The organism is Actinomadura darangshiensis, assembly GCF_004349235.1.
GTDB lineage: Bacteria > Actinomycetota > Actinomycetes > Streptosporangiales > Streptosporangiaceae > Spirillospora > Spirillospora darangshiensis.
This window is the reverse complement of sequence record NZ_SMKY01000041.1, coordinates 1-44,771: the sequence shown is the minus strand read 5'-3', so window position 1 is coordinate 44,771 and position 44,771 is coordinate 1. Positions and strand designations below refer to the sequence as shown.

General features: G+C 72.7%; 35 protein-coding genes and 1 tRNA gene. 14 read left to right on the top strand and 22 right to left on the bottom strand.

The genetic code is table 11. The features are described 5' to 3' along the window. The 4 genes from E1293_RS12270 to E1293_RS12255 form a co-directional block, all read left to right on the top strand. On the top strand, nt 1-616 hold a 616-nt coding region (locus tag E1293_RS12270), incomplete at its 5' end, for an RDD family protein (RefSeq protein WP_132197083.1). Nucleotides 617-719: 103 nt separating this feature from the next. Then, nucleotides 720-1,574 carry an RDD family protein gene (locus tag E1293_RS12265; RefSeq protein WP_132197081.1) on the top strand — a complete coding sequence of 285 codons (855 nt, stop codon included), beginning with the start codon at nt 720-722 and terminating at the stop codon, nt 1,572-1,574. 82 nt (nt 1,575-1,656) lie between these two features. Next, entirely contained in the window at nt 1,657-3,279 is a 1,623-nt protein-coding gene (locus E1293_RS12260; protein WP_132197091.1) for a M1 family aminopeptidase, read from the top strand. A gap of 123 nt (nt 3,280-3,402) precedes the next feature. Further along, nucleotides 3,403-4,824: a M1 family metallopeptidase gene (locus tag E1293_RS12255; RefSeq protein ID WP_132197079.1), complete on the top strand. Its 1,422-nt coding sequence runs from the start codon at nt 3,403-3,405 to the stop codon at nt 4,822-4,824. Here E1293_RS12255 and ilvA read toward each other — a convergent pair whose 3' ends face one another. From ilvA to E1293_RS12240, 3 genes are read right to left on the bottom strand one after another with little or no spacing between them, the layout of a single operon-like run. Next, a complete protein-coding gene (gene ilvA, locus E1293_RS12250) occupies nt 4,825-6,051 on the bottom strand; it encodes a threonine ammonia-lyase (RefSeq protein ID WP_132197077.1) in 1,227 nt (408 codons plus the stop codon). It abuts the gene before it with no gap. 25 nt (nt 6,052-6,076) lie between these two features. Next, nucleotides 6,077-7,012 (bottom strand): ROK family protein, encoded by a 936-nt coding sequence (locus E1293_RS12245; RefSeq protein WP_341770184.1) that lies wholly within the window; start codon nt 7,010-7,012, stop codon nt 6,077-6,079. Nucleotides 7,013-7,071: 59 nt separating this feature from the next. Next, nucleotides 7,072-8,250, bottom strand: coding sequence for an FIST signal transduction protein (locus E1293_RS12240; RefSeq protein ID WP_132197073.1), 1,179 nt, complete (start codon nt 8,248-8,250; stop codon nt 7,072-7,074). 155 nt (nt 8,251-8,405) lie between these two features. Here E1293_RS12240 and E1293_RS12235 point away from each other — a divergent pair, with 155 nt between their 5' ends. The 3 genes from E1293_RS12235 (at nt 8,406) to E1293_RS12225 (ending at nt 12,562) form a co-directional block, all read left to right on the top strand. Then, nucleotides 8,406-9,827: a sigma 54-interacting transcriptional regulator gene (locus E1293_RS12235; RefSeq protein WP_132197071.1), complete on the top strand. Its 1,422-nt coding sequence runs from the start codon at nt 8,406-8,408 to the stop codon at nt 9,825-9,827. Nucleotides 9,828-9,864: 37 nt separating this feature from the next. After that, nucleotides 9,865-11,928 (top strand): vWA domain-containing protein, encoded by a 2,064-nt coding sequence (locus E1293_RS12230; protein WP_132197069.1) that lies wholly within the window; start codon nt 9,865-9,867, stop codon nt 11,926-11,928. Between the two features lie 73 nt (nt 11,929-12,001). Continuing rightward, nucleotides 12,002-12,562, top strand: coding sequence for a hypothetical protein (locus E1293_RS12225; protein WP_132197067.1), 561 nt, complete (start codon nt 12,002-12,004; stop codon nt 12,560-12,562). Between the two features lie 32 nt (nt 12,563-12,594). Here E1293_RS12225 and E1293_RS12220 read toward each other — a convergent pair whose 3' ends face one another. Then, nucleotides 12,595-13,632 (bottom strand): alpha/beta hydrolase, encoded by a 1,038-nt coding sequence (locus E1293_RS12220; RefSeq protein ID WP_243716182.1) that lies wholly within the window; start codon nt 13,630-13,632, stop codon nt 12,595-12,597. Between the two features lie 134 nt (nt 13,633-13,766). Beyond that, nucleotides 13,767-14,915 (bottom strand): cystathionine gamma-synthase, encoded by a 1,149-nt coding sequence (locus E1293_RS12215; protein WP_132197065.1) that lies wholly within the window; start codon nt 14,913-14,915, stop codon nt 13,767-13,769. Nucleotides 14,916-15,069: 154 nt separating this feature from the next. Between E1293_RS12215 and E1293_RS12210 the strand changes: the two genes are divergently transcribed. Beyond that, the gene (locus E1293_RS12210) at nt 15,070-17,229 is read left to right on the top strand and encodes an MMPL family transporter (RefSeq protein ID WP_132197063.1); all 2,160 of its coding nucleotides are present in this window, start codon (nt 15,070-15,072) and stop codon (nt 17,227-17,229) included. A 200-nt stretch (nt 17,230-17,429) separates the two neighbouring features. Here the strand turns inward: E1293_RS12210 and E1293_RS12205 are convergent, their stop codons facing one another. Continuing rightward, nucleotides 17,430-18,818 carry a cystathionine beta-synthase gene (locus E1293_RS12205; RefSeq protein WP_132197061.1) on the bottom strand — a complete coding sequence of 463 codons (1,389 nt, stop codon included), beginning with the start codon at nt 18,816-18,818 and terminating at the stop codon, nt 17,430-17,432. Between the two features lie 184 nt (nt 18,819-19,002). Between E1293_RS12205 and E1293_RS12200 the strand changes: the two genes are divergently transcribed. After that, complete coding sequence (locus E1293_RS12200; RefSeq protein WP_132197059.1) at nt 19,003-19,992, top strand: SGNH/GDSL hydrolase family protein; 990 nt, start codon at nt 19,003-19,005, stop codon at nt 19,990-19,992. A gap of 276 nt (nt 19,993-20,268) precedes the next feature. Continuing rightward, nucleotides 20,269-21,492: an acetyl-CoA C-acetyltransferase gene (locus E1293_RS12195; protein WP_132197057.1), complete on the top strand. Its 1,224-nt coding sequence runs from the start codon at nt 20,269-20,271 to the stop codon at nt 21,490-21,492. Here E1293_RS12195 and E1293_RS12190 read toward each other — a convergent pair. Then, nucleotides 21,489-24,473, bottom strand: a complete 2,985-nt coding sequence (locus E1293_RS12190; protein WP_132197055.1) for a BRCT domain-containing protein — start codon at nt 24,471-24,473, stop codon at nt 21,489-21,491. The two genes, E1293_RS12195 and E1293_RS12190, sit on opposite strands and share 4 nt — an antisense overlap. A 195-nt stretch (nt 24,474-24,668) precedes the next feature. Here E1293_RS12190 and E1293_RS12185 point away from each other — a divergent pair, with 195 nt between their 5' ends. Next, nucleotides 24,669-24,896 carry a DUF4287 domain-containing protein gene (locus tag E1293_RS12185; RefSeq protein ID WP_132197052.1) on the top strand — a complete coding sequence of 76 codons (228 nt, stop codon included), beginning with the start codon at nt 24,669-24,671 and terminating at the stop codon, nt 24,894-24,896. Nucleotides 24,897-25,058: 162 nt separating this feature from the next. Here the strand turns inward: E1293_RS12185 and E1293_RS12180 are convergent, their stop codons facing one another. From E1293_RS12180 to E1293_RS12170, 3 genes are all read right to left on the bottom strand, one after another. Beyond that, nucleotides 25,059-25,847 (bottom strand): Bax inhibitor-1/YccA family protein, encoded by a 789-nt coding sequence (locus E1293_RS12180; RefSeq protein WP_132197050.1) that lies wholly within the window; start codon nt 25,845-25,847, stop codon nt 25,059-25,061. A 181-nt stretch (nt 25,848-26,028) separates the two neighbouring features. Next, nucleotides 26,029-26,101, bottom strand: a tRNA-Leu gene (locus E1293_RS12175). Between the two features lie 113 nt (nt 26,102-26,214). Next, nucleotides 26,215-27,564 (bottom strand): NAD(P)/FAD-dependent oxidoreductase, encoded by a 1,350-nt coding sequence (locus tag E1293_RS12170; protein ID WP_132197048.1) that lies wholly within the window; start codon nt 27,562-27,564, stop codon nt 26,215-26,217. A gap of 243 nt (nt 27,565-27,807) precedes the next feature. Between E1293_RS12170 and E1293_RS12165 the strand changes: the two genes are divergently transcribed. Then, nucleotides 27,808-28,461, top strand: a complete 654-nt coding sequence (locus E1293_RS12165) for a DUF4232 domain-containing protein (RefSeq protein ID WP_132197046.1) — start codon at nt 27,808-27,810, stop codon at nt 28,459-28,461. Here E1293_RS12165 and E1293_RS12160 read toward each other — a convergent pair. Beyond that, the gene (locus E1293_RS12160; protein ID WP_132197044.1) at nt 28,458-29,279 is read right to left on the bottom strand and encodes a uracil-DNA glycosylase; all 822 of its coding nucleotides are present in this window, start codon (nt 29,277-29,279) and stop codon (nt 28,458-28,460) included. The two genes, E1293_RS12165 and E1293_RS12160, sit on opposite strands and share 4 nt — an antisense overlap. A gap of 141 nt (nt 29,280-29,420) precedes the next feature. On the opposite strand from E1293_RS12160, the gene E1293_RS12155 reads away from it, so the two are divergent. Then, nucleotides 29,421-30,173: a DUF2510 domain-containing protein gene (locus tag E1293_RS12155; RefSeq protein ID WP_165978178.1), complete on the top strand. Its 753-nt coding sequence runs from the start codon at nt 29,421-29,423 to the stop codon at nt 30,171-30,173. 6 nt (nt 30,174-30,179) lie between these two features. On the opposite strand, the gene E1293_RS12150 is transcribed toward E1293_RS12155, so the two are convergent. The 4 genes from E1293_RS12150 to eno form a co-directional block, all read right to left on the bottom strand. Then, nucleotides 30,180-31,154 (bottom strand): Ppx/GppA phosphatase family protein, encoded by a 975-nt coding sequence (locus E1293_RS12150; RefSeq protein WP_132197040.1) that lies wholly within the window; start codon nt 31,152-31,154, stop codon nt 30,180-30,182. Next, complete coding sequence (locus E1293_RS12145) at nt 31,151-31,672, bottom strand: DUF501 domain-containing protein (RefSeq protein WP_132197038.1); 522 nt, start codon at nt 31,670-31,672, stop codon at nt 31,151-31,153. Before E1293_RS12145 ends, E1293_RS12150 begins: the two co-directional genes overlap by 4 nt. 174 nt (nt 31,673-31,846) lie before the next feature. After that, nucleotides 31,847-32,329 carry an FtsB family cell division protein gene (locus E1293_RS12140; protein ID WP_132197036.1) on the bottom strand — a complete coding sequence of 161 codons (483 nt, stop codon included), beginning with the start codon at nt 32,327-32,329 and terminating at the stop codon, nt 31,847-31,849. A 105-nt stretch (nt 32,330-32,434) separates the two neighbouring features. Next, nucleotides 32,435-33,718: a phosphopyruvate hydratase gene (gene eno / locus E1293_RS12135; RefSeq protein ID WP_132197034.1), complete on the bottom strand. Its 1,284-nt coding sequence runs from the start codon at nt 33,716-33,718 to the stop codon at nt 32,435-32,437. Nucleotides 33,719-33,963: 245 nt separating this feature from the next. Between eno and E1293_RS12130 the strand changes: the two genes are divergently transcribed. After that, the gene (locus E1293_RS12130) at nt 33,964-35,310 is read left to right on the top strand and encodes a sensor histidine kinase (protein WP_243716181.1); all 1,347 of its coding nucleotides are present in this window, start codon (nt 33,964-33,966) and stop codon (nt 35,308-35,310) included. A 13-nt stretch (nt 35,311-35,323) separates the two neighbouring features. Here E1293_RS12130 and E1293_RS12125 read toward each other — a convergent pair whose 3' ends face one another. From E1293_RS12125 to mfd, 7 genes are all read right to left on the bottom strand, one after another. Then, nucleotides 35,324-35,680, bottom strand: a complete 357-nt coding sequence (locus tag E1293_RS12125) for a tetratricopeptide repeat protein (protein ID WP_132197032.1) — start codon at nt 35,678-35,680, stop codon at nt 35,324-35,326. A 95-nt stretch (nt 35,681-35,775) separates the two neighbouring features. Beyond that, complete coding sequence (locus E1293_RS12120) at nt 35,776-35,994, bottom strand: hypothetical protein (protein WP_132197030.1); 219 nt, start codon at nt 35,992-35,994, stop codon at nt 35,776-35,778. Nucleotides 35,995-36,053: 59 nt separating this feature from the next. Further along, nucleotides 36,054-36,998: an NADP-dependent oxidoreductase gene (locus tag E1293_RS12115; RefSeq protein WP_132197028.1), complete on the bottom strand. Its 945-nt coding sequence runs from the start codon at nt 36,996-36,998 to the stop codon at nt 36,054-36,056. 82 nt (nt 36,999-37,080) lie between these two features. After that, nucleotides 37,081-39,639: a penicillin-binding protein gene (locus E1293_RS12110; protein ID WP_165978176.1), complete on the bottom strand. Its 2,559-nt coding sequence runs from the start codon at nt 39,637-39,639 to the stop codon at nt 37,081-37,083. Then, complete coding sequence (gene mazG / locus E1293_RS12105; RefSeq protein ID WP_132197026.1) at nt 39,602-40,588, bottom strand: nucleoside triphosphate pyrophosphohydrolase; 987 nt, start codon at nt 40,586-40,588, stop codon at nt 39,602-39,604. The genes E1293_RS12110 and mazG overlap by 38 nt, the downstream gene beginning before the upstream one ends. A 5-nt stretch (nt 40,589-40,593) precedes the next feature. Further along, complete coding sequence (locus tag E1293_RS12100) at nt 40,594-41,235, bottom strand: hypothetical protein (protein WP_132197024.1); 642 nt, start codon at nt 41,233-41,235, stop codon at nt 40,594-40,596. 74 nt (nt 41,236-41,309) lie between these two features. Beyond that, nucleotides 41,310-44,771: transcription-repair coupling factor (gene mfd, locus E1293_RS12095; protein ID WP_424923622.1), on the bottom strand; the 3,462-nt coding region annotated here is incomplete at its 5' end.

Genomic DNA, 44,771 nt, shown 5'->3' with positions numbered 1-44,771 from the left:
GCCCCAAGCGCCGCCCCCGCCCGGCTACGGCCGGCCCGGCTACGGGCCTCCCGGCGCCCCCTATCCCGGCGGCCCGCAGGACATGCGGGCCGGACGGCTCGCGCGGCTCGGCGCCGGGATCCTGGACAGCATCCTGCTCAGCGTCGCGGCGACACCGGTCGTGCTGCTCTCGATCCGCTGGGACAAGATGCAGGACTCCATCGAGTCCGGCGAGCCGATCACGAACCCGATGGACCTCTACGACATCCCGCGGCTGCTGGGCGGGTACGCGATCGTGTTCCTGCTGGGCTTCGCCTACTACGCGATCCTGCACGTCAAATGGGGTCAGACGGTCGGCAAGCGGGCGTTCGGCATCCGGCTGGTGAAGGCCTCGGACCATTCCGCGGTGACCTGGGGCCAGGCGCTCGGCAGGCAGGCGTTCGTGTACGTCATCGGCATCGCGACGCTCGCGCTGAACTTCCTGTCGCCCGCCGCGGGGATCCTCGGCATGGCCGGGCTGCTCGACAACGCGTGGATCCTGTGGGACGACCAGCGTCAGGCCCTGCACGACAAGGTGGCGAGGACGATGGTGGTCAAGGCGACGCCGTGGACGCCGAACCCGTACGCCCGGTCCTGACCGCCGGGCGCCCCGGCAACCGCCGATCATCCGCGGGTAAACATTCGGGCGGCTCCCGGACGCGGCGATGTTTGCGCGGCCGCGTCGCGGCGACGCTGACGGCATGACGCAACCGCCGCACGACCCCGCGTCCGGGGGAGAGCCGGAAGAGAACCGGCCGCACGGGCACCAGGAGCAGCCCGGACAGCCGGGTCCCTACGGCGGCCCGCCGTACGGCGGCCAGCAGCAGCCGTACGGGGAACAGCCCTACGGGCAGCAGCAGCCTTACGGCGATCAGCCCTACGGCGGTCGGCAGGGCTACGGCCAGCAGCAGTACGGCCAGCCCGGCTACGAGCAGCAGGGGTACGGCCAGCAGGGCTACGGGCAGCAGGGGTACGGGCAGCAGGGGTACGGGCAGCAGGGGTACGAGCGGTACCCCGGCCAGGCCCAGCAGGGCTACGGGGACGTGCCCGGCTACGGCATGGGCCCGCAGGCCCACCCGGCGGGCGAGCTCGCGAGCCGCTGGGCACGGCTGGGCGCCGCCATCGTCGACCTCATCATCGTCGGCATCGTGACGGGCCTGATCTCGATCCCGTTCGTCAACTGGGACCGCGTGTTCAACCCGGAGCCGGGCGACTCCATGTACAACGGCGCCCAGGTGGGGACGAACGCGATCAGCGTCGTGCTGGCGTTCCTCTACTACTGGCTGATGCACGCCAAGTGGGGGCAGACGCTGGGCAAGATGCTGCTGCGGATCCGGGTCGTCCGCGAGGACGACGGGCAGGCGATCACCACCGGCCAGGCCGTGGGGCGCTCCGCGTTCTACAGCGTGCTCGGCGGCATCTGCGGCTGCATCGGCCTGATCGACGTCCTGTGGATCCTGTGGGACCCGCGCAAGCAGGCGCTGCACTGCAAGGTGGCGCACACCGTCGTCGTCCGCGCCGACCAGTACCAGCCGAACCCCTACGCCCACCGCTGACCGGGACCTGGGCCCCGGGGCCCGGTCCCGGGCATCCGAGTTGCCGGGCGGGGCTCCGCCCGGCAGGCTGGACGGCGTGCATATGGCCGGAAAGTCCCCCAGCCCCCGCCGAAGCGGCTCGCGGGCCGTCCGTGGCGGCGCGTTCCGCGGTGTGTCGGGGCTGGCCGCCCTGGCCGTCGCGGGGTCGCTGACCGCAGCCTGCCAGACCCCGTTCGACGACCCGGGCGAGAGCGCGTCCGGCTCGCCGAAGGGCCCGCCCGTCAGCGGCCCGGCGGGGCCGACGACCGCGGGCGACGACTACGTGCCGGGCGACGGCAACGGGGGCTACGACGTCCAGAACTACGGGCTGAAGCTCACCATCACGCCGGACGGCGAGAAGCAGCTGGACGGCACCGCGACGATCACCGCGACCGCGACGGACCGGCTCGCCCGCTTCAATCTGGACCTGACCGGCCTGGACGTGTCCTCCATCAAGGTGGACGGCGCCCCCGCGCGGCAGCAGCGGGCCGGCAGCGAGCTGGAGGTGACCCCGGCCAAGCCCCTGGAGAAGGGCGCGAAGTTCACCGCGGTGATCGCCTACTCGGGGACGCCGGAGCCGGTGTCGGACCCGGTGCTCGGCAAGTACGGCTGGATCCGCACGTCCGACGGCGTGTTCGTGGCGTGCGAGCCGAGCGGCGCGCACACCTGGTTCCCCGCCAACGACCATCCGAGCGACAAGGCCACGTTCGACTTCGAGATCACGGTCCCGCAGGGGCTGACGGTGCTCGCCAACGGCGAGCCGGAGACGCCGCCGGTGAGCTCGGGTGGCGGCGGGCCGGAGCTGCCGGGCATTCCGGGCCTGCCCGGCGGGCCGGGCGAACCGAGCGAGCCGCCGTCGAACGCACCGCCCTCCGGGCCCGCGGTCACACCGGTCGCGCGGCACGCCGCGACGCAGCACGCCGCGACGGTGTCGAAGTGGCACGTCAAAGCCCCGATGGCCACCTACCTCGCGACGGTCGACGTCGGCCGGTTCACGGTCCAGACGGGCAAGACGGCGAGCGGCATCCCGAACATCACCGCGGTGGACGCCACCACCCCGGGCGTTCCCATCGGCCAGTTCCACAAGCTGAACGGCGACGTCATCGAGGAGTGGTCGAAGCTGTTCGGCCCCTACCCGTTCTCCTCCACCGGCGGAATCATCGACAACGCCGACGTCGGGTTCGCGCTGGAGACGCAGTCGCGGCCGGTGTACGGGTCGTTCGGGCTCCAGCCGACCATCGTCGCGCACGAGCTGGCGCACCAGTGGTTCGGCGACAGCGTCGGCCTGACGCGGTGGCAGGACATCTGGCTGAACGAGGGCTTCGCGACCTACGCCGAGTGGCTGTGGGACGAGAAGTCCGGCGGCCAGACGGTGCAGGAGCACTTCGACGAGATCTACGGGAGCCCGGGCGCGCGGGAGCTGTGGGACGTCCCGCCGGGCAACCCGGGCCGCAAGCAGATGTTCGGCCGCTCGGTGTACGACCGGGGCGGCCTGGCGCTGGTCGCGCTGCGCGGCCGGGTCGGCGAGGACACCTTCTACAAGATCCTGCAGACCTGGACGAAGGAGCACCGGCACTCCAGCGGGACGACGAAGCAGTTCATCGCGACCGCGAACAAGGTGTCGGGCAAGAAGCTCGACTCCTTCTTCGACGACTGGCTGTACCAGAAGGGCCGCCCGGCCAAGTGACGGGCTCTGGAACGGCCTCGTTCTCGTCAATCTGAGACCAAATCGCGCTTGTACCGGCCCTGATCACGAGAAAGTCTTGATCGCGGTTGTGACGGCTTACCGAGGGAACCGAGGACGAGGTCGATGAGCAGAACCCCCAGAACCCTGGCCGCCGTGACGCTGGGCGTCGCGGCGACCCTCGCGGTCACCGCCGCGCCGGCCGGCGCGGCCGCGCGGTTCACGCCCGGCGCGCCCGGCGCGGGCGACCCCTACTTCCCGGACATGGGCAACGGCGGCTTCGACGTCGCCCACTACGACATCGGCCTGAAGTACGACCCGGCGACGAAGGCGGTCCGGGCCGTCGCCCGGGTCGAGGCGCGGGCGACGCAGAACCTGTCCCGGTTCGACCTGGACTTCCTCGGCCCGCTGAAGATCTCCTCGCTGCGGGTGGACGGGCACAAGGCGTCCTACGAGCGGACCGGCGCCCAGGAACTCGTGATCACGCCGCGCAAGGGCCTGCGCGAGCACCGGAGGTTCACGGTGACGGTCGCGTACTCGGGCGTCCCGCAGACGATCAACGACCCGGCGCTGGGCACGTCCGGCTGGATCCCGACGGCCGACGGCGGGGTGATGCTCAACCAGCCGTTCGGCGCCGCCGCCGTGTACCCGGTGAACGACCACCCGACCGACAAGGCGACGTACACGTTCACGCTGACGGCGCCGAAGGACCTCACCACGCTGGCCAACGGCGACCTGCGCGGCAGGTGGTCCGAGCACGGGTGGACGACGACGCGCTGGGTCATGCGGAGCCCGATGGCCAGTGAGCTCGCCATGGTCGCCTTCGGCAAGTACGACGTCGTCACGGGGCGGACGAAGGCCGGCATCCCGAACCTGACGGCCACCGACCACGCCATGGCCATCAAGCCGGCGGACGCGAAGAAGTTCCACGAGCAGACCGCCGAGGTCACCGACTTCGAGAACGGGCTGTACGGGCGCTACCCGTTCAGCTCGACGGGCGGGATCACGGTGAAGGCCGGGGTCGGGTACGCGCTGGAGACGCAGGGCCGCCCGGTGTACGACCTGGGCCGCCGTCCGGGCAGCATCCCGTCGCCGGACCTGCTCGCGCACGAGCTGGGCCACCAGTGGTTCGGCGACTCGGTGTCCCCGGCGAGGTGGGCCGACATCTGGCTGAACGAGGGCTTCGCGACGTACTCCGAGTGGCTGTACGGGGCCGCGCACGGCGGCAAGACCGCTCAGCAGGTCTTCGACGGGGTCTACGCGACCCCGGTCGGCGACGGCCTGTGGAAGGGCAAGGTCTCCGACCCGGGCCGCGACCACATCTTCGACGGGCTCGTCTACGACCGGGGCGCGATGGCCATCCACGTCCTGCGCAAGACCATCGGCGACAAGGACTTCTACCGGCTGCTGAAGGCGTGGCCCTCAGCGCACCGGAACGGCAACGCCTCGACGAAGGACTTCGTGGCCTTCGCCGCGCGCCTCTCCCACGAGAACTTGGACGCCTGGGCAAAGTCCTGGCTCTACTCGGAGGGCAAGCCCTCCCTCTGATCAGCTCAGGGTCAGGGTGTAGCCCTTTTCGCGCAGGCGGCCGATCACGTCTTCGGAGTGGTCGGCCCCTCGCGTCTCCAGGTGCATCAGGACCTCGGCCTCCTCCACGTGCAGGCGGGCGGCCACGCGCTCGTGCATCACGTCCAGGACGTTGACGCCGAGTTCGGCCAGCTCGCCCAGCAGGGTCACGAGGGCGCCCGGACGGTCCTTCAGCCGGCAGCGGACGACGAGGTACCGGCCGGCGCCCGCGAGGCCGTGCCGCAGCACCTTCGACAGCAGCAGCGGGTCGATGTTGCCGCCCGACAGCAGCACCACCACGGGCGGCTCGACCGCGTACGCGTGCTCCAGCAGTGCCGCGACCCCGGCGGCGCCCGCCGGCTCGACGACCTGCTTCGCGCGCTCCAGGCAGAGCAGCAGCGCCTGGGAGATCGACTCCTCGGTCACCGTGACCACGGCGTCGACCAGCTCGGTGAACATGGCGTAGGTCAGGTCGCCGGGACGGCCGACGGCGATCCCGTCCGCCATCGTCGGCTCGAGCTCGATCTGCGTGGGCCGGCCGGCGGCGAGCGAGGCCGGGAAGGCCGCGGCGCGCTTGGCCTGCGCGCCGATGAGCTTGATCTCCTGGCCGCCGCCGGCCTCCTTGACCAGGCCCTTGGCCGCCGCCGCGATCCCCGCCAGCAGCCCGCCGCCGCCGACCGGCACCACGATCGTCCGGGCGTCCGGGCACTGCTCCATGATCTCCAGGCCGATGGTCGCCTGCCCGGCGACGACGTCGGGGTGGTCGAACGGGTGGATGAAGACCGCGCCGCACTCGTCGGCGTACTCCTGCGCGGCGAGGAGGCAGTCGTCCACGGTCGGGCCGGGGAAGACGATCTCGGCCCCGTACCCGCGGGTCGCGGCGATCTTGGGGAGCGGGGCGCCGACGGGCATGAAGACCGTGGCCTTGCAGCCGAGCATGGACGCGGCGAGCGCGACGCCCTGCGCGTGGTTGCCGGCGCTGGCCGCGACGACGCCGCCGGCCCGTTCCCGCGGGCTCAGCCCGGCGATCCGCACATAGGCGCCGCGGATCTTGAAGGAACCGGTGCGCTGCAGGTTCTCGCACTTCAGCAGGACGGGCCCGCCGATCTGCTCGGACAGTACCCGGGAGGGCACGAGCGGGGTGGCGACGGCGACCGTGCTGAGCAGGTCGTGCGCAGCGCGGACATCGTCAAGGCTGACGGTGGTCATTGTCCGATCCTCGCACCCGCCCCGCTCAGCCCGCACTCCAATAGCGATCTTGTGCGTAGACCAGGGCGGCGGCGCCGACGAGCCCGGCGGTCTGGCCGAGCTCGGCCGGGACGATCCGGACGCGGCGCGCGAACTCCATCCGGGCGTGCGTCCGGAACGCGTCCGCCAGGGGGTCGAAGAGCAGCGGCCCCGCCTGCGACAGGCCGCCTCCGATCGCCACGACCTCCAGGTCGCACAGGTGCGTCGCGGACGCGATCGCGATGCCGATGGCGCGGCCCGCCCGGCGCATCGCCGCGCCCGCGACCGGGTCCGCGCCGCGGGCGTCGGCGGCCAGCTCGACGCCGGTGGCGTCCCGGCTCCCCGGCCGCCAGCCCTGCTCCCGCGCCCACGCCACGAGCCCGGGGCCGCGCGCGACCGCCTCCAGGCAGCCGCGTCCTCCGCATTCGCAGGGCGGGCCGCCCGGGTCGACGATGATGTGCCCGATGTGCCCGGCGTTGCCGCTGGCGCCGTTCACCAGGCGCCCGCCGAGGATGAGCCCGCCGCCGACCCCCGTCGACACCACCATGCCGAGGACGTTGCCGTGCCCGCGCCCGGCGCCGAGCCAGTGCTCGCCGATCGCGACGCAGATCGCGTCGTTGTGGATCCGGACGGGCAGGCCGGGATACCGGTCGCGAAGTCGCTCGCGCAGCGGGAAGCCCCGCCACGCCGGGATGTTCAGCGGGGACACCTCGGCGGCCGGCCAGGTCATCGGCCCGCCGCAGCCGACGCCGACGCCCGCGAGCGGCGGGCCGCCCGCGTCGGCGACGAGCTTGCCGAGCAGCGCCTCCAGCGCCTGCCACAGCTCCTCGCCGTCCACGCCGGGCGCGTTCGGGGTGGGGGCACGGTCCTGGACGACGACGCGTCCATCGGGTTCGACCAGCGCGGCGGCCAGCTTCGTGCCGCCGATGTCCACTGCGAGCACGACGCTCAAGCGTGTCTCTTGCGGGGGGACGACCCCCCGCGCCCCCCGGTTCGCTTCGCTCAAGCCGTGTCCTCCGCCCTGCCGAAAGCCAGGATCGACGCGGTGAAGCCGTGCACGTGGTTGCGTCCCGCGACCGGCCCGATCTCACCGGCGGCGAAGAACCCGCCCACCCCGGCGGGGCCGAACGCGCGGTCGAGGACCTTCGCGTCGTGGTCGGAGTCGGGGAACATCGCCTGACCGCGCCCGTTGCAGGAGAACAGCAGCGCGCCCTCGACCGGTGCCAGGTCGAACCGCTCCAGGAGGGCGGCGAGGTCCTCCTCGGCGGCGCCCGCGTCCCGGACCTGGAACCGGACGGTGCGCCCCACGTCCACCACGTCGCCGATCGCGATGGCGCCGGTGTCGGTGTCGGCGCCGACCACGCCCCGGACGAGGAAGTCGCCGTGCTCGTGCACGTCGGCGTACTCGTCCATCGCGACGCCGATCAGCAGGCCGCGCCCCGCGAGCTCCTGCTCCTCCTCCGGCAGCTCGACGACGATCTGCTCCAGCTTCTCCAGCGCGGGCGCGCCGGCCAGCTCGTACAGGACGTTCTCCTCGGCCTTGGTGACCACCATGTCGGGGCCGATCGGGCGGGCGCCCTGGCTGACCACCGTGGCGGCGGCGACGTCCCCGCCGATCACCACGCCGACCGCGCCGTCCCGGTACACCTCGCCGCCGACGAACAGCCGTACCTCGCCGTGCCCGGTCTCGCCGAGCCCGCTGCCCTCGGCGAGCCCGCCGACCAGCGGCAGCCCGGGCAGCGCGTCGTCGGAGCGCTCCACGAACGCGTCCACCGGGAAGCTGTAGGGGTCGGCCAGCAGCACGCCGACCACGTCGTCGACCTGCCCCTCGGGCATCCCGACCACGATGAGCCGGTCGTCGCCCTTGAGGGTCTCCAGCCGGAACGCGTCCAGCCGCGCGCCGGGCAGCACCGCCGCCCACGCGCTGACCGCGCCGCGCTCCTCCACGCCGCGCCCGGCGCCGATCACCCCCGACGCGCTGCAGCCGAGCAGCAGCGCGGGCCCGGCCGCCTGCTCCGCGGCCACCGCCGCCTCCTCGACCTCGTCGGGGTCGTCCCCCGTGACGAACACGCACACCAGGTCGGGCGCCGCGCTGAGCGGCGCGAGCGCCTGCTCGACCGCCGCCGCGGCGGCGCTGGACAGGTCGGGTCCGAGGGCCAGGCCATCACCGAATCGCGCCATCGGCGCCGCCTCCCCCACTCTGTTCGCCCAATCGGTTCACACCGTCAGTCTCCCCCGCCGCACGCCCTCCACCCAAACACCGGCGGGCCGGGGCACGCCGGGCGAATCCCCGGCGGGGGTGCGATTCCGCGCACCGGCGACGTAGTGTCGATCGCGTGCGTTCATCCACACCACGCGAATCCACTCTGGACGAGCTGCGCAACAGCGGTCACGTCCAGCTTCCCGTCAAGGCCGAGATCCGCCGCAACCTGCTCGACCGGCTGCGCTCCGGGGAGCCTCGGTTCCCCGGCATCCTCGGGTTCGACGACACCGTCCTCCCCCACCTGGAGCGGGCCCTGCTCGCCGGGCACGACCTGGTGCTGCTGGGCGAGCGCGGGCAGGGCAAGACGCGGCTGATCCGCACCCTGGCCGGGCTGCTGGACGAGTGGACGCCGGTGGTCGCGGGCTGCGAGATCAACGACCACCCGTACGCGCCGGTGTGCGTGCGGTGCCGCAGGCTGGCCGCCGAACTGGGCGGCGAGCTGCCGGTCGAGTGGAAGCACCGCGACGAGCGGTACGGCGAGAAGCTCGCCACCCCCGACACCAGCGTCGGCGACCTCATCGGCGACGTCGACCCGATCAAGGTGGCGGAGGGCCGCACGCTCGGCGACCCCGAGACCGTCCACTTCGGGCTGGTCCCGCGCACCAACCGCGGCGTCTTCTCCATCAACGAACTGCCCGACCTCGCCGAGCGCATCCAGGTGTCGCTGCTCAACGTGCTGGAGGAGCGCGACGTCCAGATTCGCGGCTACGCGCTGCGGCTGCCGCTGGACGTGCTGCTCATCGCGTCCGCCAACCCCGAGGACTACACCAACCGCGGCCGGATCATCACCCCGCTGAAGGACCGCTTCGGCGCCGAGATCCGCACCCACTACCCCCTCGAACTGGACGCCGAGCTGGCGCTGATCCGGCAGGAGAGCGACTTCGCCGACCTCGCCGGGCTGCCCGCCGAGGTGCCCGACCACCTGGTCGAGATCATCGGGCGGTTCACCCGGCTCGTCCGGGAGTCGACGGCGGTGGACGCGCGCTCCGGCGTGTCCGCGCGGTTCGCGCTCGCCGGCGCCGAGACCGTCGCGGCGGGCGCGGTGCGGCGGGCGGCGCTCGCCGGGGAGGAGCGCGCCGTCGCGCGGATCTGCGACCTGCCCGCCGTCGTGCCGTCGCTGATGGGCAAGGTGGAGTTCGAGGTCAGCGAGGAGGGCCGCGAGCAGGAGGTGCTGGAGCACCTGCTGCGCCGCGCGGTCGCCGAGACCTACCGGCGGACGCTGGGCGCCGCCGACCTGAACGGGCTGCTCGACAAGTTCGACTCCGGGGACAGCGTCGAGTCGGGCGAGCTGGTGCCCGCCGCGGAGCTGCTGCGCCGCATCGGCCAGGTCCCCGGCCTCGCCAAGATCATGGAACGGCTCGGCATGAGCGGGGAGTCCCCGGGACAGGCCGCGGCCGCGCTGGAGTTCGCCCTGGAGGGCCTGTTCCTCACCCGGCGGCTCTCCAAGGACGCCACCGAGGGACGCTCCGACGGGACGGCCACGTACCGGACGTGACGCCGGAAACCGAGGTCTCCGGGCGCAAGGAGGTTCGATGAGCCGGTACCGCTACGGCGCCTACGAGGACGGGCCCGACCCGCTCGCCCCGCCCTACGACGTCCGCGACGCGCTGGAAGCCATGGGCGACTCGGTGCTGGACGGCACCCGCCCCGACGACGCGCTCCGCGAGCTGCTGCGGCGCGGCCTGCCGAACGCGGAGAACCGGCGCGGGCTCGACGACATGCTCCGCCAGGTGCGCGAGCGGCGCCGCGCGCTGCGCGACCGGGGCCGCCTCGACGGGACGCTGGAGCAGGCCCGCGCGCTGCTCGACACCGCGATCGGGCAGGAGCGCGCCGAGCTGTTCCCGGACCCGAGCGACGACGCGCGGCTGCGCGAGGCGGAGCTGGACACGCTGCCGCCCGACACCTCGCAGGCGATCCGCCGGCTGTCGGACTACGAATGGCGCTCCGACGCGGCCCGCCGCACCTTCGAGCAGCTGAAGGACCTGCTGCGCCGCGAGGTCCTCGACGCGCAGTTCCAGGGCATGAAGCAGGCCCTGGAGAGCCAGGACCCGGCCGCGATGGAGCGGGTCAAGGACATGATGGCCGCGCTCAACGAGATGCTGGAGCGGGACGCGCGCGGCGAGCACACCCAGGAGGACTTCGACCGGTTCATGCAGGAGTACGGGGACATGTTCCCCGACGATCCGCAGAACCTCGACGAGCTCGTCGACGCGCTCGCCCGCCGGGCCGCCGCGATGGACCGGCTGCTCGCCTCGCTCAGCCCCGAGCAGCGCGCCGAGCTGGCCGGGCTGATGGACCAGGCCATGCAGGACGCCGGCCTCGCCATGGAGATGACGCGGCTCGGCGACGCGCTGCGCTCCCGCCGCCCCGACCTCGGCTGGGGCCAGTCCGAGCAGATGACCGGCGAGAACCCGCTCGGCGTGGGCGACGCCACCACCGCGCTCGCGGAGCTGGCCGACCTCAGCGAGCTGGAGGCCGCCCTCGGGCAGGACTACCCGGGCGCGCGGCTCGACGACATCGACGAGGACGCCGTCCGGCGGGCGCTCGGCCGGCAGGCCGTCGACGACCTGGACGCGCTGCGCCGCATCGAGAAGGAGCTGGAGCGGCAGGGCTACCTGCGGCGCAACCGCGGCAAGCTGGAGCTGACCCCGAAGGCGGTGCGGCGGCTCGGCGAGACGGCGCTGCGCCGGGTCTTCTCCCAGCTGACGTCCGGCCGGCAGGGCGACCACGACCAGCGGGACGCGGGCCAGGCCGGCGAGCTGACCGGTGCGAGCCGCGAGTGGCGGTTCGGCGACGAGCAGCCCCTGGACGTCGTCCGGACGGTGAGCAACGCGATCCGCCGCAGCGCGATGGACGCGTCCCCCGGGCTCGTCCCGCGCCAGGCGACCGCGAAGGTCGTGGAGCCGAGCACCGCCGACGTCATCGAGATCAACGGCAACGGCTCGCGGCCGAACGGCGGGAAGCCCGGCGGGGTGCGGCTGGGCGTGGACGACTTCGAGGTGCACGAGACCGAGCGCCGCACCGGCGCCGCCGTCTGCCTCCTGGTCGACCTGTCCTACTCGATGGTGCTGCGCGGGACGTGGGCGGTCGCCAAGCAGACGACGCTCGCCCTGCACACGCTCGTCACCAGCAAGTTCCCGCAGGACGCGATCCAGATCATCGGGTTCTCCAACTACGCGCGGGTGCTGCACCCGACGGAGATGGCGGGCCTCGACTGGGACATGGTGCAGGGCACCAACCTGCACCACGCGCTGATGATCGCCGGACGGCACCTGGACCGGCATCCCGACTTCGAGCCGATCGTCCTCGTCGTCACCGACGGGGAGCCGACCGCGCACCTGCGCCCGGACGGCCGCTCGCTGTTCGACTACCCGCCGTCCACCGACACGCTCGTCCTCACCCTCGCCGAGGTCGACAAGATGACGCGGCGCGGCGCCTGCATGAACTTCTTCATGCTCGCCGAGGACCGGCGGCTCGTGTCGTTCGTGGAGGAGGTCGCGCGGCGCAACGGCGGCCGGGTCTTCGCGCCCGACGCCGAGCGGCTGGGCGAGTACGTCGTGAGCGACTACCTGAGAGTCCGCCGCGGCCGCCGCTGAGCCTCGCGAAAAGCCGGTCATCGTGGGGGGACGACCCTCCGCACCCCCCGGAAGTACGGGCTAGGGTCGGCTCATGTCGACTTCCGACCGCATCCTGCTCTTCCTGCACATCGGGTTCGCGATCTTCACGCTGGGGCCGCTGACGGCCGCGACCATGTCCACGCCCCGCTACATCCGCAAGCGCAACGTGGTCGTGGTGCGGTACCTGCACCGCACGACCCAGATCTACGGCGTCGCCACGCTCGGCATCTTCCTGTTCGGGCTCGGCCTCGCCCAGGGCGAGTTCGACCAGGTGTGGCTGACGGTGTCGATGACGCTGTTCGTCGTCGCGCTGGTGCTGCTGCTGATCGTCGAGCGCGACCAGCGGAAGGCCGCGCACCTGCTGGAGGTCGCGGCGGCGGAACGGCGCGAGGTCGTCCCGGCCCCGGCGGCGAAGGACAAGGACAAGGACAAGGACGGGGACGGGGACGGGGACGAGAAGGACGAAGCCGGTGCGGAGCCCGTCACGACCGCCGAGCCCACCGCCGCGGACGGTGAGGTCGCCGAGGTCGAGCGCGGCCGGCTGGCCGCCATGTCCGGCGTCGTCGCGCTGCTCTGGCTGGTGATCCTCGTGCTGATGGTCTGGAACGGCTGACCGCTGCCGGCGCACCGCTACTTCGGGGCCTGCTACTTCGGGGCCTGCTTCAGGTGCTTCTTCAGCCAGGCCACGATCGTCGGGTAGGTGTTCTCGTCCTCCAGCATCTCCGCGGCGTGGAAGTCGCCCTTGACGGTCTTCACCGTCGCCTGGACGCCCGCACCGCGCAGCGCGCTCGCCAGCCCGGTGCTCTGGGCGACCGGTACGAAGTCGCCGGTGGCGTGCATCAGCAGCATCGGCGCGTCGCCGGCGGAGACGTGCGTGACGGTGCTGGCGTCGTCCAGCACCGTCCAGCAGGCGGCGGCCGCGGCGGTGCCGGGCCTGCAGTGGACGAGGTCGACCACGGCCTGCCGCAGCCTCTGCTCCCGGGGGCCGGCGCCCGGCACCGCACCGTCCTTGAAGGCCAGGAACGGGTTGTTCGGCGGCGACAGGGCGATCACGCCGCGGACCTGCCGGGTGCCCGTCCCGAGCGCGCCGAGCTGGGTCGCGAGGTGCCCGCCGGCCGACGAGCCGAGCACCGCGACGCGGTCCGGGTCGACGTTCCACAGCCGGGCGTTCTTCTTGATGAAGTCGAGGGCGGACAGCGCGTCGTCGCGCTGGGCGGGCCACTGCGCGCGCGGCGCGAGCCGGTAGTTCGCCGACAGGACGACGAAGCCCTCCTCGGTGAGCCGCCGCGCGAAGTACTTCCAGCCGCCGGCCTTGTCGCCGCCGAGCCAGTAGCCGCCGTGCAGGAGCAGCACCGCGGGGCGCGGCGTGGCCCGCGGCCCCGCCTTGCGCCAGTAGGCGTCGATCTTCTGCGCGGACGCCTTGCCGTAGGCGTAGGTGCGGAACCGCGGCAGCCGCGGTGTGACCATGACGGCGTGGGCCGTGACGGTGCCGTCGGGCTCGCCGTCGGCGGCGGCCGGGCCGTTCTCGGGCGCCGTCGTGGACGACGCCGACGGCGACCCGGTACCGGGGGTCCCGGTCTCCGGTCCGCCGGGCGGGCCGGTCTCCCCGGCCGGCGCCGACGGAACGGACGCGGGCGGCGTCGGCGTCGGCGTGTTGGCCTGGGCCCCTACGGGAACCGCCACGGCGGACACACACGTCGCGGCGAACGCCGCCCCACACACGAGTACTTTGCGCACCCCTGGCCCCTTCTTTACGAACCTGGCGCGCCGAGTATAGATGTTTTGATCAACTCGGGTGGGGAATGGTCAGCTGATTCTCAGGAAAGCGCCTGGTCGAGATCGCGGAGCAGGTCGGCGGCGTCCTCGATGCCGACCGAGAGCCGCACCAGGTCGGCGGGCACCTCCAGCGGCGAACCGGCCGCCGAGGCGTGCGTCATCCGGCCCGGGTGCTCGATCAGCGACTCGACGCCGCCGAGCGACTCGCCGAGCGTGAACAGCTTCGTCCGCTCGCAGACGCCGACGGCGGCCTCCTCGGACTCCATCCGGAACGACACCATGCCGCCGAACCCCTTCATCTGCTTGGCGGCGACATCGTGCCCGGGGTGCTCGGGGAGCCCCGGATAGAGGACCTGCCGGACGGCCGGGTGCCGGGTCAGCATCTCCACGACCCGCTCGGCGTTGGCGCAGTGCCGGTCCATCCGCACGCCGAGCGTCTTGATCCCGCGCAGGGTGAGCCACGCGTCGAACGGGCCCGCGACGGCGCCCATCGCGTTCTGGTGGAACGCCAGCCGCTCCCCCAGGCCCGCGTCCGCGGCGATCAGCGCGCCGCCGACCACGTCGGAGTGCCCGCCCATGTACTTGGTCGTCGAGTGGACGACGACGTCCGCGCCGAGGTCCAGGGGGCGCTGCAGGTAGGGCGAGGCGAAGGTGTTGTCGACGACCAGGAGGGCGCCCGCGTCCCGGGCGACGGCGGCGAGCGCGGCGATGTCGGCGATGCCGAGCAGCGGGTTCGTCGGCGTCTCCACCCAGATGATCTTCGTGTCGGGGCGGACCGCGGCCCGCACCGCGCCGATGTCCCCGAGCGGCACCGGATCGAACGCAACGCCCCACGGCTCGGCGACCTTCGCGAACAGCCGGTACGTGCCGCCGTAGGCGTCGTTCGGGATGACGACGTGGTCGCCGGGCCGGCAGACGGCCCGCAGCAGCGCGTCCTCGGCCGCCAGTCCCGACGCGAACGCGAGGCCGCGTGCGCCGCCCTCGGTCTCGGCCAGGCATACTTCCAGCGCGGTACGGGTCGGGTTGGCCGACCGGGAGTACTCGTAGCCGCCGCGCAGCCCCCCGATGCCGTCCTGCTTATAGGTCGAGACCTGGTAGATCGGCGGAACGACCGCACCGGTGGCGGGGTCGGCCTCCTGCCCGGCGTGGATGGCCAGGGTCTCGAACCCCTGCTGAACCTCGTTGTCCATGGGTACGAGGCTATCCACTCGCCGCCCCTCCTAGAGGAGGAGAGTCTCCCCCGGAGGTATCACCCCCCAATTCAGCGCTGCGGGTGACCCCAAAGGGCCGGACGTTCTCTACCGTTTTACAGGTATCCCTACGACATTGATCTGAGGAAGTCCCATGTTCGCTCGGCTCGCGCGCTTCGTCGTGAGACACCCGTGGTGGACCATCGTGGCGTGGCTCGTCGCCGCGGTGCTCATCATCGCCTTCTCCCCCAAGCTCACCACCGAGTCCGACCAGGGCGACTTCCTGCCCTCCAAGTACGAGTCGGTGCAGGCGATGCAGATCGCCGAGAAGGCTTTCCCGCAGCAGGAGGACACCTCCTCGCTGATCGTCGTGAAACGGTCCGACGGGAAGCCGCTGACGGCCCAGGACACCGCGAAGGTGAACGAGGCCGCCAAGTCCCTCAACGCCCACAAGCCGCCGACGGTGCTGGCCGTCGCCACCGGTCCGCAGGCCGTGGCGCCCAACAAGGCCGTCCAAGTGGTCACGGTGCCCATGAAGGGCACCAGCATGGACGACAGCGAGAAGCAGGGCGACGCGGTCAAGCAGATCCGCAAGGACTTGCCCACGCTGCTGAAGGGCAGCGGCCTGGAGGCCAAGGTCGGCGGTGACGTCGCGAACTTCGTCGACAACGAGGACTCGTTCAACAAGTCCTTCGAGATCGTCGGCATCGCCACCTTCGTGCTGATCATCGGCCTGATCCTGCTGATCTTCCGGGCCCCGCTGGCGGCGGTGCTGCCGATCATCGTGATCATGGTGACCCTGCAGGTCTCGATGGGATTGATCGGCACCGCCTCGAAGATCTTCGGCTTCTCCGGTGACGACAGTCTCAGTACGATCATCCTGATCGTGCTCTTCGGCATCGGCGCGGACTACTACCTGTTCCTGATGTTCCGGTTCCGGGAGCGGTTGCGGGCCGGCGACGACAAGAAGACCGCGATGATCACCGCGGTGGAGCGGGTCGGCGAGGTCATCTCCTCGGCCGCCGCCGCCATCGCCGTCACGTTCCTGGTGCTGCTGCTCGCGACGTTCGGCGTGTTCAGCGCCTGGGGCCCGTCCCTCGCCATCGCCGTCATCGTCATGGGCATCACCTCGCTGACGCTGATGCCGGCGCTCGTGTCGCTGCTCGGCACCGCCGTGTTCTGGCCGTCCAAGGCGTGGAAGAAGGAGCCGAAGGGGACGGTCTCCGCGGCCATCGGCCGGGGCGTCGGCAAGCGCCCGGCGCTCGCCGCCGCCGCGTCCGGCCTCGTGCTGGTCGTGCTGGCGCTCGGCGCCCTCGGGTTCAAGGCCGACTACGACTTCGCCGCCGGCTTCCCGCAGGACACCGAGTCCGCCCAGGCGACCAAGGACATGGAGAAGGGCTTCCCGCCCGGCCTGACCACCCCGGTCCAGGTGTTCATCAAGAGCGAGAACGGCCAGCCGGTCTCGCCGCGGCAACTCGCCGAGTTCAGCCAGGCCGCCAAGACCGCGCCCGGCGTCGGCCAGGTGCAGAAGGCCATCCCCGGCCAGGACAAGTCCGTGGCCCGGGTCGACCTGGTACTGAAGACCAACCCCATGTCCAACGACGCGATCAGCCTGGTCAAGGACGACCTGGGGCCCGCCGTGCACAAGGCGGCACCGGACGGCACCCGCGCCTACGTCGGCGGCCCGACGGCGATCTTCTCCGACATCAACGCGGTCAACAACCGCGACCTGTCGGTGATCCTGCCGGTGGCGGCGGTGCTGATCGCGATCATCCTGGCGCTGCTGCTGCGGTCGGTGGTCGCACCGCTCTACCTGGTGGTGTCGGTCCTGCTGGGATTCGCCGCGACGCTCGGCTCCGCGGTGTACGTCTTCCAGGGCGGGATGGGCGAAGCGGGCGTCACCTTCCAGTTGCCGATCATCCTCTACCTGTTCGTGCTGGCCATCGGGACCGACTACAACATCCTGATGACCGCGCGGCTGCGCGAGGAGGCCAAGGAGGGGCACGACCCGCGCCGGGCCGCGGCCCTGGCCGTCCAGCACGGCGGCCCGACGGTCGCCGCGGCGGGCCTCATCCTGGCCGGCACCTTCTCGGTGATGATGCTCGCGCCGGTGTCCATGCTCAAGCAGATGGGCTTCTCCGTCGCGATCGGCATCGCACTGTCGGCCTTCGTCATGTCGACGTTCCTGGTGCCGGGCCTCACCGCGATGCTGGGCCACAAGGCCTGGTGGCCGGGCCACGGCGACGAGCCGAAGAAGGAGGTCCGGCCGGGCGACACCCGGGAGGACTTCGTCCCGACCGGATACCGCGGCTAGACCGCGGCGTCCCGAAGACGTCGGGTTGCGGATCCCGGCCCATTACGCCGCCCACCGGCCGGGCTCCGCAACCCGACACCCACCCGATCGGGGGGGTGCGGGGGCTCGTCCCCCGCATCGCGGGGAATGAGAAGAGCGCCCGGAGATCATCGCGATCTCCGGGCGCTCTTCTCATGTCCCCGTCAGGTCGGGCCCGGAGATCAGGTGCCGGAGTCGGAGAGGAAGGCGAGCAGGTCCTGGCGGGTGATCAGGCCCTTGGGCTTGCCGTCCACGAGGACGACCGCCGCGCCCGACTTCTCCAGGACGCCGACGGCCTTGCTGACCGGCTCACCGGAGCCGAGCGTCGGCAGCGGCGCCGACATGTGCGACTCGACGGACTCGGTCATCTTGGCCTGGCCCTTCACCATGATGTCGAGCAGGTCGGTCTCGCCCACCGAGCCGACCACCTCGGCCGCCATGACCGGCGGCTCCTCCTTCATGACGGGCAGCTGCGACACCTCGTACTCGCGCATGATGGCGATCGCCGTCTGCACGGTCTCGTGCGGGTGGATGTGGACGAACTCCGGCAGCGTGCCGCCCTTCCTGGTCAGCACCTCGCCGACCCTCGCCTCCTCGGTGGAGGGGGTGAAGAAGCCGTAGTCGGCCATCCAGCTGTCGTTGAAGATCTTGCCGAGGTAGCCGCGGCCGCCGTCCGGCAGCAGCACGACGATGACCGCGTCGGGATCGGCCCGCTCGGCGACCCGCAGCGCGGCGACCACGGCCATCCCGCAGGACCCGCCGACGAGCAGCGCCTCCTCGCGCGCGAGCCGCCGCGTCATGAGGAAGGAGTCCTTGTCGGACACCGCGATGACGTCGTCGCAGATGCCGCGGTCGTAGGTCTCGGGCCAGATGTCCTCGCCGACGCCCTCGGTGAGGTAGGGGCGGCCGCTGCCGCCGGAGTAGACCGACCCCTCCGGGTCGGCGCCGATGATCTGGACGCGCCCGCCGGAGACCTCCTTGAGGTACTTCCCGGTGCCGCTGATGGTGCCGCCGGTGCCGATGCCCGCGACGAAGTGCGTGATGCGCCCCTCGGTCTGCTCCCACAGCTCCGGGCCCGTCGTCTCGTAGTGCGACCGCGGGTTCTGCGGGTTGGTGTACTGGTTCGGCTTCCACGCGCCGGGGATGTCGGTGGCGAACCGGTCCGACACCGAGTAGTAGGAGTCGGGGTGCTCGGGGTTCACCGCGGTCGGGCAGACCACGACCTCGGCGCCGTACGCGCGCAGCACGTCGATCTTGTCCTTGCCGACCTTGTCGGGGCAGACGAAGACGCACCGGTAGCCGCGCTCCTGCGCGACCATGGCGAGCCCGATCCCGGTGTTGCCGGACGTCGGCTCCACGATCGTCCCGCCCGGCTTCAGCGCGCCGGACTCCTCGGCGGCGTCGATCATGCGGACCGCGATGCGGTCCTTCACCGACCCTCCGGGGTTGAAGTACTCCACCTTGGCGAACACCTGCGGGCGCAGGCCGTCGCCCACCCCGCCGGTCACCTTGCGCAGTCGAACGAGCGGGGTGTTGCCCATCAGTTCGACGAGCGAGTCGTGTACGTGCACCGCGACATCCTTGTCGTTCAGTGTGTTGATCTGAGCGTTGCGTCCCTTTTCCGCCGCCGGTAACGCGCGGGAGCGGACGCAGGTCAGGAAGGTTTCCCGTTTCGACGGTAGCCGAGATCGGCGCCGGCAGGTATCGATCCCCCTCCGCGCGGGTAGGAACTTAATCACGGAGGGTCAGCACCGCATGTTGAGAGCATTCACCGCGCGCCGGATCGCCTCGGCGGCCGCCTACGGCGGAGGGGGCATCACGGCCCTGGGCGGCATCACGTTCGGGCTGCTCGTGATGGAGGCCAGGCTCGCCCGCAGGATCATCCAGGCGACGCCGAACGGCGACCCGCCGGCGGCCGACGGGCTGTACGGCGAGACGCGCTCCGGCGCGCCGCTGTCGCTGGTCATGCTGGGCGACTCCACGGCGGCCGGGCTCGGCGCCGGCGCCCCGGAGGGGACGCCGGCCGCGCTCCTCGCCACCGGGCTCTCCGCGCTCGCGGACCGCCCGGTCCGGGTGACGAACGTGGCCCGGCCCGGCTCCCGCTCGCAGGCGCTCGGCGGCCAGGTCGACCGGGCCCTGCAGACGCGTCCGGACGTGGCCGTCATCATGATCGGCGCCAACGACGTGACCGGCCGGGTGCCGCCCGGCGAGTCGGTCCGGCATCTCGGGTACGCCGTGGAGCGGCTCCGCTCGGCCGGCGGCGAGGTCGTGGTGGGCACCTGCCCCGACCTCGGCTCGGTCAAGCCGCTGATGCCGCCGCTCCGCTGGATCGCGCGCCGCGCCTGCCGGCAGCTCGCCGCCGCGCAGACGATCGCCGCCGTCGAGCGCGGCGCCCGCTCGGTGTCGCTCGGCGACCTGCTCGGCCGCGAGTTCGCCGCCGACCCGCGCTCGATGTTCAGCGAGGACCGCTACCACCCGTCCGCCCGCGGGTACGCCGCCGCGGCGGCCGCCATCCTGCCGTCGATGGCGTCGGCGCTGGGCCTGGAGCCCGAGGTCGCGGAGAGCGTGCTGCCCGTCTCCCTGGCCGCCGCCGAGGCCGCCGAGGAGGCCGGCACCGAGGTCACCGGCGCCACCAAGGACGGCAGCACGCAGGGCCCGCGCGGCCGCTGGGCCGTTCTCCTGCGGCGCCGCGGCGTCCCGAGCCCCGACGGCACCACCGCACCGGCCGCCCCCGACACCGTCTGACTCCGGCACCGCCTGACCCCCGCCCGCCCGATCGGGGGGACCGGGGCCCGCCCGGTCACCAGTAGACGGGCCCCGGCCGTCCGGACGCACCGGCCGGTCCGGCACCCCCCGCAAGCGGCGGACCGGCCGATGGCGTCGCCTCCAGGGTCCGGCGCCCGGTGTCCTGGGCACATGGGGCGGCGGTCACCAGGACGCCGGGACTCAGCCCACGTGTAGATTGCTGGTGACCGGTGAGTAACGTGAACACCGTCCAGGCCGCTGAACAGGAGTCCCGCCATGCCCGAGGCAGTCATCGTCGCAACCGCGCGCTCGCCGATCGGCCGCGCCTTCAAGGGGTCGCTCAAGGACATCCGGCCCGACGACCTGACCGCTCAGATGATCACCGCCGCGATGGCGAAGGTCCCGGCGCTGCACCCGGACCAGATCGACGACCTGCTGCTCGGCTGCGGGCTGCCGGGCGGCGAGCAGGGCTACAACATGGCGCGCGTCGTGTCGGTCCTGCTGGGCTGGGACAACGTGCCCGGTGCCACCATCACCCGGTACTGCTCGTCCTCGCTCCAGACGACGCGGATGGCGCTGCACGCGATCCGGGCCGGCGAGGCCGACGTCATCGTCTCGGCCGGCGTCGAGACCGTCAGCCGGTTCGCCAAGGGCAGCAGCGACGGCCTGCCCGACACGCAGAACCCGAAGTTCGAGGAGGCGCAGGGCCGCACCGCCAAGGCGGGCGAGGGCGGCGCGCCCGTGTGGCACGACCCGCGCGAGGACGACGGCGCCCTGCCCGACATCTACATCGCGATGGGCCAGACCGCCGAGAACGTGGCCGGGCAGCGCGGCGTGTCCCGGCAGGCGCAGGACGAGTTCGGCGTCCGCTCGCAGAACCTCGCCGAGAAGGCCCTCGCCAACGGCTTCTGGGAGAAGGACATCACCCCGGTGACGCTCCCGGACGGCACCGTCGCGGCCAAGGACGACGGCCCCCGCCCCGGCACGACCTACGAGAAGGTCTCCCAGCTCCAGCCGGTGTTCCGGCCGGACGGGACGGTCACCGCCGGCAACTGCTGCCCGCTGAACGACGGCGCCGCCGCGGTCGTCGTCATGAGCGACACCAAGGCCGCCGAGCTCGGCATCACGCCGCTCGCCCGGATCGTGTCGACCGGCGTCACCGGGCTCTCCCCCGAGATCATGGGCCTCGGCCCGGTGGACGCGTCCCGCAAGGCCCTGGCCAAGGCCGGCATGACGATCGGCGACATCGACCTCGTCGAGATCAACGAGGCGTTCGCCGCGCAGGTGCTGCCGTCCGCCGAGGACCTCGGCATCGACCACGACAAGCTGAACGTCAACGGCGGCGCGATCGCGGTCGGCCACCCGTTCGGGATGACCGGCGCCCGCATCACCTCCACGCTCCTCAACGGCCTGAAGTTCCACGACAAGCAGTTCGGGCTGGAGACCATGTGCGTGGGCGGCGGCCAGGGCATGGCGATGGTCCTGGAGCGCCTATCCTAGAACGGCGGCCGGTTGAAACCGGTGTAGTAGAGCCAGATCGCATCGAACGCCGACGACGGCCGGTCGTTGAAGTCACCGCGCTCCGGCAGCCGTTCCAGGAGGTCGAGGACGGCGGAGATGTGCCCGCACTCCGCCGCGCTCTCGATCAGCCGCACGATCGGCTGCCGGCGCTGCGAGTGCGGCACCCCCTGGAGCCGGGTGAACTGACCGGTCAGCTCCCGGACGTCCTGGTCGGCCGGCGCCGGGGGCCGGACCGGTGGCGTGCCGCGGCGGGCCAGCTCTTCGAGCTCGTCGCCGATCGCCCAGTTGTGATCTCCCCAGGTCTTCACCAGATCGGCGCGTCCCTGCTCGGCGAGGACGGTCAGCGCCTCGTACGGGACGTCCCAGCCGGGAAGGTTCTGGAACTCACGGGCGAGGTCGAGGCGGCCGGTGCGCAGCAGGTACACGAGCCACTCCGCCTCCCAGAAGAAGCCGCCGTCCGGGTGTGCGGCACGGTCGTCCAAGAGGACGCGCACGAGGTCGTCGCGTCCGCACTCCAGCATCGGATGGATGACGGCGATGTGGTCCTGCCACGGGTTGGGCTCAAGGGTGATGGACGCGCGGGCGTGCCGGAACCACTGCTCGGCGGTACCGGTATCGCCCAGCGCCTGGCAGGCGGCGCCGAACGCGGCGGACCTGCCGGCGTCGAACATCTTCCGGTCCACCGAGGCGAACAGCGACTGGGCGAGGGCGAAGGCGGTGCGGGCGGAACCGGGGTCCCCGGCGCGGGCCAGGATCACGGCGACCTCGGACGCCGCGGCGAGCCGGTCGGCCGGCTCGGGGATGTCGCCGACCAGGACCATCGCCGCCGCGGGCTCGCCGTGCCGGGCGCGCAGCCGGGCGGCGGCCCGCAGGTGGTCGGCGATGTGCGTGCCCCAGGCGTGGTCGTCGAGGCCGGCGAGCGAAGCGCGCGCCGCCTCGAACAGGTCGTCCGCGCCCGCGGTGTTCGGGGGCGGCCACTCCCCGGGGCCGTCCCCGTCCTGCTCTTCCAGGTCCTCGCGGTACTCGCGGAGGATCTCGCCGTCCTCCGAGTCCAGGACGCCGGCGGCGGTGAGGGCGTCCGGCAGTACCCGGAGCTCACCCCAGCGCACCGGCCAGGCATGGCGCCGCCCGACTCCCCAGGCGAGGACGGCGTCCAGTTCCTCCTCGCGTCCGTCCGGCGCGATCACGGCGTCGGGCTGGAGGGTCATCGCCCAGTCGTCCTCGCCGAGGGCGAAGATCTGCCCCTCGAACTCCTCGGCCGCCTCGTCCTCCACCGGGCGCGGGCCCGGCGGGACGTACAGGGAGTAGACGTCGCCGACGACCTCGCCCGTCGCGACCTTGACGAACTGCATGACCACGTCGTCGAGGACCACCAGCGTGTCGTCCGCGCCCCAGTACACGGTGTCGGCGCCCCCGGCGAGCACGCTCCGCACCAGCACGGGGTTCGCCGGGTCGGCGAACGACCAGATCTCGGCGGACCCCGAGATGGTCAGGAAGGCGGCCCGTTCGCCGCCGGGCGCCCACGCCCAGGCGTTGTGGTCGCCCTCCCGGTTCTCCCATCCCGCGTGGGGGACCTGGGCGCTGAAGACCAGGCGGTCGCCGTCGAGGATGTGCACGCCTCCCGTCTCGGCGGTGCCGGTGGGCGGCGTCAGGACGGCCAGCCGGTTGACGGCGCGGCCGGGCGCCCAGTGCAGCGAGACGGGCCCGCCGAGCGCGAAGGGGCCGCAGCGGATCCGCCCGGTGGACGCCTCGCGCAGGAACAGGCCGCGGCGGGTGACGGTGGCGACGACACGGCCGTCGGGGCTGAGCCGCGCGAGTCTGCTCGGCGCGTACCAGGCGACCTCGCGTGTCCCGGTGTCCACGCTGATGGCGTTGGACCCGAACAGCCGGGTGCCGTCGGGCGACCACACCGGGTCGTCGATCCACTGCCCGACCTTCCACTCGCCGTCGCCCTGGTCGCGCTGCGCGAAGTCCTCTCGCACCGCCTCGGGCAGGCGGCGCGCCATCAGGTACGGGTGGTCGGTCTCCACATGGTTCGGCAGCCAGCTCAGGTGGCCGCGGTCCAGCGGGACGAGGCATCCCTGGAGGCCGCCGTCGCCGTTGGTGCCGCAGTGGAAGTAGACCTCGCGCCCGTCGGGCGAGAGGGCGAACTCCGACGGGCGCGAGTTGCCGTCCGACACGCTGACCGTGGCGAGCGGCTCGCCGTCGAACGTCCAGACGCCCACCATGTTCGTGCAGTGGGCCATGGCGATGCGGGACGCGTCGGCGGACCACTGGATCGTGCGCGCGTAGCCGGGCCACCCGATGCCGCCCTCGATCCGGCGCACGGTGTTGACGCACCGGCCGGTCGCGATCTCCCAGATCTGCAGGACGCCGCCCGCCTCGTAGTCGTCGCCGACCCAGCTGCCGGTGGCCAGGTAGCGGCCGTCCGGGCTCATCGCGTGGGCGACGATGGCCGTGTCGTGCCCGTACGGGTGCAGGAGCCGCGTCGCACCGGACTCGATCAGCCGCCGGGTGGCCAGCCGGTGGGCGTCGGTCACGCCCTCGGCTTGCTCCAGCTCGGCCAGCCGGGCGCGCAGCGGCGGGACGTCGCGCTCGGGGACGAAGGCCGACCAGTCCGCCCCGTCCAGGAGCGCGTGCAGACCGCGGGACCCGTGCGCCCCGGCCGGCTCCGCGGCCGCCGCGAACGGCCGGGCAGGCGCCTCCACCGGCGCGGCGGCGCCCTCCGCCCGCTCCAGCATGCCGATCAGCGCGTCCTCGTCGAAGTACGGCGTGCGGAGCATCGCGTCGGTGCGGGGAACGGGCCCCCGTTCGCGCGGGGCGAGGAAGATGAGATCGGTCTGCTCGGTCACGTCCGCCGCGACCCGTGCGCCGAGCGCCTGGAGCCGCCGTATCGCGGACGCGCGCTCGATCTCCCAGAAATCCCCGTACAGCACGACCGTGCGCCCTCGCAGCTTCATGATCGCCGGACCCTACCAGCGGAAGCCGGAATCGCCCGCCCGCGGCGGCACGCGGGTCACCTGCGCGTTTCCGGGGATCATCCCCGTTACCGATGATCTACGTAACGTCATAGATAGGTCCCCGTTAGGGGGTTGTCACATGCGGAGAGGTGTTGCAGAGTCGGCAGGAAGAGCCCCGCGACCTGGAGGTGCCAATTGTCACTGAACCACTCGCCGGAGACGCACAGCAAGCTGATAGCCCGTATTCCGCAAGTCACAGGACGTGACATCCCCGAGTGGTTCAACGCCATCGAGAACGGCCCCTCGTTCACCCGCTGCGAGGAGCGCAGCACGTGGCTGGCCGAGGAGCACAACCTCTCTCACGGCTACGCGGCCGCGCTGGTGCGCGAGCACGAGCGCACCCGCCGCGCCCGGCACTACTGACGCGGCCTCCCCGAGAGGGCGCGCCGAGCGAACTTCATATGGACGTGGTGGGATCCCGTCAGCGGATGCCCCCGCCGTCGTGCCGCCGAGCACGACCCTGACGCGGAGATCCCACACAGATCAGCCCCACGCCGTCCGGCGCGGGGCTGATCATTGCGTGCGCTAGTCGCGGCCGCTGAAGTAGCTGAGCAGCCGCAGGATCTCCAGGTAGATCCAGACCAGGCTGAGGACCAGCCCGAACGCGCAGTACCAGGCGAACTTCTCCGGCGCGCCCTGCCGGACGCCCCGCTCGATCGCGTCGAAGTCGAGCAGCAGGAAGAAGCACCCGACGAGGATCGCGACGGCGCTGAACACGTAGGCGAGCGGGTTGCCGGGGTCGCGGATGCCGATTCCGTGCTCCCCGCCGAAGACGCTCACCAGCAGGTTGACGAGCATCAGCCCGATCAGCGCGGCGCCCGCGGCGAGCACGAACTTGGCGAACTTCGGGGTGACCCGGACGATGCGCAGCGCGTAGACGGCGAGCGTGCCGCCGAACGCCAGCGCGGTCCCGATCACGGCCTGGAAGACGATCCCGTTGTAGACGTCGTTGTAGGTGTGGCTGATGATGCCGACCACGACCCCGTAGACGGCCGCGAACGCCAGCACCGTCGACGCGTTGGCCTTGCGGCCGAACGAGATGAAGGCCCAGATCCCGATCTCGGCGATCAGCGCCACGACCAGGACCGGGACGGCGATGTCGGTGGGCACCAGCGCCCACGCCAGCGCCGCGGTGAGCACGAGCGTGGCCAGCGTCAGGAATCCCCGGACGACGACGTCGTCCATGGTCATGGTCCGGGCGGCCGGCGGCGCGAGTCCCGGAGTACCGTACGGATGCGTCCCGTACCCGGACGTCCCGTAGGCGTTCCGCTGACCGAAGGTGTCGCCCCGGAACGCGGGGTTCCTGCTCTCCATCGAAGTCACCACTTCCGCCGAACTGGACCGCCAGTCTAAGCGGCGACCCGCGAAAGATCAGCGAGCACCCGCGAGGGCGAAGCCCTCGCCCGGGGGGGTTCCAGGGGGTCGCCCCCCTGGGCAGATACAGCGGGCGCCCGCGAAGTTGATCGAAGATCAACGAGTAGGAGGTGCTGCCTCGTGCCCCTGGTCGGACTCGAACCGACACGTTGGCTCTTTTAGGGAGCCCGCCTCTGCCGTTGGGCTACAGGGGCGGCGTCATCATATCGAGTCAGTTGCTGACACCGGTGTGTCCGAGGACCACTGGGGTGGCTCTGAGGCGGCCGGGTCCGGCCAACGGAACGGCCCCGACGGTCAAGCCGGGCGGTCAGGTGTCCTGCTGGCGGCCGGCGGCGAGTTCGAATTCCTGGCGCGGCCATTCGAGTTCGCCGAGGGAGACGATCTCGCGCTGGAAGAAGAGCGCGAGCGTCCAGTCCATGGTGATCCGGAACTTGCGGTTGACGGTCGGCATGCGGGACAGGTGGTAGGTCCGGTGCATGACCCAGGCGGGAAGCCCGCGCAGCTTCACCCCGTAGACGTTCGCGACGCCCTTGTGCAGGCCGAGGCTCGCGACCGAGCCGACGTAGGCGTGCACGTAGCGTTTGCGCGGCTTGCCGTGCAGGTCGGCGGCGATGTTGTCGGCGAGCCGCTTGGCCTGCCGGACGGCGTGCTGGGCGTTGGGCGCGGTGAAGTCGCCCGCGTCGGTGAGGTCGGGGACGGCCGCGTTGTCGCCGGCGGCGTAGACGCCTTCGAGCCCGTCGACGGTGAGTTCGGCGGTCGTCTTGATGCGGCTCTTGTCGTCCAGCGGGAGGTCGCTTTCCTTGACGACGGGGTGCGGTTTCACGCCGGCCGTCCAGACGAGGGTGCCGGCGTCGAACTCCTCGCCGTCGCTGAGCACGATGCGCCGTTTCTCGGCGGACTTCAGCAGTGTCTCCATCTTGACCTCGATGCCGCGGCGGCGGAGCGCCTCGGCGGTGTGGCGGCCCATCTCGGGCCCGACCTCGGGCAGGATCCGGTCGGTGGCCTCGACCATGATCCAGCGCATCTCCCGCGCGTCGATGGTCGGGTACCACTTGCAGGCGTCGCGGGCCATGTCCTCCAGTTCGGCCATGGCCTCGATGCCCGCGAACCCGGCCCCGACGAACACGAACGTGAGCGCCCGTTTGCGGACCTCCTCGTCGCCCGCGTTGGACGCGGCGATGTCGAGCTGGTGGATGACGTGGTTGCGCAGGAAGATCGCCTCTTCGACGGTCTTGAAGCCGATCCCGCAGTCGGCGAGGCCGGGGATGGGCAGCGTCCGCGAGATGGAGCCGAGGGCGACCACGAGCATGTCGTAGCCGACGTCCCGGTCGGCGACGCCCGCGGTGCGCGATCCCGCCGGCTGGACGGTCACCCGCTTCGACGCGTGGTCGATGCGGGTCACGAAGCCGTTCAGGATCTGGCAGCGATGCAGGACCTTGCGCAGCGGGGCGACCACGTGCCGGGGTTCCAGGTTTCCCGCGGCCGCCTCGGGCAGGAACGGCTGGTAGGTCATGTAGGACTGGGGGTCGATGACGGTGACGGCGACCTCGCCACGGCGCAGCTCGCCGCGCAGCCTCTTCTGCAGCCGCAGGGCCGTGTACATGCCGACGTACCCGCCGCCGACGATCACGATCTGTTTCGTGCGCTCGGATGGCATATCGGGAGCGGTACCCGCATCCGCGGCCCGCTCACTTCATCGCCCGACTTGCGAACTTCATGACCACATCTGGCATCTCACGGGATGTACCACCAGAAAGGAGACGGCGAGGTCAGGGCCGGACGGGGGCGCCCAGCGACCGCGGGGACGGCGGCGGGCCGGTGCAGGGGCCGGTCCGCCGCTCCACGGCCGCTCGGCCAAGGCCCTGCCTCGTCGTCGGACCCATCACTGGGGGGAGGCATCATGCCACGACTGATCTTGGGGACACTCGCCGCCGCGGCCGTCGCCACCGCGCTCGCGGGATGCGGGTCGGCCTCGAACGCGAGTCCCGCCTCGGCGGGCGGGAGCGGCTCGTCCACGCCGCCCGGCACGTCGTCCACCGCCGCGAACCCGGGTTCGCCCGGCGGCGCAACGGGGAGCGGCGGCGCGAACGGCGGCTCCGGGAACGCGAACGCCGGGGGCGGCGCGAACCCCGGGCGGCCGCAGTGCACCGCCGGGATGCTGGACGCGTCCCTCACCGACCTCGGCGCCGCCGCCGGGAACCGCTACGCGACGCTCGTGCTGACCAACAAGTCCGGGAAGCACTGCACGACCGGAGGCTGGTCGGGGCTCCAGCTCGCGGGCGCCGGCGGGACCGTCCCGACGAAGGTCGTCCGCGAGGGCACGCCGCACACGATCACGATCCGCAACGGCGGCCACGCCTACGAGCGGCTGCACTGGGCGGCCGTGCCCGCCGGCGACGAGACCGGCGACAACTGCGAGCCCGTCGCGTCCGTCCTGAGGGTGATCCCGCCGAACCGGACGGAGCAGACGGACGCGACGTGGAAGTACGGTCCCGCCTGCCAGCACGGCCAGATCCGGCTGACCCCGCTCACCTCGAACCCGGAACCGCGCTAGCGGTGGTCGCGGGCGCGGATGAAGACCGAGTCCAGCATGTCCTCGGTGACCCGGCCGGTGAAGGTGTTCTGCTGGCTCGGGTGGTAGCAGCCCAGCAGCAGGACCGGGTCGCGCCGGGCCGCCGAGGGCGGCGGCGCCAGCTCGGCCTCGGCGCCGTGCCCGAACCTGGGCCGGGGCCGGGGCACCTCGTAACCGGCCTGCTTGAGGGCGGGCCACACGCCCTGCCAGGCGAACCCGCCGAGGCAGACGATGCAGCCGACGCTCGGCGCGACCATCTCGACCTCGCGGGCGAGCCACGGCAGGCAGGCCGTGCGCTCCAGCGGCGTCGGCTTGTTGTCGGGCGGGGCGCACCGGACGGTCGCCGCCATCCGCGCGCCGATCAGCCGCTGCCCGTCGCCCGCGCGGACGCTGGTCGGCCGCGCGGCCAGCCCGACCCGGTGCAGGGACGCGAACAGCCAGTCCCCCGAGCGGTCGCCGGTGAAGATGCGGCCGGTGCGGTTGCCGCCGTGCGCGGCCGGGGCCAGCCCGACGATCAGGATGCGCGGCTCCGGGTCGCCCCATCCCGCGATGGGACGTCCCCAGTACTCCTCGCCGGCGAACGCCCGGCGGCGCTGGACGGCGACCTTCTCCCGCCACTCCACGAGCCGGTCGCAGGCGCGGCACACCGACTGGCGGGCGCACAGCTCGTCCAGACCGGGCGCCTTCGCGGCCAGCTCGGCGACCTCGCCGGCGCCGCGGGCGACGGGGGTCGCGGGGACGGCGGGGTCCTCCGGCCATCCTGAGCCGGGCGGCACGAACGGGGCGTTGGCGGACGGCATACCACCGATCGTCCCACGCCACAGGACATGGCCGGGTTCCGCCCATGGCCCGTGAAAGGCGGGTCCGGTCGATACGATGCGTTCGCCGGTCGGGGAGGCGGGTGTCCGGCACGCCGTTTTGTGCGAAGCGGGAGGCAGGCAGTGTCGCAACCGGGCTGGTACCCAGACCCCTACGGCACTGGAAGCCTGCGCTGGTGGGACGGCGAGAGCTGGACCGAGCGGCTCAACCCCGAGCCCGACCGGCCGCCGCGGATCCCGCGGCGCGAGCAGCGGGTGGGCGAGGAGACCGCGGGCGGCGACCACTACGCCGCCCCGCACATCCCGACGTGGGACCGCGCCCCGTCCGTCCAGGCCCTTGACGTGCACGTGGGCGGCCGGCACCTGTACGCCGACGACCAGGTCGTCGTCTTCGGGAACGCCTCGCTCGGCTGGGAGCGGGTGGAGTGGGTGGCGTACTGGGCGGCGGAGCGCCCGGCCGGATACGGCCACGCCGCCGGCACCCAGTGGATCTTCCAGGCGGGCCGGTTCCCCTTCCGCGGCGGCCCCCGGCTGGAGGTCGTGATGGAGCCGGGCCCGGGCGGTGAGCCCGAGCGCGTCTGGGGGCGGCTGATCCAGCTGTGCCAGGAGTACGCCGAGCAGCGGCTCGTCGCCCAGTTAGCCAAGCGGGTCCGCGCGGGCGAGTCGGTGGACGTCGCGCAGGGCCTCACCGTCCACCCGGGCGGCGTGCGCGGCGACCGGGTGTCGCTGAGCTGGTCGTCGATCTCCGGCGCGACCGTCGACCGGGGACGGGTGTGGATCCAGCAGGCCGGCAGCGCCGCGCCGATCCTCTACGTCCCGCAGCAGAACCCGAACGCGGTGCTGATCCCCGCGCTCCTCGCGCAGCTCAAGTACTGACCGCGCTCAGACCAGCGACCAGGCGATGCCGTCCAGGATGTCGTGCTCGCTGACGACGACCGCACCGAACCCGTACTCCCGCATGATCCGGTCGAGGATCAGCGCGCCCGCGCCGATCACGTCGACCCGGCCGGGATGCATGACGCCGAACTCGGCCCGCTCGGCGCGGGTGGCGTGCAGCAGCCGCCGCGTCACCTCGTGCACCTGCGCCGCGGTGATCCGCGACAGGTGGATCCGGGACGGGAGGTACTCCGGCAGGTCGAGCGCGATGCCGGCGACCGTGGTGACGGACCCGGCGAGCCCGACGAGCGTGCGCGCCTCGTCCACCGGCACGGTCTCCCGGACGGTGGCCAGGGCCGCGTCGATGTCGGCGGCGGCGTTGGAGATCTGCTCGGGCGAGGGCGGGTCGTCCTTCAGGTGCCGCTCGGTCATCCGCACGCAGCCGATGTCGATGGAGCGGGCGGCGTCCGCCGACGTGCTGCCGACCACGACCTCGGTGGACCCGCCGCCGATGTCGACCACCAGGTAGGGGCGGGCCGGGCGCAGCGCGGCCAGCTCCCGGGTGGCGCCCAGGAACGACAGCCCCGCCTCCTCGTCCCCGCTGATCACCTCGGGGACGACGCCGAAGATGTCGACGACGCCGCTGACGAAGTCGGCCCGGTTGGCGGCGTCGCGGGTCGCGCTGGTCGCCACCACCCGGGTCTTGATCGGCCCGTGCTTGCCGGCATCGTGCCCGGCGCCGGCGCCGTGCCGCTCGATCAGCTCGGCGTACCCGCGCATCGCGGCGAAGGTGCGCTCCAGCGCGGCCGGCGACAGCCGCCCGGTCTCGTCGACGCCCTCGCCCAGCCGGACGATCTCCATCCGCCGTTCGACGTCGGCCAGGGTGCCGCCGCCGTTCTCCTCGCCGTGCCCGGGCTCGACGTCGGCGATCAGCAGGCGGACCGAGTTCGTCCCGCAGTCGATGGCCGCGACCCGGGTCACCGCGCCTCCCCCGGCTCGGGTTCCGGCCGGACGCAGGGCCCGGAGCGCCACCATTCGGGGAGCGCGTCCAGGGCCTCGCGGCCGAACGGGCTGACGCCGGGCACGGCGAGCTCGTGGGCGACGAGGGCGTGCAGGCACTTGATGCGGCCGGGCATGCCGCCGGCGGACTGCATGCCCTCGGGGAGCGGCTCGGTGCCGTCCTCGCGGGCGGCTTCGTCGCGGCGGTGCAGGTAGTCCTCGTGGGCGGCGGTGTACCGCGCCTGCAGGGACGGATCGGCGGCGAGCCTGGCCTGCATGTCGCGCATGACGCCGCCGCCCTCCAGCGTCCCGATCGCCGAGGCGGCCTTCGGGCACGTCAGGTAGAAGAGCGTGGGAAAGGGCGTGCCGTCCGGGAGCCGCGGCGCCGTCTCGATCACGGCGGGCAGCCCGCACGGGCAGCGGCTCGCCACCGCGCGGACACCGCGCGGCACCCGTCCGAGCTGGGCCGCCACGGCGGCCGTGTCACCTGCTTCGATCATCCGTCCCCACCCGTGGATCCCGCGATCCCGTTCCCGCGCCCTGCCGGTCCTCGTGCGCCGTCCGTCCTCGTGCGCCTTCCGTTCCCGCGACGTCGCGGCGGCGGCCTCCGGCACGCCCGGCCCCTCCGCCGGAAGCGTCGCCGCCTGGGCTCGGCACGGATCCGCCCCGCACGGTCAGCGCGGCCGGTCGGCGGCCTCCACCGACCGCCACAGCGTCTCGTACCAGGGCGGCCGGGCCGCCGTTCCGCCCTTGCGGGACTGCTGCCCGTCGCCGCCGCTGCCGTCCAGCACGATGTAGCACTTTACGCCAGGACGGCAGTAATGGAGCCTTCGCGTCGCCTCACGCTCAATGTACGACTTATCGCCCAATTGTTGCTTGCGTTGGGCGAGGATCTCCACCTGCCGGCGGGACGCGGCCTCCTGCCGGCGCAGGTCGGCGATCTCCTTGCGCTGGGCGATGTACTCCCGGACAGGGTAGGCGAGGCTCAGCGCGATCGCGCACACCACGACCGCCAGGATGGCGGCCCGGCTGGTGAGGGCGGGGTTGCCCCGGCGCGCACCACCGCCGTGCTCGCCGGGGTCGTGGTCGTCGACACCGTGATCACCGGCACCGTTGTCGGAACCCTGGCCGGTGTCGTGGTCGTCGTCCTGCGCCATCGTGTCCCCTGCCTGTGGCTCGGCCGCACGGCCCCCGCGGACGCGGTGCCCCGCGGACGGGGGCCCGGCGGACGGGACGGCGCCCGCCCGCCGGCTCACATGGTCTCAGCCCTGCGCGTCGAAGCGCGGGAACGCCGCGGCACCGGCGTAGCGCGCGGCGTCGTCCAGCAGCTCCTCGATGCGCAGCAGCTGGTTGTACTTGGCGACGCGGTCGCTGCGGGCGGGGGCGCCGGTCTTGATCTGGCCACAGTTGGTCGCGACGGCCAGGTCGGCGATCGTGGTGTCCTCGGTCTCGCCGGACCGGTGGCTCATCATGCAGCGGTACCCGCTGGTCTGCGCGAGCGACACCGCGTCGAGGGTCTCGCTGAGGGTGCCGATCTGGTTGACCTTGACCAGCAGCGCGTTCGCGGCGCCGGACTTGATGCCGCGGCCGAGCCGCTCGGGGTTGGTGACGAACAGGTCGTCGCCGACGATCTGGACGCGGTCGCCGACGGCGGCGGTGAGGCCCTCCCAGCCGGCCCAGTCCTCCTCGTCGAGGGGGTCCTCGACGGAGACGAGCGGGTAGTTGCCGAGCAGCTCGCCGTAGTAGGCGGCCATGTCGTCGGAGGACCGCTTGGTGCCCTCGAACGCGTACTGGCCGTCGGCGTGGAACTCGCTGGCGGCGACGTCCATGGCGAGCGCGATGTCGCGGCCCGGGGTGAAGCCGGCCTTGCGGATCGCCTCCATGATCAGGTCGAGCGCGTCCCGGTTGCTCGGCAGGTCGGGCGCGAAGCCGCCCTCGTCGCCGAGGCCGGTGTTCAGGCCGCGCGACTTCAGCACCGACTTCAGCGCGTGGTAGGTCTCGGCGCCCCAGCGCAGCGCCTCGGCGAAGGTGGCGGCGCCGATCGGCGCGACCATGAACTCCTGGACGTCGACGTTGCTGTCGGCGTGCGCGCCGCCGTTCAGGATGTTCATCATCGGGACGGGCAGCAGGTGCGCGTTCGGGCCGCCCACGTACCGGAACAGCGGCAGCCCGGCGGAGTCGGCGGCGGCCTTGGCGACGGCCAGGCTGACGCCGAGGATCGCGTTGGCGCCGAGCGCGGACTTGGCGGGGGTGCCGTCCAGGTCGATCAGCAGCTGGTCGATCAGCCGCTGGTCGGACGCGGGGTAGCCGACGAGCTTCTCGTCGATGGTCTCGTTGACGGCCTTCACGGCGTTGCGGACGCCCTTGCCGCCGTAGCGCTCCCCGCCGTCGCGCAGCTCCACGGCCTCGAACTGCCCGGTGGACGCGCCGCTCGGGACGGCGGCGTGCGCCTCGGTCCCATCGGCGAGCAGCACCTCGACCTCGACGGTCGGGTTGCCGCGGGAGTCCAGGATCTCCCGGGCGAGTACGGCCTCGATCGACGACACGGGGAACCCCCTGATGGTGCGGACGGTCTGGTGCGATCACCGAGCCTACTGCCGGACCGGGCGGTCCGGCGCCGCCGGGGCGCGGGCGGGTGCCCCGGCGAATCTTTTACCCGTCCGCCACGGTGCCGTTTGCCCTGTTCAGGCAAGTAATCCCGGGTACTGGCAGCAGCGGACCCGGGGAGGTCGTCATACGCGTCCGGCTCCGCCGGCCGTCCACCGGCCCGAGCCGCTGGATCTGGCAGGCCGTGCTGCGTCACCCGGAGATCCGGATCCGGGTGACCGTGACGGCCGTGCTGATCGCGTTCGCCCTGTCCACGGCGCTGTGGATCGTACTGCTGAACCTGGTCAGGGGGGACGCGATCGTCGACGCGACGCGGGCCGCGTCCCGCGAGGCGCGGCGGACCAGGACCTCGGTCGTCGACGGGACGCTGTCCGACCCGATCAAGTCGCGCCCCGGCCGGCTCCTGCAGGTGCAGGACGTCGAGGGGCGGGTGATCGCGGCCTCGCCCGGGATGCAGGGCCGTTCCCCGGTACGCGTTCCACCGCCCCCACCGGACGACGACCGCCGCGTCAACCGGACCTGCGACGTCGACGCGCCCCAAGGGGAGTGCTTCCTCGTCGTCGAGCTCCGGGAGGATCAGGGCCGCAGGACGAAGTTCGTGTTCTCGCTGGAGCCGGAGCCGGGGCTGGTGCCGCGCCCGCTCACCGCGGCGCTCCTGGCGCTCGGGATCCCGTTCATCACCGGTCTCGTCGGCTACGGGACGTGGCTGGCCGCGAGCCGCACGCTGCGCCCGGTCGACGAGATCCGCCGCGAGCTGGACGAGATCACCGCCACCGACCTGCAGCGCCGCGTCCCGGTGCCGCCGCGGCGCGACGAGGTGGGGCGGCTCGCCGAGAGCGTGAACGCGACCCTGGACCGGCTGGAGCAGGCGGTCGCGCGGCAGCGCGGGTTCGTCTCCGACGTGTCGCACGAGCTGCGCAGCCCGCTCACCGCGCTGCGGATGGAGCTGGAGCTGGCGCTGTCGGCCCCGGACGACACCGAACTCCCCGACACGCTGCGGGCCATCCTGATCAACGCCGAGCGGCTGTCGGCGGTGGTGGACGACCTGCTGGCGCTGGCCCGGCTGGACGCCGACCGCAACTTCACCCGGGAGCCCACGGACCTGACGGAGATCACCGACCAGGAGGTGCTGCGCCGGCCGCGGCGCACCCAGGTGACGGTGCTGTCGGAGGGCCCGGTGACGGTGCGCGGCGGGCGCAGCGAGCTGGCCCGGCTGCTCACCAACCTGCTCGACAACGCCGACCGGCATGCGGCGTCGGAGGTGACGGTGATGCTGCGGGTGGAGCGGCCCGACACCGCGGTGGTCGAGGTGATCGACGACGGCACGGGCATCGCCCCGGAGGACCGCGAGCGGGTGTTCGAGCGGTTCGCGCGGCTGGCGGACGGCCGGCACCGGGACGCCGGCGGCACCGGCCTCGGGCTCGCGATCGCCCGCGACATCGCGGTGGCGCACCGCGGCTCGCTGATCCTCACCGACCGGATCGACGGCGTCCCCGGCGCCCGCTTCGTCCTCCGCCTCCCCCGCGACTAGCGCACGGCGTGCCTCAGTGCAGGTCGGCGGCGGTCACGGATACCTCGGTCCGCTCGGCGGGGGCGACGCCCATCGCGCGGGCGAGCTTGCGGAAGGCGCCGGCCTCGGCGGTGCGGCGCTGCCGCTCCAGGGTGCGGGCGAGCGCCTCGTGCGCCCAGCCGTTGCCGGGGTCCAGCTCGACGAGCCGGCGGAACGTCTCCTCGGCGCGGCCGAGCTGGGCGCTGTGGAAGTACGCGCGGCCGAGCAGCTCGACCGCGGCGCGGTTGCCCGGGTCGCCGGCGGCGATCGGGGCCAGCAGGCGGGCGGCGCCCGCGTAGTCCTTGGCGTCGAAGAACAGCGTCGCGCGCTCGAAGTCCTCGTAGGTGGTCATGCCGCCCCCTTCCTGGGTTGCTTGACACGACCCGCTAACCGGGGGGCGCGGCGCTTTGTTCCCGGCCCGTCTCCCTGCCCCGCCTCCCGGCGGGGTCAGGTCATGCCGAGGGCGGTGCGGAGGCGTTCGCGTTCGGCCTCCAGCAGCTCGATCTGGCCCTGCAGCTCCTCGCGCGCGGCGAGGTACTGGCCGGAGTCCACCATGTCCGTGGCGTCGCCGGACGGCGCGGGAAGGTCGGCGTGCAGCCGCGCGAGCGACTCCTCGATGTCGCGCAGCCGGGTGCGCCGGTCGTCATCGGGCTGGCTCTGGTTCATGTGCTCCTCCTGTGCCTCTGCATGCCCGGACCGGCGCCGTCCTCACCTGTGCCGGGCGGTCAGATCCGCAGGACGGTCTTGCCGCGGGCGCCGCCCGCCCGGTTCTCGGCGAGGGCGTCGGCCGCCTCCTCCAGCGGCACCTCCCGCTCGACCCGGACGCGCAGCCCGCCCGAGTCGATGAGGTCGGAGAGCCGGTCCAGCAGCTCGGCCGAGGACTCGCCCTCGAAGTTGATCCCGCGCAGCCCCTTGGCCTCCATCGCGTCGGGATGCACCGACCAGGTGGTGGTGATGTAGGTCCCGCCGGGGCGGAGCAGCTGCGCGAGATGCTCGGTCGCCCGGGTGTCGCCGACCATGTCGAGGACGGCGTCGATCCCGTCGGAGTGGACGGCGAGGACCTGCCGGTTGAGGTCGCCCGCGGAGTGGTCGACGGTCTCGTTCGCGCCAAGGCGCCGCATCGTGCCCGCCATGTCGTCGCGGGCGGTCGCGATGACCTTCGCGCCCGCGCGGGACGCCAGCTGCACCACGCCCTGCCCGACCCCGCCGGTCGCGCCCACGACGAGGACGGTCTGGCCGGTGTCGACCCGGGCCTCCTCGACCATGGCGAGCGCGGTCGCGCTCGCCGTCGGCACCGCCGCCGCCTGCGTGTAGAGCATCCCGGCCGGCATCTTCGCGACCGGCCCGTCGTCGCGGGCGACGGTGTACTCGGCGTAGCTGCCGAGCCCGCGCTCCACCCCGCGGAACGACCCGTAGACCTGCTCGCCGGGCCGCAGCCGGGTGACGCCCTCGCCGACCGCGTCCACGACGCCCGCGCCGTCCTGGCCGAGGATCAGCGGGAACGGCGCGTCCACGGAGTCCTTGAGCATGCCGTCGGCGATCTTCCAGTCGAGCGGGTTCAGCCCGGCGGCGATCACGCGCACCAGGATCTCCCCCGGTCCCGGCTCCGGGACCGGCAGGTTCATCGGCGCCGGCGTGGCGCCGTACTCGGACACGGCGATGGCTCGCATGACGATCGTCCCCCCGAACGGATCGGCGCGCGGTGGGCACGCCCCGCCGGTGATCTACCCGGTGATCACACGGTCACACGGGTCACGCCGGTGCCTGCTGCCGGCCGCCGGGCAGGGGCGGGATGGTCACCGGCGGGACCGGCGGCCGCGGGTCCCCGTCCCCCGGGCCGCCGCCGGGCTCGTCGCGCCCGCCCTTGCTGACGTGCAGGGTGATGGTCGCGCCCGGCTCGGCCGACCCCGGCGACTGGCCGGCGACGGTGCCCTCGTCGTACTTGCGGGACTCGACCGGCTTGCCCACGCGGGTCTTGAAGCCGGCGCCGCGGAGCTTGGCGACGGCGTCGCCGAGCTCCATGCCGCGCACGTCCGGCACCTTGGCCCTGTCCTCGCCGGACCCCTTGCTGAAGTAGTGCGACGGCGGCCGGTCGAACGAGGACGCGGGGGTGCCCGACAGCGCCCCGAGCATGCTCTGCTTCCAGATCGGCGCGGGGATCGTCGCCCCGAACACGGCGCCGTAGCACCGGCCGTCCATGCAGAGGCTCTCCATCGGGTGCTTGTAGCCGCCGCGCGGGTCGCCGACCCACACCGCCGAGGCCAGGTCCGGGGTGTATCCGGCGAACCAGGCGGCGGAGAAGTTGTCGACGGTGCCGGTCTTGCCGGCGGCGTCGCGGCCGAGGCCCATACCGCGCGCGGTGCCCTTGGTGAGGACGCCGCTCAGCACGTAGCTGACGGCGTCCGCCACGCCCTCGTCGATCGCCTGCTCGCAGTCGCGCCCCGGAACCTTCAGCTTGTGGCCGGACACATCCCGGATCTCCTTGATCGCGAGCGGCTTGCAGTACTTGCCGCGGGCGCCGAACGCCGCGTAGGCCGCCGCGAGCCGCAGCGGTGAGACGGGGTTGAAACCGAGCGTGAAGGCCGGGTACTCCTCCAGCGGCTTCCCGTTCGCCTGCTTCATCCCGAGCCGCTCGGCCATCCGCACGGTGTCGCAGAGGCCGACCTTCTTCTCCAGCGCGAGGAAGAACGTGTTCACCGAGTGCTGCGTGCCGGTGACGATGCTGAACTGCTTGCCGCCCTCACCGTCGGCGGCGTTGCGCAGCGACGCGCCCGGGTCGCCGACGCGGTCGCCGTCGCAGTTGCGGTACCCGACGGGCGTGTACTCGCGCGGCGCCATCAGCCGGGTGCCGAACGGGAGGCCCTCGTCCAGCGCGGCGGCCAGCGTGAACGCCTTGAACGTGGACCCGGCCTGCATCCCGATGCTGGAGCCGTGGCCGGCGTCGGCGGCGAAGTTGATCCAGGTCTTGCCGCGCTCCTTGTCGGGGCCGAGGTCGCGGTCGACGACCATCGCCTTGATCTCCCCGGTGCCCGGCTCGACCATCGCCTCGGCGGCGGCCTTGTGCGCGGAGTTCTTCGGCGGGACGTGCTTGTCCACGGCGCGCTGCGCCGCCTTCTGCGCCCGCCGGTCCAGGGTGGTGCGGATGGTGAGCCCGCCGCGCTTGAGGAGCTTCTCCCGGTCCTTGGCCGTCTTGCCGAAGACCGGGTTGGTGAGGATCTCGCGCTGGACGTAGTCGCAGAAGAACGGCGCCTTGCTGGATACGCAGCCGCTGTGCACGTTGTCCACGTCCAGCTTGATGGGCTGCTCCTTGGCCGACGCCGCCTTGGCCGGGTCGAGCCAGCCGAGCTGGGCCATCCGGTCCAGGACGGTGTCGCGGCGCTTGCGGGCGTCGCCGGGATGCCGCGTCGGGTCGTAGGCGTAGGGGTAGCGGATGACGCCGGCGAGCAGCGCCGCCTCGGTCAGGTCCAGCTCGGAGGCGTGCTTGGAGAAGTAGTGCCGGGCCGCCGCCTCGATGCCGTAGGCGCCGTCGCCGTAGTAGGCGATGTTGAGGTAGCGGCGCAGGATCTCGTCCTTGCTGAGCCGCTTCTCCAGCGCCACCGCGTACCGCAGCTCGCGGATCTTGCGGGCCGGGGTGACCTCCTTGGCCTCCGCGCGCTCGGCGTCGGAGTCGGCCTGGGTGAGCAGGAGGTTCTTGACGTACTGCTGGGTGATGCCGGAGCCGCCCTGGGTGACCTGGCCGTTGGACAGGTTGCTGCCGAGGGCCCGCAGCGTGCCCTGCAGGTCGATGGCGCCGTGCTCGTAGAACCGGTTGTCCTCGATCGCCAGCACCGCCTGCCGGACGATCGGGGCGATCTTGCCGAGCGGGACGTCCACCCGGTTCTGGTAGAAGAACGTGGCGATGGTGTCGCCGTTCGCAGCGAGGATCTTCGAGCGCTGCGGGACGCCCGCGGTGGTCAGCCCCGCCGGCTCGGACTCGAACCAGCTCGCGGCGTCGCGGGCGCCGACGCCCGCGGTGCACGCGGTCGGCAGCAGCATGAGGGCGACGAGCACGCCGGCGAGGCCGCCGAGCGCGCCTAGCCCGCGCAGCGCGCGGGCCTTCTCGGCGCGGGTCGTCGACCGGGTGAGCAGCCGGCGCGGCGGGCGCGGCGGCACGGGGGTTCCGCTCCCGGGATCCCCTGCCTCGCCATCGGCCTCGATCGGCACGCGCTCAGAGTAGACGCGCCTCCCCGGCCGGACCACCCCGTCGGCGATGTTCCGGTCGATATCGCCCGAATCAGCCGCGCTGCTCTCGTCGTTCCCACGCTCGGACACGATCGCGGAATACCCGGGAAACGGCGCGCAACTCCGCCTCCGGGTCGGCTCCGCGCCCGGTCGCCTCCCGAACCAGGGCGAAAAGGCGTCCGCCCAGGTCGTCCGGGGCGTCGGCGAGGCCACCGGCGAGGTCGTCGGCGAGCCCCGCCGGGGCGTCCAGCCGGGCCGCGCGGCGCTGGAGCTGCGCGGCCAGCGACAGCGCGGGCTGCCCCATCGGCACGCCGTCGAGCGCCGACGCCTCGGCGCCGCTCTTCTCCGCCCGCTCGGCCGCCTTGATCTGCTCCCAGTTGGCGTTGACCTCGTCGGCACCGGAGACGGTCACGTCCCCGAACACGTGCGGATGCCGCCGGACGAGCTTGTCGACGATCGCGCCGGCCACGTCGTCGATGGTGAACGCGGTCTCGTCGTCGCGCTCGGCGGCCACCACCGAGTGGAACGCCACCTGCATCAGCACGTCGCCCAGCTCCTCGCGCAGCGCGCCGAAGTCGCCGGACTCGATGGTGTCGAGGACCTCGTACGCCTCCTCGAGCAGGTACGGGACGAGGCTGACATGCGTCTGCTTGCGGTCCCACGGGCACTCGCGGCGCAGCGTGTCCATCACCGAGACGAGGTCCAGCAGCCGCGCGCCCGGCAGATCGTAGGAGCCGTGCAGCACCTCGACGTCCAGCGGGTCGTCGACGACGAGGGCGCCGATCTCGCGCATCAGGTCTTCGTCGCCTTCGGGCGCGGCGACCCACAGGGCGTCGGCCTGCCGGGCGTCGGCGACCAGGCCGGCCGGGTCGGGCGCGTCCACCGGGTCCGAGACGACGCCGGCGTCCAGGAGCGCGGGCAGCAGCGGGTGCCCGGCGCGGAGCCGGACGGCGTCGGCCGAGCGGAGCGCGTCCCAGGCCCGCCAGGTCAGCAGGCCGGGCGCGACCCGGTGCGTGGTCGCGAGCAGTGTCAGGCCCATGCGCCTCAGATACCCGAATCCGGGCTGGACAGCCGGTAGGCGATCGGGGCGATCTCGAACTTGGCCGGGTCGTAGTGCCCGTAGCGCGGGTTGACCTCGATGTGCATGCCGTCCGCGGTGCGGCGGAACAGCTCGTTCCACTGCTCACCGGCCCGCTGGTTCGCCGGGTTCAGCCGGTTGTTCGGGTCGGCGCCGAACCGCTGCATGACCGCGGCCTGCGTCGCGACGAGCCGCGCGAGGTCGCGGGCGTGCTCGCGGGGCAGCCCGCTGGCGAGGGTGATCGACGCGGCCCCGCCGCCGTGGTCGAGGGCCTCGACGGCGCCGTCCACCTCCCCGCCGGTGACCTCGATGCCCGCCCGGTCGGCGACCTTGCGGGCGACCTTGAAGTTGATCAGGAGGGTGAGCGCGCCCTGCAGGTCCGACTCGGAGTCGCCGGCGACCTGCGGCGCCGGGTTGGCCGGGTTCGCGCGCAGCTCGTTGGCCGCCGGGTCCGCCCGGAACTGGGTGCGCCAGTCGCGGACGGTCTGGCTGAGGGAGGTGACGGTGATGCGGTCGTCGCCGACGAGGGCGGCGGTGCCGACCTTCGGGGAGCCGCCGCAGCCGGCCAGCGCGCCGGCCGCGAGCACGACCGCCACCGCTGCCTTCACGGACTTACCAGGCACGGATTCCTCGTCTCGTCATCGAGCTCGTCTGGGGTGAGCTTGGCTGGGGTCGCGCCAGACTATCCCCGCACGGGGGCATCCAGGAAAAGGGCGCCCACCAGGCCGGCCGCCCACGTCAGCAGTTCCTGGTCGCGCAGCGGACGGCCGCCGAGCTGCGCGGTCTTCGGCGCCGGGACCAGCAGGGTGTCGGTCGCCGGCTTCAGGATGCTCTTCGGGTAGAGCCGCTGCAGCCTGACCTGCTTGGAGTCGGGCAGGTCCACGGGCGTGAACTTGATGAAGTTGCCCTGGAGGGTGACGTCGGTGAGCCCCGCCTTGCGGGCCTTGGCCCGGAACCGGGCGACTTCGAGGAGGTTCAGCACCGGGACGGGCAGCGGCCCGAACCGGTCCTTCAGCTCGTCGTGCACGGCGCCGATCTCGTCCTCGGACGTGATCGCGGCGATGCGCCGGTAGGCGTCCAGCCGGAGCCGCTCCCCCGGCACGTACTCGTGCGGCAGGTGCGCGTCGACGGGCAGCTCGACCTTCGTCTCGACGGCCTCCGGCTCGCCGCCGCCGCCGTCCTTCAGCTCCCGGACCGCCTCCCCGACCATCCGGACGTACAGGTCGAACCCGACGCCCGCGACGTGCCCGGACTGCTCGGCGCCCAGGATGTTGCCCGCGCCGCGGATCTCCAGGTCCTTCATCGCGACGTACATGCCGGCGCCGACCTCGGTGTGCTGGGCGAGCGTCGCGAGCCGCTCGTGCGCGGTCTCGGTCAGCGGCTGCTCCGGCTGGTAGAGGAAGTAGGCGTAGGCGCGCTCCCGGCCGCGTCCGACGCGCCCGCGCAGCTGGTGGAGCTGCGACAGCCCGTACACGTCGGCGCGGTCGACGATGAGGGTGTTGGCGTTCGGGACGTCCAGCCCGGACTCCACGATCGTCGTCGCGACCAGGACGTCGTAGTTCTTCTCCCAGAAGTCGACCATGACCTTCTCGAGCTCGTGCTCGTTCATCTGGCCGTGCGCGATGCCGATCCGCGCCTCCGGGACGAGCCGCGCCAGGTTCGCCGCGACCTTGTTGATCGACCGGACCCGGTTGTGCACGAAGAACACCTGGCCCTCGCGCAGCAGCTCGCGGCGGATCGCGGCGGCGATCTGCTTCTCCTCGTACGGGCCGACGAACGTCAGGACGGGGTGCCGCTCCTCCGGCGGCGTCAGGATCGTCGACATCTCCCGGATGCCGGTCAGTCCCATCTCCAGGGTGCGCGGGATCGGCGTCGCGGACATGGCGAGCACGTCGACCTGCGTCCGGAGCCGCTTCAGCTCCTCCTTGTGCTCGACGCCGAACCGCTGCTCCTCGTCGATGATCACCAGGCCGAGGTTCTTGAAGCGGGTCTGCGCCGACAGGATCCGGTGCGTGCCGACCACGACGTCCACGGTGCCCTCGGACAGGCCGCGCAGCGTCTCGGTGATCTCACCGTCGGACTGGAACCGGCTGATCGGCTTCACCACGACGGGGAACGCCGCGAACCGCTCGGTGAACGTCGACATGTGCTGCTGGACGAGCAGCGTCGTCGGCACCAGCACCGCGACCTGCCGCCCGTCCTGGACGGCCTTGAACGCCGCCCGCACCGCGATCTCGGTCTTGCCGTAGCCGACGTCGCCGCAGATCAGCCGGTCCATCGGGACGGGCCGCTCCATGTCGCCCTTCACCTCGTCGATGGCGGCGAGCTGGTCGGGCGTCTCGTTGTAGGGGAACGCGTCCTCCAGCTCCCGCTGCCACGGGGTGTCGGCCGTGAACGGGTGGCCGGGGCTCGCCATCCGCGCCGAGTACAGCCGGATCAGCTCCCCCGCGATCTGCTTGACGGCCTTGCGGGCGCGGGACTTGGCCTTCTGCCAGTCGGCGCCGCCGAGCCGGTGCAGGCCGGGCGCCTCGCCGCCGACGTAGCGGGTGAGCTCTTCGAGCTGGTCGGTCGGGACGAACAGCCGGTCGCTCTTGGCGTACTCCAGGATCAGGTACTCGCGGGTGGCGCCCTGCACCGTCCGGCTGACCATCTCCACGTACCGGCCGACGCCGTGCTGCTCGTGCACGACGTAGTCGCCGGCCTTGAGCTGCAGCGGGTCGATGCCGCCGCGCCGCCGCGACGGCATCCGCCGCGCGTCCTTCGTGGACGACTTCTGCCCGGACAGGTCGGTCTCGGTCAGCACCGCCAGCTTGACCGACTCCCAGGTGAACCCGTTCTCCAGGAGCCCGGTCGTCACGTTGACCAGGGCCGGAGCGGGCGCCTCGGCGACGTCGGTGAGCCGCGCGCCGATGCCCTCCTCGCCGACGAGCTGGACGAGCCGCTCGGCGGGGCCGTGCCCGGCGGTGACCATCACGACCCGCCAGCCGCCGTCGATCCAGCCCTTCAGGTCGCCGACGACCCGGGACGTGTCGCCCCGGTAAGCCTCCGCCGGCGTCACCCCCAGGTTCAGCGCGTCGCCCTCTTCATTCAGGGGGGACGACCCCCCTGTACCCCCCGCGCTCGCTCCGCTCGCCGTTAGTGGATTGAGCGCTGTCACGCTCCATCGGGGCAGGCCCAGCTCGGTGCTGTGCTCCCGGACCTCCTCCAGCGAGCGGAACGCGGCGGCGCCGAGGTCGATCGGCGCCTCTCCCCCGGCGGCGGCGTTGACCCAGCTCGCCTCCAGGAACTCCTGGCTCGTCCGGACCAGCTCCACCGACCGGGTGCGGATCCGCTCCGGCTCGCACACCAGCAGCGCCGAGCCGTCCGGCAGCAGGTCGGTCAGCAGCTCCATGCTCTCGGCGAGGACGGGCGAGAACGCCTCCATGCCCTCGACGGTGTCGCCGTCGGCGATCCGGCCGAGGATCTCCGCCAGGGCCGGGTGCTCCTCGGCGAGCAGCTTCGCGCGCTCGCGCACCTTCGGCGTCAGCGGCAGCTCACGGCACGGCGGCGCCCACAGCCCGCCTTGTGCGACCTCCAGGGACCGCTGGTCGGCGGCCTTGAAGTAGCGGATCTCCTCGACGGTGTCGCCCCAGAACTCCACCCGGAGCGGGTGCTCCTCCGTCGGCGGGAACACGTCCAGGATGCCGCCGCGCACCGCGATCTCGCCGCGCTTCTCCACCAGGTCGACGCGGCCGTACCCGGCTTCGACCAGCCTGCGGACGGCGTCGTCCATGTCGGCGTCCTCGCCGGAGACCAGGCGCACCGGCTCCAGGTCGGCGAGCCCGGACACGATCGGCTGCAGCACCGCGCGGACCGGCGTGACGACGACGTCGAGCGCGCCGCCCTTGCCCTCCTCACCGGGCTGGGCGGCGTCCGGGTGGACGAGCCGCCGCAGCACCGCCAGCCGCTGCCCGACCGTGTCGGAGCGCGGCGACAGCTTCTCGTGCGGCAGCGTCTCCCACGCCGGGAAGTGCGCGACGCGCGCCTTCGACATCGTGCACGCCTCGTACCTGATCGAGCGCGTGCCGCATGCCGAACTGGTGCTCGACCGGTTCGTCGCCGCGCTGAAGCCGGGCGGGCTGCTGCTGGTGCATCTGCGCGACCG

What these genes read in the sequence shown, in the direction of transcription:
- E1293_RS12210 (WP_132197063.1), top strand. Translation starts at nt 15,070, where the DNA reads ATGTTCGCTCGGCTCGCGCGCTTCGTCGTGAGACACCCGTGGTGGACC.
- E1293_RS12260 (WP_132197091.1), top strand. Translation starts at nt 1,657, where the DNA reads ATGGCCGGAAAGTCCCCCAGCCCCCGCCGAAGCGGCTCGCGGGCCGTC.
- E1293_RS12225 (WP_132197067.1), top strand. Translation starts at nt 12,002, where the DNA reads ATGTCGACTTCCGACCGCATCCTGCTCTTCCTGCACATCGGGTTCGCG.
- E1293_RS12140 (WP_132197036.1), bottom strand. Translation starts at nt 32,329, where the DNA reads ATGGCGCAGGACGACGACCACGACACCGGCCAGGGTTCCGACAACGGT.
- E1293_RS12215 (WP_132197065.1), bottom strand. Translation starts at nt 14,915, where the DNA reads ATGGACAACGAGGTTCAGCAGGGGTTCGAGACCCTGGCCATCCACGCC.
- E1293_RS12170 (WP_132197048.1), bottom strand. Translation starts at nt 27,564, where the DNA reads ATGCCATCCGAGCGCACGAAACAGATCGTGATCGTCGGCGGCGGGTAC.
- ilvA (WP_132197077.1), bottom strand. Translation starts at nt 6,051, where the DNA reads ATGACCACCGTCAGCCTTGACGATGTCCGCGCTGCGCACGACCTGCTC.
- mazG (WP_132197026.1), bottom strand. Translation starts at nt 40,588, where the DNA reads ATGGGCCTGACACTGCTCGCGACCACGCACCGGGTCGCGCCCGGCCTG.
- E1293_RS12255 (WP_132197079.1), top strand. Translation starts at nt 3,403, where the DNA reads ATGAGCAGAACCCCCAGAACCCTGGCCGCCGTGACGCTGGGCGTCGCG.
- E1293_RS12230 (WP_132197069.1), top strand. Translation starts at nt 9,865, where the DNA reads ATGAGCCGGTACCGCTACGGCGCCTACGAGGACGGGCCCGACCCGCTC.
- E1293_RS12195 (WP_132197057.1), top strand. Translation starts at nt 20,269, where the DNA reads ATGCCCGAGGCAGTCATCGTCGCAACCGCGCGCTCGCCGATCGGCCGC.
- E1293_RS12125 (WP_132197032.1), bottom strand. Translation starts at nt 35,680, where the DNA reads ATGACCACCTACGAGGACTTCGAGCGCGCGACGCTGTTCTTCGACGCC.
- E1293_RS12190 (WP_132197055.1), bottom strand. Translation starts at nt 24,473, where the DNA reads ATGAAGCTGCGAGGGCGCACGGTCGTGCTGTACGGGGATTTCTGGGAG.
- E1293_RS12115 (WP_132197028.1), bottom strand. Translation starts at nt 36,998, where the DNA reads ATGCGAGCCATCGCCGTGTCCGAGTACGGCGCCACGCCGGCGCCGATG.
- E1293_RS12180 (WP_132197050.1), bottom strand. Translation starts at nt 25,847, where the DNA reads ATGGAGAGCAGGAACCCCGCGTTCCGGGGCGACACCTTCGGTCAGCGG.
- E1293_RS12120 (WP_132197030.1), bottom strand. Translation starts at nt 35,994, where the DNA reads ATGAACCAGAGCCAGCCCGATGACGACCGGCGCACCCGGCTGCGCGAC.
- E1293_RS12165 (WP_132197046.1), top strand. Translation starts at nt 27,808, where the DNA reads ATGCCACGACTGATCTTGGGGACACTCGCCGCCGCGGCCGTCGCCACC.
- E1293_RS12160 (WP_132197044.1), bottom strand. Translation starts at nt 29,279, where the DNA reads ATGCCGTCCGCCAACGCCCCGTTCGTGCCGCCCGGCTCAGGATGGCCG.
- E1293_RS12200 (WP_132197059.1), top strand. Translation starts at nt 19,003, where the DNA reads ATGTTGAGAGCATTCACCGCGCGCCGGATCGCCTCGGCGGCCGCCTAC.
- E1293_RS12265 (WP_132197081.1), top strand. Translation starts at nt 720, where the DNA reads ATGACGCAACCGCCGCACGACCCCGCGTCCGGGGGAGAGCCGGAAGAG.
- E1293_RS12145 (WP_132197038.1), bottom strand. Translation starts at nt 31,672, where the DNA reads ATGATCGAAGCAGGTGACACGGCCGCCGTGGCGGCCCAGCTCGGACGG.
- E1293_RS12240 (WP_132197073.1), bottom strand. Translation starts at nt 8,250, where the DNA reads ATGGCGCGATTCGGTGATGGCCTGGCCCTCGGACCCGACCTGTCCAGC.